Raw genomic sequence first — 57671 nt, forward strand, 5'->3', positions numbered from 1 at the left:
TCCGGTGGCGATAGCGAGAAGGTCACACCCGTTCCCATACCGAACACGGAAGTTAAGCTTCTCAGCGCCGATGGTAGTTAGGGGCTGTCCCCTTGTGAGAGTAGGACGTTGCCGGGCAAAAACGAAAGAGTATCCAAAGGGTACTCTTTTTTTGATCGAAGCTCTAATAAAGGTGAGTGTTGAATTTATTACATTGAAAAATAGGAGGAAAAATTCCGGCTAAATCAGGAATTTGACTTACTGCTCTATAAATAGGCGGAATTTCTCCGGTTAAATGGGTATAGTGGGTACACCTGACGAAGAGATCCGACGGTCATAGACGACCAGAGCCTGAACAGTGAAGTTAAGCTTCAGCGCCGATGGTAGTTAGGGGCTGTCCCCTTGTGAGAGTAGGACGTTGCCAGGCAAAGCGAAAGAGTATCCAAAGGGTACTCTTTTTTTGATCTAATAAAACCTTCTTCTAACTCTCCTTTCATTTCCCCAATTCACGTTTGAGAACAGTTAAAAGTGGAGAAATTATTAGAGTATGTTATTTCTAGAAAAATATATTAAATTTTCCTTTCAAATGGCTTCCATCAAAACTCAAATTAGACATCGTGAATACGATATTGTGAAGTTTCCTCCGTTGCAAAATAATATATGCCTCATGTATAATAAAAGTCAAAGATAGTCAAAGTCAGATAGGAGGGGATTTGGTGAGGAACATCTCCGACGTCATTGAACAATACTTAAAGCAAGTATTGGAAATGAGTGAAAAAGAGATCGTTGAGATTAAAAGAAGTGAAATTGCGGACAGATTTCAATGCGTACCATCTCAAATCAATTACGTAATCAATACTCGATTCACAATAGAAAAAGGCTATATTGTTGAGAGTAAAAGAGGTGGAGGCGGCTACATTCGAATCATGAGAGTTCAATCTTATGATTATGTAGATCTAATTGACCAATTAATATCGTTAATTGATAACCGAATCTCTCAAAATAGTGCAGAAAATGTGATATACCGACTTGTTGAAGAAGAAATCATATCAAAAAGAGAAGCAAAAATAATGCTCAGCGTCATGGATCGCTCTGTATTATATATTGATCTTCCTTATCGGGATGAGCTACGTGCCAGAATGCTAAAAGCCATGCTCACGACTCTAAAATACAAATAAGTCAAAGGGTGCCAAAGAGGTGAAATAGGATGCTTTGTCAGGAATGCAATGAGCGGCCTGCAACTTTACATTTTACGAAAATAGATAATGGGGAAAAGACGATGATGCACTTGTGTCAACAATGTGCGCAGGAAAAAGGCGAAGCTTTCATGCTCAATTCAGCGTTCTCGATTAATAATTTATTAGCTGGATTGCTTAATTTTCATAATCATGTTCAGCAAGCTGAGCAACCCCCAGTTGTTAAAAAGGAACCATTACAATGTGAAGAATGTTCGATGACCTATCAACAATTTATTCAAATCGGACGTTTTGGTTGTGCAAACTGTTATGAAACATTTAAAGAGCAAATCAATCCTATTTTAAGACGTTTGCATAGCGGGGACGGGACACATAATGGAAAAATACCAAGTCGCATTGGTGGAGGACTACACTTACGTAAAAACATTGAAACCCTCAAACAATCGATTCAAGAACTCATCACGCGTGAAGAATTTGAAAAAGCAGCGGAAATTCGCGATCAAATTCGTTCATTAGAAAAACAATTAGATCAACGTGATGAGGGAGGGAATTAAGATGTCGTTGGAGAAATTCTTAAATCAAGCTGTAAGCTCTTGGATGAGTGCAGAGGGTCCTGACTCCGATATCGTTTTAAGCTCACGGGTTCGTTTGGCTCGAAACGTTCGCGATTACAAATTCCCGATTGTTTTTTCAAGTGAGGAAGGGCAAAAAATCATTGAATCCGTCTATCGAAGTGTAGAAGGTCAACATTTTTCAACGATTGGAAGCCTGGAGCTTTTGGTGATGGATGAACTACAGCCATTACAAAAAAGAGTTTTGGTTGAAAAGCATTTGATCAGTCCGAATCTCGCGAACAATTCGGTTTTAGGTGCTTGCATTCTTTCAGAAAATGAAGAAGTGAGCATCATGATCAACGAAGAGGACCATATTCGCATCCAGTGCTTGTACCCAGGCCTGCAAATAGCGGAAGCCTTGAAGGTTGCGAATGAGATCGATGACCATATCGAACAGCATGTAGATTATGCTTTTGATGAGAATATTGGTTATTTGACCAGCTGTCCAACCAATGTTGGAACAGGACTCCGAGCATCGGTGATGATGCATCTTCCAGGTTTAGTGTTAACCCATCAGATGGGGCGTATTGTTCCTGCAATTAATCAGCTTGGATTGGTCGTACGAGGAATTTATGGAGAAGGCAGCGAGGCTTTAGGGAATATTTTTCAAATTTCTAATCAAATTACGTTAGGAAAATCTGAAACAGATATTGTTGAGGATTTACAAAGTGTAGTTGCTCAATTGATTGCTGAGGAAAGATCAGCAAGAGAAGCATTAGCGAAAACTTCGAACATAGAATTAGAAGACAAAGTGTTTCGATCCTATGGAGTCTTATCAAACTGCCGTATCATTGAGAGCAAAGAAGCAGCGAGTTGTTTATCGGATCTAAGGCTTGGGATTGACATGGGGTATATCAAAAATATCTCGAAAAACATTTTGAATGAATTGATGATACTTACGCAACCAGGTTTTTTACAACAATATGCGGGAGGTCCGTTAAGACCGGATGAACGGGATGTACGGAGAGCTTCCTTAATACGAGAACGATTGAACTTGGAACAATAAAGGCAAGATAGTTTGGCTGTTGCCAAAAATCATAAAGGAAAGATATTTTGGCTATTCGCCAAAAATCTTACATGATAGGGAGGATATAGAGATGATGTTTGGACGATTTACAGAAAGAGCGCAGAAAGTATTAGCTTTAGCCCAAGAGGAAGCAAATCGTTTAGGTCATAACAATATCGGAACAGAACATGTACTTCTTGGTCTTGTACGAGAAGGAGAAGGCATCGCGGCAAAAGCCCTATACGCATTAGGTCTAGGTTCTGACAAAATTCAAGAAGAGGTAGAAAACCTCATCGGAAGAGGGCAAGATGCTTCACAAACCCCTCATTATACGCCAAGAGCGAAAAAGGTTATTGAACTATCCATGGATGAAGCGCGTAAGCTAGGTCATTCCTATGTGGGAACGGAACATATTCTACTTGGATTGATTCGTGAAGGCGAAGGCGTAGCCGCTCGTGTGTTGAATAACTTAGGTGTAAGCCTAAATAAAGCACGTCAACAGGTATTACAACTTCTAGGAAGCAATGAGTCAGGTGGGCATCAAGGAGGTTCTGCCGCTAGTGCTAATACACCGACACTTGATAGTCTTGCTCGTGACTTAACAGCGATTGCTCGAGAAGGAAGTCTTGATCCGGTTATTGGCCGTAGCAAGGAAATTCAAAGGGTGATTGAAGTATTAAGTCGCCGTACGAAGAACAATCCAGTGTTAATCGGAGAACCTGGAGTAGGGAAAACCGCGATTGCTGAAGGGCTTGCCCAACAAATCGTGCATAACGAAGTTCCTGAAATTTTACGTGATAAAAGAGTTATGACGTTAGATATGGGAACGGTTGTTGCCGGAACGAAATATCGCGGTGAGTTTGAGGACCGCTTGAAAAAGGTTATGGATGAAATTCGCCAAGCTGGCAATATTATTTTATTCATTGATGAGTTACACACTTTAATTGGTGCCGGTGGAGCAGAAGGAGCGATTGATGCTTCAAACATCTTAAAGCCTTCTCTTGCTCGTGGAGAGCTTCAATGTATTGGTGCGACAACTCTTGATGAATACCGTAAATATATCGAAAAGGATGCAGCGTTGGAGCGTCGTTTCCAGCCAATTACGGTGGATGAACCAACTGCTGAAGAATCCGTGCAAATTTTAAAAGGGTTACGGGATCGTTATGAAGCCCATCACCGTGTATCGATTACAGACGAAGCAATTGATGCAGCAGTGAAGCTATCGGATCGTTATATTTCTGATCGCTTCCTTCCAGATAAGGCGATTGATTTAATTGATGAAGCAGGCTCGAAGGTAAGGCTTCGTTCTTATACAACGCCTCCTAACCTTAAGGAGCTTGAAGTGAAGCTAGAAGAGGTTAGAAAGGAAAAGGATGCTGCAGTACAAAGCCAAGAGTTTGAAAAGGCGGCTTCCTTAAGAGACTCTGAACAACGTTTACGTGAACAATTGGAAGAAACAAAGAAATCGTGGAAAGAAAAGCAGGGCAAGGAGAACACAGAGGTAACGGTAGAAGATATTGCGAGTGTTGTTTCGAGCTGGACGGGAATTCCGGTTTCAAAGCTAGCACAAACTGAAACACAAAAGCTCCTTAACCTTGAAGAAATCTTACATTCTCGTGTAATTGGGCAAGAAGAAGCGGTTAATGCCATTTCGAAAGCCGTTCGTAGAGCCCGTGCTGGCTTAAAGGATCCGAAGAGACCAATTGGTTCATTCATCTTCTTAGGACCTACTGGGGTAGGGAAAACCGAGCTTGCTCGCGCTTTAGCTGAAGCGATGTTTGGCGATGAAGATGCGATGATTCGTGTCGATATGTCCGAGTATATGGAAAAGCACTCTACATCAAGACTTGTTGGTTCACCTCCTGGTTATGTAGGCTATGAGGAAGGCGGTCAGCTAACTGAAAAAGTCAGAAGAAAGCCGTATTCTGTTATTCTTCTTGATGAAATTGAGAAGGCCCATCCAGATGTCTTTAATATCCTTTTACAAGTATTAGAGGATGGACGTTTAACAGACTCTAAAGGAAGAACGGTTGATTTCCGTAATACGGTATTAATCATGACTTCCAATGTGGGAGCAGAATCACTAAAACGAAATAAGTATGTCGGCTTTAACCTTCAGGACAATGAGCAAGATTATAAGGATATGAAGGGCAAAGTAATGGAAGAGCTGAAAAAAGCATTCCGTCCAGAATTCTTAAACCGTATAGATGAAATCATTGTCTTCCATGCACTAGAGAAAAAGCACTTAACGAATATCGTTAACTTAATGTCTGATTCTCTAATCAAGCGTCTAAAAGAACAGGATATTGATCTTAGGCTTACAGCTGCAGCGATTGAGAAAATTGCTGAGGAAGGCTACGATCCAGAATACGGAGCACGTCCGTTAAGAAGAGCGATTCAAAAGCATATCGAGGATCGTTTATCGGAAGAACTTCTAAGAGGAACAGTTCTCACTGGACAAACGATTACGATCGAAGTTGAAAATGGGGAGTTTACTGTGAAAGCAGGAACCCCACAATTGAATAAGTAAAACAATAGAGGTATTCGCGGGAACTCCCTGCGGATACCTTATTTCTTTTTCGAGCAATTTGTAATAAGGTAGAGGTAAGACAATATGGGACGAGGATGATCGAGTTGAAAAAAGTAAAAACGGTTTATATATGTACAAGCTGTGAGACCCCCCATCCAAAATGGCAAGGATTTTGTAATGGCTGTGGTGAGCTTGGGACGCTAAAAGAAGAAATCACCGGGGCCGAATCCAAACAAACAAAACCGAGAGCGGCAAAAAGCAATATTGCGGTCAAGCGTTTATTAGATACGAGTTCGTCAAAAAGCGATCGCCTCGTGACTTCTATCTCTGAATTTAATCGCGTCATGGGTGGAGGAATCGTTAAAGATTCTCTTTCGATTATTACCGCTGTACCAGGGGCGGGGAAGTCTACCTTGTTGCTACAAGTCAGTCAGGATTTAGCTTCAAAGGGATTTAAAGTTCTGTATGCATCAGGGGAAGAAAGTGAAAGTCAAATCAAGAATCGGGCGGAGCGAATTCTTCCAAGCATTCACGAGAATATTTGGATTCATTCCGATACGAGTATGAATAATGTGCTTGGCATTATTGAGACGATTGATCCGGACATAATTATTATTGATAGTATTCAAACTTTTGTGCTAGACGAGTATCCTTCCAGACCCGGAAGCCCGACGCAGACGATGGAATGTGCGAATGCGATGCTCAAGGTAGCAAAAAGCGCCGAGCGTCCAAGGGCCGTGATCATGGTTGGGCAAATGACGAAGGATAATGAATTAGCTGGTCTTCGTGCTCTTGAGCATTTGGTTGATACAGTGCTTATTTTAGATGGGGAAGAAGGCGAGGAGCTTAAGCAGCTTTCTGCTAGCAAAAACCGTTACGGAAGTACAGGGGAAATGGGCTTCTTCTCGATGGAGGAGAATGGCTTAAGAGCGATTGATAATCCATCGGAATTTTTTATTACCCAACGAAATGAGATTGTTAGTGGAAGTGCGTTAACAGTTATTAAGGAAGGAACAAGACCGATTATTGTTGAGGTAGAAAGCCTGGTCTCTCCTACGTTTACTCCGTATCCGTCGCGAGTTGGGGAATGTATGCGGAAAGATCAGATTAGTACCCTGACAGCTATTTTAGAGCAAAGAGCGGGACTACAGATGCTTACACAAAATGTGGTCATCAAGACTACAGGAGGTATTCGCCTGAAAGAAACATCGAGCAACCTCGCTGTATTAATGAGCATCGTTTCTTCTTACAAGGGAAAAGGGATTCCGAATGATGTTGTCTTCATTGCAGACATTGGTTTAACAGGTGAATTGAAAAAGGTTCCTACACTTGAGCCACGCATTCGTGAAATTGAACGAATGGGCTATAAAAAGGTCTTTATTGCACGCAATGCCTTGCGAAACCCGAAAGCTTTTACCGATATAGAAGTCATCTCATGTAACACGTTAACCGAAGTCATTGATAAGGTATTTAATTCTATGCCGTTTTAAAATGGATCCTATTTGGGTCCATTTTTTTCTTATGCTTAAGATTAAATTTGTGAATACTAAAGCTTGTCGCTGAATATTTTACCTATGCTGCCATATCTTTAAAGAAGAGGATTACCCCTATACAGTATATAAAACAGAGGAGGACAGAACTTGGAAACTAAAAGGTCGACTGATATCACTGTTGCTGAGATACTTCAACTGATTGCTCCTGGTACACCGATTCGAGAGGGGATCGATAATGTCCTCCGTGCCAATACAGGAGGGTTAATTGTCTTTGGCGAATATGAAAAAGTAAAAGGGATCGTTGATGGAGGATTTCAAATTGATTGTTCATTTTCCCCAAGCTTTTTATATGAATTGGCCAAAATGGATGGGGCGATTATTTTAAATGAATTCGGAGATAAAATTTTGATTGCGAACGCACAGCTCGCACCTGATCCGAGTATTCCCACAACGGAAACGGGGATGCGCCACCGTACAGCTGAGCGGGTCGCAAAACAAACAAAAGCGCTTGTTATTGCAATTTCACAGAGAAGAAATGTCATTACGTTATATCAAAGTAATTTTCGCTATGCATTGCGTGACATTGGCGTGATTTTAGCAAAAGCGAATCAGGCGCTACAAACATTGGAAAAATATAAGGTTGTTCTTGAGCAAAGCATTGCTAACCTCGGTGTATTGGAATTTGAAGAGATGGTCACCTATAGCGATATCATCAAAGTCATACGCCGCTTTGAAATGGTGTTAAGGATTAAGAATGAGCTACTGACCTATCTAAATGAATTAGGTACAGAAGGGAGGCTCATACGCTTGCAAATGAACGAGCTTTTAACAGATATTGAAGCAGAAGCGGCATTAGTTGTTAAAGATTATACTGCAACAAAGGATATCAAACCAAGAGAGACACTTAAAAGGTTGCAGGAGCTAGCTCACGGAGAAATGCTAGAGGATGCGGCTGTGCTGAAATTGCTAGGGTATACAGGCTATGTCCATATTGATGAATTTCGCTGCCCAAGAGGGTATCGGATGCTTAATAAGATTACGAGACTACCTCCTGTTATTATTGAGAATCTCGTTGAGCGTTTTCAGGAGCTGCGTCATATTGTGGCGGCATCAGTGGAGGAGCTAGATGAGGTTGAGGGGATTGGGGAAGTGAGGGCGAGAAAAATCAAAGAAGGTTTGAAGCTGATTAAGGAGCAATTATTCGCAGATCGACAAATCTAAAATGTTAAAAATTGGTATTTTGGGATAAGTTATATATTTTATTGGATGGAGAATTTGCTAAAAACGAACGAAGTAGATATAAAGTCATATAGGAATGTATTAAAAACAAACTATTTTAGGAATATTATATCAAATGTTCGTTTTTTGTTCGAATATCCCTTAGTTGTTAAATCATCTCATTTGACACTTTTTTTTCACGGTGCTACGCTTAATGAGGAACATACAATTTTTATATGGGTCTAATGGGCTTGTCATTTTTCTAATATAACAAAAGTATTTCACTCTATTAACAATACTGAAAAAACTATGTAATATTACGTTTCAATTTATAGAATTTGTTTATAATGAATAGAAGGAGGTGAAGGGGATGTTAAAGCGTATTATTCAAGCTTGCTTCCTTATAACAGGTGGAACGCTAGGGATATTCCTTATTAGCGATCTATTAACTTTAATCAATTTAGAAAATGTAACCATACTCAATAATCCTTACATGACTGCCATAATTGGTGCACTTATATTCTATCTTATTACTTTTTGGGCAGTTGATTATGTCGTTGATTTTGTCAAATGGTTTGAGGAGTCTTTAATAAAGGTTCCAATTACGGATATTTTATTTGGTAGTGTTGGGTTAATTCTCGGATTAGTGATTGCCTTTTTAGTGGGATTTGCCTTAAATATGATTGAAGTGCCAGTGTTGAACACGGTAGCTCCAATTTTATTAACGTTATTATTTGGGTACCTAGGCTCTCAGGTCGGTCTGAAAAAACGTCATGAACTTATGACTCTTTTTACAAGAAATAAGAAGAAGACTGCTGAAGAAGAGGCGGAACCAGCTAATAAGAATGTGTTAAAAATATTGGATACAAGTGTCATCATCGATGGTAGAATTGCGGATATTTGCCAAACAGGATTTCTTGAAGGAACGGTTGTCATTCCACAATTTGTTCTTGCAGAATTGCAGCATATTGCGGATTCTTCTGATGCATTAAAGAGAAATCGAGGGCGACGTGGTCTTGATATTTTAAATCGAATTCAAAAAGAGCTTTCTGTTAAGGTAGAAATTTATGAAGGTGATTTTGAAGAGATTCAAGAAGTCGATAGTAAGCTAGTTAAGTTAGCGAAGATTACAAATGGTGTCGTTGTGACAAACGACTTCAATTTAAATAAAGTATGTGAATTACAGAAGGTTGCTGTCCTCAATATTAATGATTTGGCGAATGCGGTTAAGCCTGTTGTTCTCCCAGGTGAGGAAATGCATGTACAAGTTATAAAAGACGGGAAAGAGCAAAATCAAGGGGTTGCCTATTTAGATGACGGTACGATGATAGTTGTAGAAGGCGGTCGTGATTATATCGGAAAGCATATCGAAGTGCTTGTCACGAGCGTATTGCAAACATCTGCTGGTCGAATGATTTTTGCGAAGCCCAAGTTATTAGAGAGAGCACTGTAAGAGGGGATTAATTATGGCTTACGAAGTCATTATTCCTGCAGCTGGTCAGGGAAAAAGAATGGGAGCGGGGAAAAATAAGCTTCTATTAGAATTGAACGATGTACCAGTATTGATTCATACATTAAGAGTTTTTGAACAGGACCCTCAATGTGAAGGGATGATATTAGCCATTTCACCTGAGGATGAAGAGTCGTTTCGAAAGCTCCTTGAGCGATATAATATTCAAAAAGTTTCTAGTCTTGTGTACGGTGGGAAAGAACGTCAGCATAGTGTTTATAATGGGCTTATGGCAGCAAGCACTGATGACGTGATTTTGGTACACGATGGGGCAAGACCTTTTATCGATATCAAATTCATTCATGAATTAGTAGAAGTGGCCAAGGACGATGGTGCAGCGGTAGTTGCCGTTCCGGTCAAGGATACGATTAAAAGAGTCCAACACAACGAAGTGGTAGAAACAGTGGATAGGTCAAGCTTGTGGGCGATTCAAACCCCACAAGCTTTTCGTATTTCCATTTTGAAAGAAGCACATAAGCGTGCGCAGGAAGCTGATTTTTTAGGAACCGATGAAGCAAGCCTTGTCGAAAGACTGCCATATCCGGTAAAGATCGTAGAAGGTAGTTATGATAATATAAAGCTGACGACAAAGGAAGATTTATACTTTGCAGAGGCTATTTTACGGAAGACGAAAGGTGAGAAATGATGTTTCGAATTGGACAGGGTTTTGACGTACATCAATTAACAGAAGGTAGACCGCTGATTATCGGTGGAATTGAGATCCCTTACGAAAAAGGATTACTAGGACACTCTGATGCAGATGTACTATTACATACGATCACAGATGCTTGCTTAGGAGCAATTGGGGAAGGGGATATTGGTAGACATTTTCCTGATACAGACCCCGCTTTTAAGGATGCAGATTCAGCAAAGTTATTAGAACATATTTGGGGCATGATTAAGGAAAAAGGCTATGAGCTTGTGAATGCCGATTGTACGATTATTGCTCAGAAGCCAAAAATGGCACCTTATATAGAACAAATGAAAAATCGAATTGCGGAACTTTTAGAGTGTGAACCGGAACAAATTAATGTGAAAGCAACAACTACAGAAAAACTCGGTTTTACTGGGCGTGGAGAAGGCATTGCCTCTCAAGCAGTTGTCTTGCTTCAAAAAGTGAAATAAAGGCTCGATCTCGCTATTTTAGCGTGGTATGATAAATCTCAAATATATATAGGAGGATCATTATGTCAAACGATATTCGTGTCCGTTACGCACCAAGCCCAACGGGACATTTACATATAGGAAATGCACGTACAGCATTATTTAATTATCTTTTTGCAAGAAATCTTGGAGGTACGTTTGTTATCCGTATCGAGGATACCGATAAGAAGCGTAACATCGCTGGTGGCGAAGAAAGCCAGTTAAAGTATTTAAAATGGCTCGGCATGGATTGGGACGAAAGCATCGATAAAGATGGCGGATTTGGTCCATATCGTCAATCTGAGCGAAACGATATTTATGAAACTTATTACAAAGAGCTTCTTGATAAAGGGCTAGCGTATAAATGTTATTGTACAGAGGAAGAACTAGAAGCAGAAAGAGAAGCACAAAGTGATTCCAAACAAATTGCCGGATACTCTGGTAGATGCCGTCACCTCACTGCAGAACAAAAAGCACAATTTGAAGCAGAAGGCAGACAGCCAAGCATTCGTTTCCTTGTTCCAGAAGGAAAGGTTTATGGATTTGACGATATGGTAAAAGGCCATGTTTCTTTCGAATCTGATGGCGTTGGTGGCGATTTTGTTATTGTTAAAAAAGATGGTACACCAACTTATAACTTTGCTGTAACAGTGGATGATTACTTGATGAAGATTTCTCATGTTCTTCGTGGAGACGATCATATTTCTAATACACCAAAGCAATTAATGATCTATGAAGCGTTCGGCTGGAAAGCGCCAGTATTTGGTCATATGACGCTTATTGTGAATGAAAGTCGTAAAAAGCTAAGTAAGCGTGATGAGTCTATCATTCAGTTTATTGAGCAATACGAGGAATTAGGTTATCTTCCAGAGGCGTTATTCAATTTTATCGCTCTATTAGGTTGGTCTCCTGTAGGAGAAGAGGAGATATATTCGAAAGAAGAGCTAATCAAAAGCTTTGATGCAGAGCGTTTATCGAAATCACCTGCGTTATTTGATAAGCAAAAATTAGCTTGGATGAACAATCAATACATCAAGACGATTGATGTTGAAAGACTTGTGGAGATTTCCTTGCCTCATCTTGTCAAAGCGGGTCGTGTTTCCGCGGATATGAATGACGCAGAATTACAGTGGGCAAAAGACTTAATTGCACTTTACCAAGAGCAAATGAGCTATGGAGCTGAGATTGTTGAACTGTCTGGTTTATTCTTTAAGGATGAAGTAGAGAGAGACGAGGAAGCGAAAGAAGTTCTTGCTGATGAGGATGTTCCAGCAGTTTTAGCAGCCTTTTTACAAGAGGTAGAGCAGTCTACAGAATTGAATGCTGAAAGTGTAAAAGCTTCTATTAAGGCTGTTCAAAAGAGCACTGGTCAAAAAGGGAAAAAGCTGTTCATGCCGATTCGTGTTGCGACAACGGGTCAAACACATGGACCGGATCTTCCAAAAGCCATTGCTCTACTTGGTCGCGATAAAGTCATTCAGCGTTTAAAAGAGCTTTTATAAGGAAGAAGCGTACTTCTTGTTAACAGATTAAAAAAAATATAATATAGTATATATACCAGAATTGAATCACAATGTAGTTCGTAAAGGCTGTTTTCGTAAAGACTGTTGTTAAAATCCTACTGCCGTTGGCCAGCGGCCGATTTTAACGTAGAAATAGCCATTTGGTGCATCGTAACTAGTTTGTAAGCTCTTTTCTCATTAGTTTACGACTAGTTATCATTGAAAACAAAGATTACTTAATTGATTTTTTGTTCCAAAAGTAACAAAGTTTGAGAAAAGAGCCTTTGTAAATATATAATGCAAAAAATGTTGATGAGGAAAAGTAAGAAAGCAATGCTTTAAAGAGAGGACCAACTTGGTTGAAATTTGGATTTCGCCTTGGCTGAAAATTGGTTCAAGCCCCTTGCTTTCTGAAATGCGCCTCAGAGTCCCTCTTCGAAAAAGGTCAACCTTTAGTAGATTAGGGCGGATGCTGCCGTTACCAGTGTAAAGTTGAGGCCACTCATGTGGCCTAAACAGAGTGGAACCGCGCGGGAAAAGCGTCTCTGTCATTATTGACAGGGGCGCTTTTTATTTTGGTAAGGAATTAGGCTTTTCGTTAGGGGGATGGAGAAATGTTTAAAATGCTCAAAGAAGATATTGATGTAGTTTTTGATCAGGATCCTGCTGCTAGAACATATCTAGAAGTAATTTTAACTTACTCTGGATTGCATGCGATCTGGAGTCACCGAATTGCACATGCATTTTACAAACGAAAGCTTTATTTTATCGCGCGAGTCATTTCGCAAGTCAGTCGCTTCTTCACAGGAATTGAAATTCACCCAGGGGCTAAAATAGGGAGAAGATTCTTCATTGACCATGGGATGGGCGTTGTGATTGGAGAAACATGCGAAATCGGCAATAACGTCACAGTTTTCCAAGGGGTCACGCTAGGTGGAACAGGGAAAGAAAAGGGGAAAAGACATCCAACGATTAAGGACAATGCCTTAATTGCCACGGGTGCAAAAGTGTTAGGTTCCATCACGGTTGGTGAAAACTCGAAGATTGGAGCGGGCTCTGTTGTGCTAAAAGAGGTACCGCCTAATTCAACGGTTGTTGGGATTCCAGGAAAAGTCGTGATTCAGGATGGCATTAAGCTGAATAAGGATCTTAATCATTCAGATCTTCCGGATCCGGTTGCTGATCGCTTCAAAGTGCTAGAAGATACAATTTTAGAATTAAAAAGAGAAATCAAGGATTTACAGCGTGAAAGGAGCCTTTAAGGATGGCTATCAAAATTTACAATACATTAACAAGAAAAAAAGAAGACTTCATACCTCTTGAAGAGGGAAAGGTTAAAATGTATGTGTGTGGACCTACGGTTTATAACTATATTCATATCGGAAATGGTCGCCCACCAATCGTTTTTGACACGGTTCGAAGATATTTTGAATATCGCGGATATGATGTGAACTATGTTTCCAATTTTACGGATGTAGACGATAAGCTTATTCGTGTGGCGAATGAATTAGGAGAAACTGTTCCTGAAATCGCGGACCGTTTTATCGAGGCTTATCATGAGGACGTTCATGCACTAGGATGCCGTAAAGCGGATGTGCATCCACGTGTAACGGAAAATATGGATATTATTATCGATTTTATTAACACGTTAATCGAAAAAGGATTTGCCTACGAATCTGAAGGTGACGTCTACTATCATACACGTAAATTCAAGGAGTACGGGAAGCTTTCCCATCAATCAATCGATGAGCTACGAGTAGGTGCACGTATTGCTGTTGGAGAAAAAAAGCAGGATGCCCTTGATTTTGCGCTCTGGAAAGCGGCTAAGCCTGGAGAAATTTCTTGGGATAGTCCGTGGGGCAAAGGTCGACCAGGTTGGCATATTGAATGCTCCGCGATGGCGCGAAAATATTTAGGCGATACGATTGATATTCATGCAGGTGGACAGGATTTGGCGTTTCCACACCATGAAAACGAAATTGCCCAATCTGAAGCGTTAACTGGAAAAGCATTTGCTCGGTATTGGATGCACAATGGCTATATCAATATTGATAATGAAAAAATGTCAAAGTCTCTCGGCAATTTTGTCCTTGTTCATGACATTATTAAGCATCATGATCCACAGGTTCTAAGATTTTTCATGCTTTCTGTTCATTATCGTAATCCGATTAACTATACAGATGAGCTCCTGGAAAATACGAAAACAGCGCTTGAGCGTATTAAGACATCTTATCAAAATCTCAAGCACCGTATGGATGCAAGTACAAACCTCACTGAGGACAATCAAAAATGGTTGGAGCAAATTGAAGCTCTACGAAAACAATTCATTGAAGCAATGGATGATGATTTTAATACAGCGAATGGAATTTCCGTTCTGTTTGATTTATCCAAGCTTGCGAATCTCTATTTGATCGAGAAAAATACAGCGGTTGAAGTGATTGAAGCATTCATGAACGAGTTTAAGTCACTATTTGGCGTGCTTGGATTAACGCTTGAAGAGGAAGCTCTTCTTGATGAAGAAATCGAAGAATTGATCCAAAAACGTATCGAAGCACGTAAGGAACGTAATTTCCAATTAGCGGACCAAATTCGTGATCAGCTGAAGGAAATGAATATTATTTTAGAGGATACTCCTCAAGGCATTCGTTGGAAAAGAGGCTAATACGGATGCTCCAATACGATAGCAATTTAGATGTAAAACAATTAAATAGTCTAGCGTTAGCCTATATGGGTGATGCTGTTTTTGAAGTATATGTTCGGGAGCATCTTTTGAAAAATGGGAATGTGAGACCGAATAACCTTCATAAAGAAGCAACTAAATATGTATCTGCAAAGGCGCAAGCAAGTATTATCCGGTATATGCTTGATGAACAACTTTTAACAGATGAAGAAGTTGCGGTAGTGATGAGAGGGCGAAATGCGAAATCAGGTACCGTACCAAAAAACACAGATGTGCAGACCTATCGGTACGGTACTGCTTTTGAGGCCTTAATCGGTTATTTATATTTACTAAAAAGAGAAGAGCGGCTGGAAGAATTGGTGTTGCTTTCTTTAAATTTTGTTAGTGAAAAGAAAGGAGGAGCTTAAGTTGAGTCAGGATTATATCATCGGAAAAAACCCAGTAATTGAGGCGCTAAAATCTGATCGTGATGTGAATAAGGTTCTGATTGCTGAAGGTTCTCAAAAAGGGCAAATGCAGCAAGTGATTGGCTTAGCGAAAGAACGAAATGTAATGGTGCAATTTGTACCGAAGAAAAAAATTGATGGCTTAGTGGAGGGCAATCATCAAGGTGTAGTTGCCCAAGTTGCCGCTTACCAATACGCAGAGATAGAGGATCTATTTGCTGCTGCGGAAAAAAAGAATGAGGCTCCTTTCTTTATTCTTTTAGATGAGATTGAGGATCCCCATAATTTAGGTTCCGTCATGAGAACGGCTGATGCGGTTGGGGCTCACGGCATTATTATCCCGAAGCGAAGAGCAGTGGGATTAACGTCTACCGTGGCCAAGGCCTCTACCGGAGCAATTGAATACATCCCTGTTGTCCGGGTAACCAATATGGCTCAAACGATTGACAAGTTGAAAGAGCGAGGTGTTTGGATCGCTGGTACGGATGCAAAAGGAAAAGAAGATTTCCGCTCTTTTGATGGAACAATGCCACTTGGACTTGTAATTGGAAGCGAAGGAAAAGGAATGGGACGATTAATTCGTGATAAATGTGATTTCCTTATTAGCTTGCCGATGAAAGGGAAGGTAACCTCATTAAATGCTTCTGTTGCCGCGGCGCTTCTTATGTATGAAGTTTTTCGAAAACGTTACCCACTTGGGTGAAGAAAATGGACATCCTGATTGTAGACGGCTATAACATAATCGGAGATTGGCCAGAATTAAGAACGTTGAAAAATAAAGATTTAGCTGCAGCAAGAGATCGTTTAATTGAAAAAATGGCGGAGTACCAGGCGTATTCCGGATATCGGGTGATTGTCGTATTTGATGCCCAGTATGTAAAAGGAACTGAAAAAAAGTTAAGTAACCACAAAGTAGAAGTTATTTTTACACGAACAAACGAAACGGCCGACGAAAGAATTGAAAAGTTGGCCATTTCTTTAAATAACCGAAAAACACAGATCCATGTTGCGACGTCTGACTTCACTGAGCAATGGGCCATTTTTGGACAAGGTGCCCTGCGTAAGTCCGCGCGGGAACTGTTAATCGAGATGGAATCAGTGGAAAAAAAGATCGAAAAAAAGGTCAAAAAAATACAACAAACGGGACCTAGTTCAAGAATTCCTCTTAGTCAAGAAGTGGCAGAAATTTTTGAAAAATGGCGACGTGGTGAGCGATGACTGGTTGACGGCAGAAAAAAGCCTACTGTATAATATTGCTAACTAGCCAGGTCGGAGGGATCCTAGTGAGTGCTGACTACAAAACAAAAGAAGATGAAAACTTTGTTGATTATATCCAGCTAGAAGATGAAGAAATAGTAGAGTTGGTTCATCAAGGTACTGGTGAGGCACTAGATTACTTGATTCACAAGTACCGTAATTTCGTACGCGCTAAAGCTAGGTCCTATTTTTTAATTGGTGCAGACAAGGAAGATATTGTCCAAGAAGGCATGATTGGTTTATATAAAGCCATTCGTGACTTCAAGGAGGACAAGCTTACATCTTTTAAAGCGTTTGCAGAACTGTGTATTACAAGACAGATCATTACCGCCATTAAAACAGCCACAAGGCAGAAGCATATTCCGTTGAATTCTTATGTTTCTTTGGACAAGCCAATTTATGATGAAGAATCTGATAGAACTTTAATGGATGTGATTTCTGGAGCGAAAGTTATGGATCCGGAAGAACTGATCATTAATCAGGAGGAGTTTGACCATATTGAAGTCAAAATGTCCGAGCTTTTGAGTGATCTTGAACGGAAGGTTTTGGCGCTGTATTTGGACGGACAATCCTATCAAGAAATATCAGAAGAGCTCAATCGACATGTAAAGTCTATTGATAACGCTCTCCAAAGGGTAAAGAGAAAGCTAGAAAGATATTTAGAGGTTCGAGAACTGACACTTTAGCATTAGGTCGTTCCTACTGAAATCATTGTCTAGCTCCGAGCGCTATCGGCTCGAGGTCAGAACCCAATCCGTCAAGGAGATTAAAGTGCAATCTCCTAGCCGGCTCGTCTTCTGCTTGTCGCCGATGTGCAAGCGCTCTCCGCTTTTCATATTGACACTATACTTTGTCCATGTTACAGTTTTAGAGATATAGAATGGGAAATAGTAGGTGGCTTTGATGATTAAAAAGGTTGCTTTAGCCTGTGCAGAGTGTGGTTCTAGAAACTACTCAACGACAAGCAAGAAGGAATCAGAACGTTTAGAATTAAAGAAGTTCTGCAGTACTTGTAATGCTCACACGCTCCACTGTGAAACGAAATAAATAATGATTTTTGGCTCAGGCCAAAATATCAATCCTTTATTATATATAGCACCTTAAAAGTTGGAGGTCTCACTCATGCATCGCATCATTAATTTTTTCAAAGACGTCGGCCGTGAAATGGGAAAAGTTAGCTGGCCTAAAAGGAAAGAGCTAACTAGCTATACAGTTACGGTTCTAGTAACAGTAGTATTCTTTACTATTTTCTTTGCGGTTATCGATTTAGGAATTTCTGAATTGATTCGTTTAATTCCTTGAATAACCCCTATGTCTTAATGGTATAATGGAAAATGTGATAGGAATTCATACAAAAGCCCGGAAACGGGTTTTTTAATTTGGGAAAAAATAGACAAGTCTAATTTTGGGTGCGTATTTTTTAATTGTAGGGAGGGAAGGACGGATCGTCCTGACACATGGAAAAGAATTGGTATGTAGTTCACACATACTCAGGCTACGAAAACAAAGTGAAGACGAACTTAGAAAAGCGTGTCGAAACAATGGGCATGCAGGACAAGATCTTCCGTGTAATCGTACCAGAGGAAGAAGAAACTGATTTTAAGAATGGTAAGAAAAAAACAGTAAAGCGCAAGGTGTTTCCTGGTTATGTGCTAGTTGAAATTATCATGACGGATGATTCTTGGTATGTTGTTCGTAACACTCCAGGGGTAACTGGATTTGTAGGCTCAGCAGGCTCAGGTTCAAAACCAACGCCGCTTTTACCGGAAGAAATTAACTCTATCTTAAAAACATTAGGTGTAGAGGAAAAACGAATTGATATTGACTTTGAATTAGGGGAAACGGTTCGCGTTAAAGAAGGTCCATTTGCGAACTTCACTGGCTCTATCGAAGATATTGACAAAGACAAAGGGAAACTTAAGGTTCTGGTTAATATGTTTGGTCGCGATACGCCAGTAGAACTAGAATTCACACAGATTGATAAGCTGTAAGAAGCTAATTTAGATAATCTTGTGAATTTCCAAAACTTATTATTGCATTTCTTTCCGAAAAAACTTGAAATCGAATTGGAAAAGTGATAATATTTCAAAGGTCAGTATGTCTTTTAGAAGACAAAGTATTGCCAAGCTCTTTATTTTTATATAAGGACAACAAGTTGAGTGGGAGGGACGTTTTTCTTTGGTGAAAACCGAATGGAAATCAACCCTATTACCACATCACGGACTTTAAGGAGGTGTGTCTCGTGGCTAAAAAAGTAATTAAGGTCGTAAAATTACAAATCCCTGCAGCTAAAGCTAATCCAGCTCCACCAGTTGGTCCTGCATTAGGTCAAGCCGGTGTTAACATCATGGGATTCTGTAAAGAGTTTAACGCTCGTACAGCTGAACAAGCTGGTTTAATCATACCTGTTGAAATTACGGTATTTGAAGACCGTTCATTTACATTTATTACGAAAACTCCACCTGCTGCCGTTCTTCTTAAGAAAGCAGCTGGAATCGAGTCTGGTTCTGGTGAACCAAACCGTAATAAAGTAGCAACAGTTAAGCGTGATAAAGTACGCGAGATTGCTGAATCAAAAATGCCTGACCTAAATGCAGCTAGCGTTGAAGCAGCTATGCGCATGGTTGAAGGTACTGCACGCAGCATGGGTATCGTTATCGAAGACTAATTCATGCTTATGTTTTATGTTCGTAATCATACAATTACGAATTAGTTGATTAAAGGGTTGCGACGTTGAATTTGGTTTCACTCGCAACCTTTGTTCTGTTAAAAAAGCTAGTTCTAATTTGAACGATGCTTTTGAAGTGCCAAGTAGTACCACGCTTGTCGCTTTTAAGTGGGAGGTTATCCGCTAAAACCACAATTCAAGGAGGAAATTTAAAATGGCTAAAAAAGGTAAGAAGTATGTAGAAGCTGCAAAGCTTGTAGATCGTCTAAAAGCTTATCCTGCAGCAGAAGCAATTGATCTTGCTAAGAAAACAAATTTCACTAAATTCGATGCAACAGTTGAAGCAGCATTCCGTCTAGGAGTAGATCCTAAGAAAGCTGACCAACAAATCCGTGGAGCAGTTGTACTTCCAAACGGAACTGGTAAAACTCAACGTGTATTAGTATTTGCTAAAGGTGAAAAAGTGAAAGAAGCAGAAGCTGCTGGCGCTGATTATGTAGGAGATGCAGAATTCATCACTAAAATCAACCAAGGTTGGTTCGAGTTTGATGTTATCGTTGCTACTCCAGACATGATGGGTGAAGTTGGTAAGCTTGGTCGTGTATTAGGACCTAAAGGTTTAATGCCAAACCCTAAAACTGGAACAGTTACTTTTGATGTGACAAAAGCAGTTAACGAAATCAAAGCTGGTAAAGTTGAATACCGCGTTGATAAGTCTGGTAACATTCATGTACCAATCGGTAAAGTATCATTCGAAAATGAAAAGCTTGTTGAAAACTTCAACACTATTTTCGATACTTTAATGAAGGTTAAACCAGCTGCTGCAAAAGGCACATACATGAAGAACGTAACAGTTACAACTACAATGGGACCTGGAGTTAAGGTTGACCCTTCTTCAGTTTCAGCGAAGTAATTTTTTAACAATTGACATTCAGAATTATATTTGCTAATATAAATTCTGTTGTGAAAAATAAATAACATTTGTACCGCAGACAGCAGGAGCTGCAAAGCTTAATTTTCCTGCCGAGGTCATACGATAGAATGATTTAGTTGTATTTTGACTATTGTATACTTCCTCCATGTCTGTAAAGATGTGGAGGTTTTTATATGCATCGGTATGAATGTAGAAAATCTACAGGAGGTGTAAAGATGAGCAACGCTATCGATCAAAAGAAATTAATCGTAGACGAAATTGCTGACAAATTTAAATCAAGTGTTTCAACAGTTGTTGTTGACTACCGTGGTTTAAACGTTGCTGAAGTTACTGAACTTCGTAAACAACTTCGTGAAGCTGGCGTTGAGTTCAAGGTTTACAAAAACACTTTAACTCGTCGTGCTGCAGAAGCTACTGAACTTACAGGATTGAATGAGGTTCTAACTGGACCAAACGCAATCGCGTTCAGTGCAGAAGATGTTGTTGCACCAGCAAAAATCTTGAGCGAATTTGCTAAAAAGCATGAAGCTCTTGAAATTAAAGCAGGTGTTATCGAAGGAAACATCGCTTCAGTTGAAGATATTAAAGCTCTTGCGGATCTACCATCTCGCGAAGGTTTACTATCTATGTTACTCAGCGTGCTTCAAGCACCTATCCGCAACCTTGCTCTTGCTACAAAAGCAGTTGCAGATCAAAAAGAAGAACAGGGCGCGTAAGCTAGAATTATCTTCGGTCTATTAAAATAAAACTATTATTCCAAGGAGGAAAATAATCATGACTAAAGAACAAATCATTGAAGCAGTTAAAAATATGACTGTTTTAGAATTAAACGACTTAGTAAAAGCTATTGAAGAAGAATTTGGTGTAACTGCTGCTGCTCCTGTAGCTGTAGTTGGAGCTGCTGCTGGTGCTGCTGCTGAAGAAAAAACTGATTTTGATGTAATCTTAGCTTCTGCTGGAGATCAAAAAATCAAAGTTATCAAGGTTGTTCGTGAAATCACAGGTCTTGGACTTAAAGAAGCAAAAGAACTTGTTGACAACACTCCAAAAGCACTTAAAGAAGGAGCTTCTAAAGAAGAAGCTGAAGAAATCAAAGCTAAGCTTGAAGAAGTTGGCGCTAACGTAGAAGTTAAGTAATTTCTGTTTGATATGAAAAAGCTCGCTATTATGGCGAGCTTTTTTTGCATTTTGTGTTTGCTTTTTCTATTATTAGATTCAGGGTCATGTTTATTGGCGACCTTAGAGGTTGAGGTGAAAAAATGTCTGAACATTATTATTCTCGTGATCAAAAGGTTGAAAGCAATCCGACTTATTGGGATTTTACCTTAAGAAATCACAAACTCAAATTCAAAACTGATAACGGAGTGTTCTCCAAAAGAGAAGTTGATTTTGGTTCTCGGTTACTCGTTGAATCGTTCGAGCTTCCTGAAGTAGAGGGGGATCTTTTGGATGTTGGCTGTGGTTACGGACCGATTGGATTATCGATCGCGAAAGATACCGGTCGCAATATACATATGGTAGATGTGAATGAACGGGCGCTTTCGTTAGCGAAAGAAAATGCGACTCTGAATAACATCGTTAATGTTTCGATTTATGAAAGTAATTGCCTTGATCAGGTAAAACATAAAGAGTTCGCTGCGATTTTAACAAATCCTCCAATTCGAGCTGGTAAGAAAGTTGTTCATCAAATTTTTGAACAAAGCTTTTCTTATTTAAAAGATCAAGGGGAGCTTTGGGTGGTCATTCAAAAAAAACAAGGGGCGCCTTCAGCGATCGAGAAAATGACTGAGTTATTTGGTGATGTAGAGACAGTTGAAAAGAAAAAAGGTTATTTTATTTTGCGTGCGAAAAAATATTTGACTTGACATTTTGGCTATGTTAACATTATAAAATGCCAACATAATATGATCTGGTCCACATACTAATTCCAACGACGTTGTATAAAGTTGGTATAGTAGGGAAAAACTAACAAAATAATAGTTCGTAATATGGAAAATGTGGTTTTTGAGAATAAAACCCTTTTTCTTTTTGTCTTATAAGACGAGGCCTTTTGGATTGTTTTAGCCAATCAAGGCGCCTATGTTATTTATAAGACTGGCAATAGATGCACTATAACGCTTGATTTGAGGGGTGAATCAGTTGACAGGTCAACTAGTTCAGTATGGACGACACCGTAGGCGGAGAAGTTACGCACGAATCAGTGAAGTTTTAGAATTACCAAATCTTATTGAAATCCAAACCTCTTCATATCAATGGTTTCTTGATGAGGGATTACGTGAAATGTTCCAAGATATTTCACCAATCGAGGACTTCACGGGTAATTTATCACTTGAATTTATTGATTACAGCCTTGGCGAACCAAAATATTCCGTTGCGGAATCTAAAGAACGAGATGTTACATATTCGGCACCATTACGTGTGAAAGTTCGTCTTGTTAACAAAGAAACTGGTGAAGTAAAAGATCAGGATGTCTTCATGGGTGATTTCCCATTAATGACAGAGACTGGTACTTTTGTCATCAACGGCGCAGAGCGCGTAATCGTATCCCAATTAGTACGTTCACCAAGTGTGTACTATAGCGGAAAACTTGATAAAAATGGCAAGAAGGGCTTTACTGCTACAGTAATCCCGAACCGTGGTGCTTGGTTAGAGTACGAAACGGATGTCAAAGATGTTGTTTACGTCAGAATAGATCGTACAAGGAAGTTGCCTGTTACGGTTCTTTTGCGTGCACTTGGATTCGGTTCTGATCAAGAAATTCTTGATTTAATCGGAGAAAATGAATACCTTCGTAATACTCTTGAAAAAGACAACACAGAAGGTACTGACAAAGCATTACTAGAAATCTATGAGCGTCTACGTCCAGGTGAACCACCTACAGTAGAAAACGCGAAAAGCCTCTTGGTTTCAAGATTTTTTGATCCAAAACGTTATGATTTAGCTAATGTAGGTCGTTATAAGATCAATAAAAAGCTTCATATAAAGAATCGTTTGTTTAATCAGCGTCTTGCTGAAACGCTAGTGGATCCTGAAACAGGTGAAATTATTGCCGAAAAGGGAGTATTACTAGATCGCCGTACATTAGATCGTATTCTTCCTCATTTAGAAAAGAATATTGGTTTCCAAACACAAAGCCCAGTAGGCGGCGTAGTTGAAAATGATGTTCTTTTACAATCCATTAAAATTTACGCTCCAAATGATGATGGTGAAAAAGCTATTAATGTCATCGGAAACGCATATGTAGAAGAGGCAGTTAAAAACATTTCACCAGCTGATATTATTGCGTCTATTAGTTATTTCTTCAACTTACTACATGGTGTTGGAGATACAGATGACATCGACCATTTAGGTAACCGTCGCCTACGTTCTGTTGGTGAACTATTACAAAACCAATTCCGTATCGGTCTTTCTAGAATGGAACGTGTTGTTCGTGAAAGAATGTCGATCCAAGATACGAATACAATTACGCCTCAACAGCTAATTAATATCCGTCCTGTGATCGCGTCTATTAAAGAGTTCTTTGGAAGCTCGCAATTATCTCAATTCATGGACCAAACAAATCCTTTAGCAGAGTTAACGCATAAGCGCCGTCTTTCAGCCTTAGGGCCTGGTGGTTTAACACGTGAACGTGCGGGGATGGAAGTACGTGACGTACACTATTCTCACTATGGACGTATGTGTCCGATTGAGACTCCGGAAGGTCCGAACATTGGATTAATTAACTCTTTATCTTCTTACGCAAAAGTAAATCGATTTGGATTTATCGAAACTCCATATCGTCGTGTTGACCCTGAAACAGGGAAAGTAACGAACACAATAGATTATTTAACTGCTGACGAAGAAGATAATTATGTTGTAGCCCAAGCGAATGCGCGCTTAGGTGATGATGGGTCATTCTTAGATGATCAAATCATCTCTCGTTTTAGAGGGGAAAACACAGTTGTTAGCAGAGAGCGTATCGACTATATGGACGTTTCTCCGAAGCAGGTTGTTTCTGCTGCGACAGCATGTATCCCGTTCTTAGAAAACGATGACTCCAACCGTGCCCTAATGGGTGCGAACATGCAGCGTCAAGCAGTTCCGTTGATGCAACCAGAAGCTCCACGAGTAGGAACAGGTATGGAATACGTATCTGGTAAAGACTCTGGTGCAGCAGTAATCTGTAAGAACGAAGGAATCGTGGAACACGTTGAAGCACGTGAAATTTGGGTGCGACGTGTTGTTGAAGTTGATGGTAAAGAAGTAAAAGGTGATTTGGATAAATACAAGTTATTAAAATTTGTCCGTTCAAACCAAGGTACTTGTTACAACCAACGTCCTATCGTTGCTACAGGTGACCGTGTAACAAAAGGAGAAATCCTTGCTGATGGTCCGTCTATGGAACTAGGAGAACTTGCTCTTGGACGTAACGTACTTGTTGCCTTCATGACATGGGATGGTTACAACTATGAGGATGCCATCATCATGAGTGAACGACTTGTAAAAGATGATGTTTATACTTCTATTCATATTGAAGAATATGAATCAGAATCTCGTGATACAAAATTAGGACCAGAAGAAATTACTCGTGACATTCCGAATGTTGGGGAAGATGCGCTTAGAAATCTTGATGAGCGTGGAATCATCCGCATCGGTGCGGAAGTAAAAGACGGGGACTTACTGGTTGGTAAGGTTACACCTAAAGGGGTAACTGAATTAACAGCTGAAGAGCGTCTATTACATGCAATCTTTGGTGAAAAAGCTCGTGAAGTACGTGATACTTCTCTACGTGTTCCACACGGTGGTGGCGGTATCGTTCACGATGTTAAAGTCTTTAACCGTGAAGATGGAGATGAGCTTCCTCCAGGTGTAAATCAGCTTGTTCGTGTTTATATCGTTCAAAAACGTAAAATTCACGAAGGAGATAAGATGGCTGGACGTCACGGAAACAAAGGGGTTATCTCTCGTATTTTACCAGAAGAAGATATGCCTTATTTACCAGACGGTACACCGGTTGATATCATGTTAAACCCACTAGGGGTTCCTTCTCGTATGAACATTGGTCAGGTGCTAGAGCTTCATTTAGGTATGGCAGCAAGAGCACTAGGCATTCATGTTGCATCTCCAGTATTTGATGGTGCGCGTGAAGAAGATGTTTGGGGAACAATTGAAGAAGCTGGAATGGCACGTGATGCGAAAACAGTTCTTTATGATGGTCGTTCAGGCGAGCCGTTTGATAATCGTGTATCCGTTGGGGTTATGTACATGATCAAACTTGCTCACATGGTTGACGATAAGCTCCATGCACGTTCTACAGGTCCTTACTCACTTGTAACGCAGCAACCACTTGGTGGTAAAGCGCAGTTCGGTGGTCAGCGATTTGGTGAGATGGAGGTTTGGGCATTAGAAGCTTACGGTGCTGCATACACACTTCAAGAAATCTTGACTGTTAAGTCGGATGACGTTGTTGGACGTGTGAAAACTTATGAAGCAATCGTGAAAGGTGAAAATGTTCCTGAACCAGGTGTTCCTGAATCATTCCGCGTATTAATGAAGGAGCTTCAGAGCTTAGGTATGGATGTTAAAATCCTTTCTGGCGATGAAAAAGAAATCGAAATGCGCGACTTAGAGGATGATGAAGAACAACAAGCAGAATCCTTAACAGTGGCTCCAATTCAAGAAGAATTTGAATCTGAAATTGTCGGTTCAAAAGAATAAATAAATTGTACGTTAAATAATACTACGCCATTTTCTCATTCCGTCTTTGGGAGTGGGAAAATGGTAGTTAAGGCTATAAGGGTAAAACCTGTAGATTATGAGGGAGGTAGGCCCCTTGCTAGATGTCAATAATTTTGAGTATATGAAAATTGGTCTTGCTTCACCCGATAAAATTCGTTCATGGTCTTTCGGAGAAGTAAAGAAGCCAGAAACAATCAACTATCGTACCTTAAAGCCAGAGAAGGACGGACTATTTTGTGAGCGTATCTTTGGACCACAGAAAGACTGGGAATGTCACTGTGGAAAATATAAGCGCGTCCGTTATAAAGGTGTAGTCTGTGATCGCTGTGGTGTAGAAGTAACTCGCGCAAAAGTTCGTCGTGAACGCATGGGTCATATCGAATTAGCAGCTCCTGTTTCTCACATTTGGTATTTCAAAGGAATTCCAAGCAGAATGGGCTTAATTCTAGATATGTCACCTCGTGCTTTAGAAGAAGTTATCTATTTCGCTTCTTATGTTGTAACTGAGCCAGGCGATACGCCACTAGAAAAGAAACAGCTTTTATCCGAAAAAGAATATCGTGCTTATCGTGATAAGTACGGCAACAAATTCCAAGCTTCTATGGGTGCGGAATCCATTAAAAAGCTTCTATCTGATATCGATTTAGATAAAGAAGTAGATGCTTTAAAAGAAGAATTAAAAACTGCTCAAGGTCAGCGCCGTACAAGAGCAATTAAACGCCTTGAAGTACTTGAAGCATTCCGTAATTCTGGAAACGAACCATCTTGGATGATCCTAGATGTTCTACCAGTAATTCCACCGGAGCTTCGTCCAATGGTGCAATTAGATGGTGGCCGTTTTGCGACTTCTGACTTAAACGATTTATATCGTCGTGTCATCAATCGTAACAACCGTCTAAAGCGTCTATTAGATTTAGGTGCTCCAAGCATTATCGTTCAAAACGAAAAGCGTATGCTACAGGAAGCTGTAGATGCTCTAATCGATAATGGTCGTCGCGGTCGTCCTGTTACAGGACCAGGTAACCGCCCGTTGAAATCTCTTTCTCATATGCTGAAAGGGAAGCAAGGACGTTTCCGTCAAAACCTACTAGGTAAGCGTGTTGACTACTCTGGTCGTTCCGTTATCGTCGTAGGTCCAAACCTTAAGATGTACCAATGTGGTCTACCTAAAGAAATGGCGATTGAATTATTCAAGCCATTCGTGATGAAAGAGCTAGTTGAAAAAGGTTTAGCTCATAATATTAAATCTGCAAAACGTAAAATCGAGCGTTTATCTCCTGAAATTTGGGATGTGCTTGAAGACGTTATTAAGGAGCATCCGGTTCTCTTAAACCGTGCCCCAACTCTACACAGACTTGGTATTCAAGCATTTGAACCAACTCTAGTAGAAGGTCGTGCAATTCGCTTGCATCCACTTGTATGTACAGCATACAACGCGGACTTTGACGGTGACCAAATGGCCGTACACGTACCGTTATCTGCAGAAGCACAAGCAGAAGCTAGACTTCTAATGCTTGCTGCTCAAAACATTCTAAACCCTAAGGATGGAAAACCAGTTGTTACGCCATCTCAGGATATGGTATTAGGAAACTACTACCTAACTTTAGAACGTAAAGATGCTGTTGGAGAAGGTATGGTCTTTAAAGATACGAATGAAGCATTAATTGCTTATCAAAATGGCTATGTTCATTTACACACTCGTATCGCGGTACATGCTGGTTCTTTAAACAACGAAACATTCACAGAAGAACAAAACAACATGTTGTTAGTAACAACTGTTGGTAAGCTTGTTTTCAATGAAATTTTACCAACATCTTTCCCTTACATTAATGAACCGACAAAGGAAAATCTTGAAGAGGAAACTCCGAAGAAATACTTTGTTGAAAAAGGTGCAGATATTAAGGAATTGATTCAGAGTCTACCAATCGTAGACCCGTTCAAGAAAAAGATTCTTGGAAATATCATTGCGGAAGTATTCAAACGTTTCAAGATTACTGAAACATCAAAAATGCTTGATCGTATGAAGAATCTTGGATTCAAATACTCCACTAAAGCAGGTATTACTGTTGGTGTGGCAGATATCGTTGTATTAAAGGAAAAGAAAGAAATTATCGATGAAGCGCAAATTAAGGTAGATAACGTAATGAAGCAATTCAGACGTGGTTTAATCACAGAAGATGAGCGTTATGATCGTGTAATTTCTATCTGGAGTGCTGCTAAAGATAATATCCAAGCAAAACTAATGAAGTCCTTAGAGAAGACGAACCCGATCTTCATGATGAGTGACTCTGGTGCCCGTGGTAACGCATCAAACTTCACGCAGCTTGCAGGTATGCGTGGATTGATGGCCAACCCGGCTGGTCGTATCATCGAATTACCGATCATTTCATCTTTCCGTGAAGGATTAACGGTATTAGAATACTTTATTTCTACTCACGGTGCGCGTAAAGGTCTTGCCGATACAGCTCTTAAAACAGCTGACTCAGGTTACCTAACACGTCGTCTTGTAGACGTTGCACAGGATGTTATCGTTCGTGATGATGACTGTGGAACTGATCGTGGTCTGTTAGTAGCAGCTCTAAGAGATGGAACTGAAATAATTGAAGCGTTAGATGAGCGTTTAATCGGTCGTTATGCAAGAAGAGCGATTAAGCACCCAGAAACGAAGCAAGTTATGGTACCTGAAAATGGCTTGATTACAGAAGATTTAGCTACAGAGATTGTCGAAGCAGGTGTTGAGGAAGTTTGGATTCGTTCCGCATTTACTTGTAACACACGTCATGGTGTGTGTAAGAAGTGTTATGGTCGTAACCTTGCAACTGGTCAAGAAGTTGAAGTGGGCGAAGCAGTTGGTATCATCGCTGCTCAATCCATTGGTGAGCCAGGAACACAGTTAACGATGCGTACATTCCATACAGGTGGGGTTGCCGGAGACGATATTACACAAGGTCTTCCACGTATCCAGGAGATTTTCGAAGCGCGTAATCCGAAAGGTCAAGCGGTTATTTCTGAACTTGATGGTGTTGTTGTTGGCATAAACGAAGGTCGTGATCGTCAACATGAAATCATCGTTCAAGGTGAAATTGAATCTCGCACATATACAGCACCTTATACAGCTCGTCTAAAAGTCGCTATCAATGACCAAGTTGTTATCGGTCAAGAATTGACAGAGGGTTCCATCGATCCGAAGGAATTAATCAAAGTCAAAGACGTGACATCTGTACAAGAGTACTTGCTTAAAGAGGTTCAAAAGGTATACCGTATGCAAGGGGTAGAAATTGGAGATAAACACGTAGAAGTAATGGTTCGCCAAATGCTTCGTAAAATCCGTGTAGTTGATGCTGGAGAAACTGAAGTTTTACCAGGTTCACTGCTTGATATCCACCAATTCACTGACGCAAACGAAAAAGCTCTACTTGAAGGCAAATTACCAGCAACTGGTCGCCCAGTGTTACTAGGGATTACAAAAGCATCTCTTGAAACAGATTCCTTCTTATCTGCAGCATCATTCCAAGAAACAACAAGAGTTCTTACGGATGCAGCAATTAAAGGGAAACGCGATGAGTTACTTGGTCTTAAAGAAAATGTTATTATCGGTAAACTTGTACCAGCTGGTACTGGTATGCAACGTTACCGTAAAGCAGAACCTGTTGCAGCAGTTGAAGAAACAGAAGATGCTGTAACAGTTGAGTAAATTATCGAATACAATGTGGTACTTGTCGTTTGACAAGTACCACATTTATTCTGATAAATAATCTAGAATTCATGTTGACATTGGATATCTATGATGTTAATATAACAAAGGTGCTCCTATTACCTGTTACTTTGGAGGATGTAAAATTGTCTTATGAAAAAGTAATGCAGGCCAAAAATTTTATAGTAGGAACAAAGCAAACGGTCAAGGCTTTACGGAATGGAAACGTAAAAGAAGTATTAGTGGCAATGGATGCTGCCCCAATGGTAACAGCCGAAGTCATCAATACAGCTGAAGAACTGAACATTCCAATCACCTATGTAGATTCCATGAAATCCTTAGGGAAAGCATGCTCCATAGAAGTTGGTGCCGCAACCGTTGCATTAACCCATTAAAAACTGTTTTTGTAGAATGATCTGCAAGGACTTTGTTTTTTGCTTCAAAATGAACCACCTGGATGTGTGGGCTTAACGAAAAAGTGAAGGGAGGAAACATAAATGCCTACTATTAACCAATTAGTGCGCAAGCCTCGTCAATCAAAAGAGGAAAAGTCAAAATCACCTGCGCTAAACAAAGGTTACAACAGCTTCAAAAAAGCACAAACTAACGTATCATCTCCACAAAAGCGTGGTGTATGTACTCGTGTTGGTACAATGACTCCGAAAAAACCAAACTCTGCGTTACGTAAATATGCTCGTGTACGTTTAACAAACGGCATCGAGGTAACTGCATATATTCCTGGTATCGGACACAACCTACAAGAGCACAGCGTTGTATTAATCCGTGGCGGACGTGTAAAGGACTTACCAGGGGTACGTTACCATATCGTTCGTGGAGCTTTAGATACAGCTGGTGTTAACAACCGTATGCAAGGTCGTTCTAAGTACGGTACGAAGAAACCTAAAGCAGCAAAAAAATAATCAAATAGAAATTATAAGCTTCTTTGAAAGGAGGAAGACAGATGCCACGTAAAGGACCTGTAGCAAAAAGAGACGTATTACCAGATCCGATTTACAATTCAAAGCTAATCAGTCGTCTAATCAACAAAATGATGGTTGACGGTAAGAGAGGTAAATCTCAATCTATTCTTTACTCATCATTCGATATCATTCGTGAACGTACTGGCAAAGATCCAATGGAAGTATTCGATCAAGCATTAAAGAACATCATGCCTGTACTAGAAGTTAAAGCACGCCGTGTAGGTGGTTCTAACTATCAAGTACCAGTAGAGGTGCGCCCAGATCGTCGTACAACTCTTGGTCTTCGTTGGTTAGTAAACTATTCACGTCTTCGCGGAGAAAAGACAATGGAAGAGCGTTTAGCTAACGAAATTCTAGATGCAGCTAACAACACTGGTGCATCAGTTAAGAAACGTGAAGATACACACAAAATGGCTGAAGCTAACAAAGCATTCGCTCATTATCGTTGGTAGAATTTACTTTTACTATTATAAAAACAAACTAAAAATCACTCATATGAGAAAGGAGAAATACCAATGGCAAGAGAGTTCTCCTTAGCAAATACTAGAAACATCGGTATCATGGCTCACATTGATGCTGGTAAAACAACAACAACTGAGCGCGTACTTTATTACACTGGTAAGATTCATAAAATCGGTGAAACTCATGAAGGTGCGTCTCAGATGGACTGGATGGAACAGGAACAAGAACGTGGTATTACAATTACATCTGCAGCCACAACTGCACAATGGAAAGGTCACCGCGTTAACATCATCGATACACCAGGACACGTAGACTTCACTGTTGAAGTTGAACGTTCCCTACGTGTATTAGATGGTGCAGTTGCTGTACTTGATGCACAGTCTGGTGTTGAGCCTCAAACTGAAACAGTTTGGCGCCAAGCAACAACATATGGCGTACCGCGTGTTGTATTTGTAAACAAGATGGACAAAATTGGTGCTGATTTCAAGTACTCAATCAAAACGATTCATGACCGCTTACAAGCGAACGCTGCAGCAATTCAACTTCCAATTGGAGCTGAAGATCAATTCTCAGCTATCATTGACTTAGTTGAAATGAATGCAACATTCTACGGTAACGATCTTGGAACTGACATTGAAGTACGTGAAATTCCTGAAGAGTACCGTGCTGAAGCAGAAGAATACCGTGAGAAATTAATCGAAGCGGTATCTGAATTCGACGAAGAGTTAATGGAAAAATACCTTGGTGGTGAAGAAATCACTACAGAAGACCTGAAAGCAGCGATTCGTAAAGGTACTGTTAACGTTGAATTCTACCCAGTTATCTGTGGTTCTGCATTCAAAAACAAAGGTGTTCAAAAAATGCTTGACGCTGTTATCGACTACCTTCCATCTCCACTAGATGTTCCTGCTATTAAAGGAACACTTCCAGATAGTGATGAAGTAGTTGAACGTCATTCAAGTGATGAAGAGCCGTTCTCAGCTCTAGCGTTCAAAGTTATGACTGACCCTTATGTTGGTAAATTAACATTCTTCCGTGTGTACTCTGGTACATTAAGCTCAGGTTCATACGTTCAAAACTCTACTAAAGGTAAGCGTGAGCGTGTAGGACGTATCCTACAAATGCATGCTAACAGCCGTGAAGAGATTTCAATGGTATACGCTGGTGATATCGCTGCTGCTGTAGGTCTTAAAGATACTACAACTGGTGATACACTATGTGATGAAAAGAGCCTAGTTATCCTTGAGTCTATGGAATTCCCAGAGCCAGTTATTCAATTATCTATCGAGCCTAAGTCTAAAGCTGACCAAGATAAAATGACTACTGCTCTACAAAAGCTTCAAGAAGAAGATCCTACATTCCGTGCACATACTGACCAGGAGACTGGACAGGTTATCATCGCGGGTATGGGTGAACTTCACTTAGATATTCTAGTAGACCGTATGCGCCGTGAATTTAAAGTAGAAGCTAATGTTGGTGCTCCTCAGGTTGCTTACCGCGAAACAATTCGTTCTTCTGCATCTGTAGAAGGAAAATTTGCTCGCCAATCTGGTGGACGTGGACAATTCGGACACGTTTGGATTGAATTCTCTCCAAACGAAGAAGGAAAAGGCTTCGAATTTGAAAATGGTATCGTCGGTGGGGTTGTTCCTCGTGAATACATTCCTGCTGTCCAATCTGGTCTAGAAGATGCTCTTGATAGAGGACTCCTTGCAGGTTTCCCTGTAGTAGATATCAAAGCGCGTCTATTCGACGGTTCTTACCATGATGTTGACTCTTCTGAAATGGCGTTCAAAATTGCCGCTTCAATGGCACTTAAAAACGCAGCATCTAAATGTAACCCAGTTATTTTAGAGCCAATGATGAGAGTAGAAGTTATCATCCCTGAAGAATACATGGGTGATATCATGGGTAACATCACTTCCCGTCGTGGTCGTGTAGAAGGTATGGAAGCTCGTGGTAATGCACAAGTTGTCCGTGCGATGGTTCCTCTTTCTGAAATGTTTGGTTATGCTACAACTTTACGTTCTAGCACTCAAGGTCGCGGTGTGTTCTCAATGCACTTTGACCACTATGAAGAAGTACCAAAATCAATTTCAGAAGAAATCATTAAGAAAAATAAAGGTGAATAATTGATTTTCACCAATATATAAAGTATAACTACTTATGTAAGAGTGGTAAGAAAAGGATCTCCTTTTCTTACTACATCCATATACTTAACTTTTTTATATTAAAGGAGGATTTCCAAAATGGGAAAAGCTAAATTTGACCGTTCAAAACCACACGTTAATATCGGAACTATTGGTCACGTTGACCATGGTAAAACTACTTTAACAGCGGCTATCACAACTGTACTTGCTAAAGCAGGTGGCGGTGAAGCACGCGGATATGACCAAATCGATAACGCGCCAGAAGAAAAAGAGCGTGGAATCACAATCAACACTTCTCACGTAGAGTATGAAACTGCTAATCGTCACTATGCACACGTTGACTGCCCAGGACATGCTGACTATGTTAAGAACATGATCACTGGTGCTGCTCAAATGGACGGCGGTATCTTAGTAGTATCTGCTGCTGATGGTCCAATGCCACAAACTCGTGAGCACATCCTATTATCTCGTCAGGTTGGTGTACCTTACCTTGTTGTATTCATGAACAAGTGTGACATGGTAGACGACGAAGAGCTTCTTGAATTAGTAGAAATGGAAGTTCGTGACCTATTATCAGAATATGAATTCCCTGGTGATGATATTCCTGTAATCAAGGGTTCTGCTCTTAAGGCTCTTGAAGGAGAAGCAGCTTGGGAAGAAAAAATCGTTGAATTAATGAACGCTGTTGATGAGTATGTTCCAACTCCAACTCGTGACACTGAAAAGCCATTCATGATGCCAGTTGAGGATGTATTCTCAATCACTGGACGTGGAACTGTTGCTACTGGACGTGTAGAGCGCGGACAAGTAAAAGTTGGTGACGTAATCGAAATCATCGGTCTTGCTGAAGAGCCAAAATCAACAACTGTAACAGGTGTTGAAATGTTCCGTAAGCTTCTTGACTATGCTGAAGCTGGAGACAACATCGGTGCACTTCTTCGTGGGGTTGCTCGTGAAGATATCCAACGTGGTCAAGTACTTGCTAAGCCAGGTTCAATTACACCACACACAAAGTTCAAAGCTGAAGTTTACGTTTTATCAAAAGAAGAAGGTGGACGTCATACTCCATTCTTCACTAACTACCGTCCTCAGTTCTACTTCCGTACAACTGACGTAACTGGTATTTGTAATCTTCCTGAAGGCGTAGAAATGGTTATGCCTGGAGATAACATCGAAATGACTGTTGAACTAATCGCTCCAATCGCTATCGAAGAAGGTACTAAGTTCTCTATCCGTGAGGGTGGACGTACTGTAGGCGCTGGCGTAGTTGCTACAATCCAAGAATAATCTTAATTTATAAAAACAGATGGGTGACGACCCATCTGTTTTTTTGCGTTCTAAAGTATCTGCAAGATAGTGAGCTGAAGTTTCTTTATATTATAGAAGAAACTCGATTAAAGACATAACAAATGAGAATCTTATAAGAGATGTAGAATTTTTAAGGTGCTATAACTTTAAAAAAATGCTAGAAATTTTTAAGTGGTGGTTTCTAATCGTTCATGAAGACAATTATTACGAGGTTTCGATTAAGAATGTCCGTATGGAGTGTTCATGAAGACAACTATTACAAGGCTTCGATGAAGAATGTCTGCATGAAGCGTTCATAAAGATAACTATCTCAACAATCCAGTAAACTATGTCTTCATGAAAACAAAAGCTTGCGAACCGCGAGTGTCACTAGCTCAATTCACAAGCACTATCTAAGTGAATTAAACCGATAGAATACCAAAACAACTCTCTCAAAAAAGATTCCTCTATTTACCGTCTAATTTAATAGTTCGACTATTTCCCGCGCACTTGAAAACCTCTATACAAGCCTATATAATAAAACAAGTGTGATGATAAAGAAATGAAATTATATATTGCATTTGCTTTATGATTCATTGTATAATAGACAATGTTGGTCTTTGACTGCGATGATGTGGAAGGTTGCTGACACACCCGGCCGCTTTGCCATGGCGAGTGAGTGGGAAATTTCCACGGAGAAAGTCTATTTTAAAATAGGCGAAAAGGAGGGAAAATAATGGCAAAACAAAAGATTCGTATCCGTTTAAAAGCATATGATCACAGAATTCTTGATCAATCTGCAGAGAAAATTGTAGAAACAGCAAAGCGTTCAGGTGCAGCTGTATCAGGTCCGATACCTCTACCAACTGAAAAGTCTGTTTACACAATCCTACGTGCGGTGCATAAGTACAAGGACTCTCGTGAGCAATTCGAGATGCGTACGCACAAGCGTTTAATCGACATTGTGAACCCAACACCACAAACTGTTGATTCATTAATGCGTTTAGACTTACCATCTGGTGTAGATATCGAAATTAAACTCTAATTTCTATCTGTATAGATGTAACTAAGAAACTTATTCAATGAAATAAAACAAGATAATCCACAGGAGGTGTGACTATAATGACCAAAGGAATCTTAGGAAGAAAAATCGGTATGACTCAAGTTTTTGCTGAGAATGGTGATCTTATCCCAGTAACAGTTGTTGAGGCAGCTCCAAACGTAGTTCTTCAAAAGAAATCTGATGAAACTGACGGTTACGTATCAGTTCAATTAGGATTTGATGACAAACGTGAAAAGCTTTCAAACAAACCTGAAAAGGGACATGTTGCTAAAGCAAACACTGCTCCTAAGCGCTTCGTACGTGAATTCCGTGGAGAAGGCTTAGCTGAGTTAGAAGTTGGTCAGGAAGTCAAAGTTAATATTTTCGCTGAAGGCGATATCGTAGATGTAACAGGAATCTCAAAGGGTAAAGGTTTCCAAGGCTCTATCAAGCGTCATGGACAATCTCGCGGACCAATGGCACACGGTTCTCGTTATCACCGTCGCCCAGGTTCAATGGGTCCTGTAGCTCCAAACCGCGTATTCAAAGGTAAAGCATTACCAGGACGTATGGGTGGAGAGCAAGTAACTGTACAAAACCTTGAAATTGTAAAGGTTGACGTTGAACGTAACCTTCTATTAATTAAAGGAAACGTACCAGGAGCTAGAAAAGCTCTTTTAAAAATTAAAAGTGCGGTTAAAGCGTAAATAACAAAGGCAGAAAGGAGGAAACAAGAATGCCAAAAGTAACATTGTTTAACCAAGCTGGATCACAAGTTGGAGAAGTTGAACTTAACGATTCCATCTTCGGGATTGAGCCTAATAACCATGTGTTATTTGAAGCTGTTGTAGCTCAAAGAGCTTCTTTACGTCAAGGAACTCATAAAACAAAAATTCGTTCTGAAGTAGCTGGTGGTGGTCGTAAGCCATGGCGTCAAAAAGGAACAGGTCGTGCTCGTCAAGGTTCGATTCGTTCTCCACAATGGCGCGGAGGTGGTACAGTATTTGGACCAGTACCTCGTAGCTATAGCTACAAATTACCTAAAAAGGTTCGTCGCTTAGCGATTAAATCTGCATTATCTTCTAAAGTATTAGAAGAAAGCATTTTAGTAATTGAAAACCTTGCTTTCGAAACTCCAAAAACAAAAGACTTCAAAGGTTTCCTAAAGGGTCTTTCTGTTGAATCTAAAGCACTAATTGTTACTGCTAACCTTGATGAGAACGTAGCATTATCTGCTCGTAACATCCCTGGTGTAACTGTAGTAACTGCTGAAGGAATCAACGTATTGGATGTTTTAGGTCATGACAAGTTAATCATGACAAAAGCAGCGGTTGAAAAAGTAGAGGAGGTGCTTGCATAATGGATGCACGCGAAATCATTAAGCGCCCCGTTATCACTGAACGTTCAACTGACTTAATGTCTGAGAAAAAATACACATTTGAAGTTGACGTTAGAGCGAACAAAACTCAAGTTAAAGATGCTGTAGAAGAAATCTTCGGCGTTCAAGTTGAGAAAGTAAACGTTCTGAACTATAAAGGTAAATTCAAGCGTATGGGTAAATTCGGCGGTTACACTAACAAGCGTCGTAAAGCCATCGTTAAATTAACAGCAGACAGCAAAGAAATCGAATTCTTTGAGGTTTAATTCATTAAAACAAGAAGAGGAGGGAAAATAAATGGCGATTAAAAAGTACAAACCTACCTCTAATGGTCGTCGCGGTATGACAGTTTCTGATTTCGCAGAAATCACTACTGACAAGCCAGAAAAATCATTACTTGCTCCTTTAAAAAGCAAGGGTGGCCGTAACAACCAAGGTAAGTTAACAGTTCGTCATCAAGGTGGCGGTCATAAGCGTCAATATCGTATCATCGATTTCAAACGTAACAAAGATGGCATTCCAGGCCGCGTTGCTACAATCGAGTACGATCCAAACCGTTCCGCAAATATTGCATTAATTAATTATGTTGATGGAGAAAAGCGTTACATCCTAGCTCCTAAGAATTTAGAAGTTGGTATGGAAGTAATGTCTGGACCAGAAGCAGATATCAAAGTAGGGAACTCTCTACCATTAGCTAACATTCCTGTTGGTACAGTAATTCACAACATCGAGTTAAAGCCTGGTAAAGGTGGACAATTAGTACGTTCTGCAGGTACTTCTGCACAGGTTCTTGGTAAAGAAGGCAAATACGTATTAGTTCGTTTAAACTCTGGTGAAGTACGTATGATTCTTGCTACTTGCCGCGCTACTGTAGGTCAAGTTGGTAACGAACAACACGAACTTATTAACATTGGTAAAGCAGGTCGTTCTCGTTGGTTAGGTAAGCGCCCAACTGTACGTGGATCTGTAATGAACCCTAACGATCACCCACACGGTGGTGGTGAAGGACGCGCTCCAATCGGACGTAAATCACCAATGTCACCATGGGGTAAACCAACTCTTGGTGCGAAAACTCGTAAGAAGAACAACAAATCAGATAAATTTATCGTACGTCGTCGTAAAAAATAACGGGATTGGGCTACGGTTCAACTATGGAGCCGTAGGGCAATCGCGAAGGGAGGTTCAATCATGGGTCGCAGCTTAAAAAAAGGACCTTTTGTTGATGAACATTTAATGAAAAAGATCGAAAAGCTTAATGAAACAGAAGGCAAGCAAGTGGTAAAGACTTGGTCACGCCGTTCTACGATCTTCCCACAATTCATCGGACACACAATCGCTGTTTATGATGGTCGTAAACATGTACCTGTATACGTCACTGAAGACATGGTCGGTCACAAGCTTGGAGAATTCGCTCCAACTCGTACTTACAAAGGTCATGCAAGTGATGACAAGAAAACAAGACGTTAATGAGAGGAGGCATTCTGATGCAAGCAAAAGCTGTTGTAAGAACAGTCCGTATTGCTCCTCGTAAAGCTCGTTTAGTTGTAGATCTAATTCGAGGAAAGCAAGTCGGTGAAGCGGTAGCGATTTTAAAACATACGCCAAAAGCTGCTTCTCCAATCGTTGAAAAATTATTAAATTCTGCTATGGCAAATGCCGAGCACAATTATGAAATGGACGTTAATAACCTTGTAGTTTCTCAAGTCTTCGTTGACGAGGGACCAACTTTGAAACGTTTCCGTCCACGTGCAATGGGTCGTGCAAGTGCAATTAACAAACGTACTAGCCACATCACAATCGTATTAACAGAGAAGAAGGAGGGATAATAGTGGGTCAAAAAGTAAATCCAGTCGGTTTGCGTATCGGTGTCATCCGTGATTGGGAGTCCAAGTGGTACGCAGGTAAAGACTACGCTGATCTTTTACACGAAGACCTAAAGGTTCGTGAGTATATCACTAAGCGTTTAAGCGATGCTTCTGTTTCTAAAGTAGAAATCGAGCGTGCTGCTAACCGTGTAAACATCACTATCCATACTGCAAAACCAGGAATGGTTATTGGTAAAGGTGGTACTGAGGTTGAAGCGCTTCGTAAAGCTCTTAACTCACTAACTGGCAAACGTGTTCACATCAACATTCTTGAAATCAAAAAAGCTGATATCGATGCGAAATTGGTTGCGGAGAACATTGCTCGTCAATTAGAAAACCGCGTATCTTTCCGTCGTGCTCAAAAACAAGTTATTCAACGTGCTATGCGCGCTGGTGCAAAAGGTATCAAAACAATGGTATCTGGTCGTCTTGGCGGTGCAGACATCGCTCGTTCTGAGTCTTACAGCGAAGGAACTGTTCCTCTTCATACACTTCGCGCTGATATCGATTATGCTACTGCTGAAGCAGATACAACTTACGGTAAACTTGGCGTAAAAGTATGGATCTATAAGGGAGAAGTCCTTCCAACTAAGAAGAAAACTGAGGAAGGAGGCAAATAATATGTTAGTGCCTAAACGCGTTAAATATCGTCGTCAACACCGTGGAAAAATGCGCGGTCAAGCGAAGGGCGGTACAGAAGTAACTTTCGGTGAATTCGGTTTACAAGCAACTGAAGCATCTTGGATTACAAACCGTCAAATTGAAGCTGCACGTATTGCGATGACTCGTTATATGAAACGTGGCGGTAAAGTTTGGATTAAAATTTTCCCGCATAAGCCTTACACAGCTAAGCCTCTAGAAGTCCGCATGGGTTCCGGTAAAGGTGCTCCAGAAGGATGGGTTGCAGTTGTTAAACCTGGGAAAGTAATGTTTGAAATCGCAGGTGTTTCTGAAGAAATCGCACGTGAAGCATTACGTCTTGCAGCACACAAACTTCCAGTTAAATGTAAGTTTGTAAAACGTGAAGAAATTGGTGGTGAATCAAATGAAAGCTAATGAAATTCGTGACCTTACCACTGCTGAAATTGAACAAAAAGTTAAATCACTAAAAGAGGAGCTTTTCAACCTTCGCTTTCAATTGGCGACTGGACAACTTGAAAACACAGCTCGCATCCGTGAAGTACGCAAAGCGATTGCTCGCATGAAGACTGTTATTCGTGAAAGAGAGATCGGCGTTAATAATCGATAATCTTTGAGAGGAGGTTCGCACAATGAGTGAACGCAACCAACGCAAAGTTTACACTGGACGTGTTGTTTCAGACAAGATGGATAAGACGGTTACTGTTCTTGTAGAAACATACAAAAAGCATCCGTTATACGGTAAACGCGTTAAGTACTCTAAAAAGTACAAAGCTCATGATGAGCAGAACCAAGCAAAAGTTGGCGATATCGTCCGCATCATGGAAACTCGCCCACTATCCGCAACAAAACGCTTCCGTTTAGTTGAAGTAGTAGAAAAAGCTGTAATTATTTAATGATCGGAATTAGTTTTCATCCCGAAGGGAGGTAACACACATGATTCAACAAGAAACTCGTTTAAAAGTTGCTGATAACTCAGGTGCTCGTGAAGTACTAACAATAAAAGTTCTTGGAGGCTCAGGCCGTAAGACTGCTAATATTGGTGATGTTATCGTTTGTACAGTAAAACAAGCAACACCAGGAGGCGTTGTTAAAAAAGGCGACGTAGTAAAGGCTGTTATTGTTCGTACAAAGAGCGGAGCACGTCGTGCTGATGGTTCATACATTCGTTTCGATGAAAACGCATGTGTAATTATCCGTGACGATAAGAGCCCACGTGGAACTCGTATTTTCGGACCAGTTGCTCGTGAACTTCGTGACAACAACTTTATGAAAATTGTATCTTTAGCTCCAGAAGTATTATAATTTCAAATCAAATTGCCTTTAAGGAGGTGCGAACAGATGCATGTAAAAAAAGGTGATAAAGTAATGGTCATCTCTGGTAAGGATAAGGGCAAAACAGGTGTAGTTTTAGCTGCGTTCCCTAAACAAAGCCGCGTCTTAGTTGAAGGAATTAACATCGTTAAAAAGCACTCTAAGCCAAATCAATTGAATCCACAAGGTGGAATCATCAGCCAAGAGGCACCTATTCATGTATCAAACGTAATGCCAATCGATCCTAAGTCTGGTGAGCCAACTCGCGTAGGCTATAAAGTGGAAGATGGCAAGAAAGTACGTGTTGCAAAAAAATCCGGTGAAGTTCTAGATAAATAGTTCAAAAAAGAAGGGAGGTACTATGAATGAACCGCCTAAAAGACAAGTATCAAAAAGAAATTACTCCTGCTTTAATGAGCAAGTTTAACTATAAGTCAGTTATGCAGGTACCTAAAATTGAAAAAATCGTTATCAACATGGGTGTTGGTGATGCCGTACAAAACTCAAAAGCATTAGATAACGCTGTTGAGGAGCTAGCTACAATTACTGGTCAAAAGCCAGTTGTAACTCGCGCTAAAAAATCAATCGCTGGTTTCCGTCTTCGTGAAGGTATGCCTATCGGTGCTAAAGTTACCCTTCGCGGTGAGCGTATGTACGAATTCTTCGATAAATTAGTTTCTGTATCTTTACCACGTGTACGTGACTTCCGTGGGATTTCTAAAAAATCTTTCGATGGTCGTGGAAACTACACTCTTGGTGTAAAAGAGCAGTTAATCTTCCCTGAAATTGATTATGATAAGGTAAGTAAGGTTCGTGGTATGGATATCGTTATCGTAACTACAGCTAATACTGATGAAGAAGCACGTGAACTTTTAACTCAATTTGGAATGCCATTCCAAAAGTAGTAATCGCTAAAATAAGGGAGGCGAAAACGTGGCTAAAAAGTCAATGATTGCGAAGCAAAAACGCGCGCAAAAATATAAGGTACAAGAATATACACGCTGCGAACGTTGTGGCCGTCCACATTCTGTATACCGTAAATTTAAGCTCTGCCGTATTTGTTTCCGTGAATTAGCATACAAAGGACAAATTCCTGGTGTGAAAAAAGCTAGCTGGTAAACCCCATTTCTGGGAAGGAGGTAAAAAACAATGGTCATGACAGATCCAATTGCAGATTTGCTAACTCGCATCCGTAATGCGAATATGGTTCGTCACGAAAAATTAGAGGTTCCTGCTTCTAATATTAAGAAAGAGATCGCTGAAATTTTAAAGCGTGAAGGTTTCATTCGTGATGTTGAATATATCGAGGATAACAAGCAAGGTATCATTCGTATTTTCTTAAAATACGGTGCAAACAACGAACGTGTTATCACAGGTTTAAAACGTATCAGTAAGCCTGGTCTTCGTGTTTATGCAAAAACTAACGAAGTACCACGCGTACTTAACGGACTTGGTATCGCATTAGTATCTACTTCTCAAGGCGTTCTTACAGACAAAGAAGCTCGCGCTAAACAAGTTGGCGGAGAAGTATTAGCATACGTTTGGTAATAGAGTTTCTTAAAGAATGGAGGTGCAATAAATGTCTCGTGTAGGTAAAAAACCAATTGAAATTCCAGCAGGTGTTACCGTTACTCTTAACGGAAACGTTGCAACTGTAAAAGGTCCTAAGGGTGAATTGACTCGTTCATTCAATCCTGAATTGGAAATTAAAGTGGAAGAGAACGTAATTAACGTAGTTCGTCCTTCAGAATCTAAAGAACACCGTACTATTCACGGTACAACTCGTGCGCTTCTAGCTAACATGGTTGAAGGTGTATCTAAAGGTTTTGAAAGAAACTTAGAGCTTATCGGTGTCGGTTACCGTGCTCAAAAACAAGGCAAAAAGCTTGTTTTAAACGTTGGTTACTCTCATCCTGTTGAGATCGATCCTGAAGAAGGTCTTGAAATCGAAGTTCCTTCTAATACAAAGGTTATTGTTAAAGGTATCAGCAAAGAGCGCGTAGGTGCTTTAGCTGCTAACATTCGTGATGTACGTCCTCCAGAGCCTTACAAAGGTAAAGGGATCCGTTACGAAGGCGAATTTGTTCGTCGTAAAGAAGGTAAAACAGGTAAGTAATGCCGCGTAGGTAAACGAAAGGAGTGACCTAAATGATTACGAAGGCTGATAAAAATGCAACCCGTAAGAAAAGACACGCACGTGTGCGTTCTAAACTTGCAGGTACTGCAGCTCGTCCTCGTTTAAATGTGTTCCGCTCAAGCAAGCACATTTATGCGCAACTCATTGACGATGTAAATGGAGTAACTCTAGTAAGTGCTTCTACTTTAGATAAAGAAGTTAGTCTTGAATCTACTGGAAACGTTGATGCAGCAGTTAAGGTCGGAGAATTAGTTGCAAAGCGCGCAGTAGAAAAAGGTGTAAAAGCTGTTGTGTTTGACCGTGGAGGATACTTATACCATGGCCGTGTTAAAGCACTAGCTGATGCAGCTCGTGAAAATGGATTAGAATTTTAAGAGACAAAGGAGGGACACAAAAGATGCGTCGTATTGATCCAAACAAACTTGAACTTGAAGAACGCGTAGTTACCGTTAATCGTGTAGCTAAAGTTGTAAAAGGTGGACGTCGTTTCCGTTTTACTGCTCTTGTAGTAGTAGGAGATAAGAACGGTCATGTTGGTTTTGGTACTGGTAAAGCACAAGAAGTACCAGATGCAATTCGCAAAGCGATTGAAGATGCGAAGAAAAACTTAATCGAAGTACCGATGGTAGGAACAACTCTTCCTCACCAAGTTATCGGACACTTTGGTGCTGGTGAAATTCTTCTTAAGCCAGCTTCTGAAGGTACAGGAGTTATCGCTGGAGGCCCAGTTCGTGCGGTTCTTGAATTAGCTGGTGTTGGTGATATCCTTTCTAAGTCTTTAGGAACAAATACACCAATCAACATGGTTCGTGCAACGATGGACGGATTATCACAATTAAAACGTGCTGAAGACGTAGCAAAATTACGTGGTAAGTCAGTAGAAGAACTGTTAGGATAAGGGGGGAAAGCAAATGGCTAACAAATTAGAAATTACCCTCACTCGCAGTGTAATTGGTCGCCCACAGGATCAAAAGGATACTGTTAAAGCATTAGGCTTACGCAAAATGCATCAAACAGTTGAGAAAAATGATAATCCTGCTATCCGTGGAATGATCAACAAAGTTGCTCACTTAGTAACGGTTAAAGAAATATAATTCAATTCTTCTTCAAATAAGGAGGTGCCAACATGAAACTTCATGAATTAAAACCTGCAGAAGGATCTCGTCACGAGCGCAAGCGCAAAGGACGCGGTATTGGTTCTGGTAACGGTAAAACTGCTGGTAAAGGTCATAAAGGTCAAAATGCTCGTTCAGGCGGTGGCGTACGTCCAGGCTTCGAGGGTGGTCAAACACCTTTATTCAGACGTTTACCGAAGCGCGGCTTTACAAACATCAACCGTAAAGAATTCGCTATCGTTAACCTTGATACGTTGAATCGCTTTGAAGACGGAACAGAAGTTACTCCAGAACTTCTTGTTGAAACAGGTGTCGTAAGCAAAGAGTTAGCAGGAATCAAGATTCTTGCTAAAGGGAAGTTAGAGAAAAAGCTTACAGTGAAAGCTCATAAATTCTCCTCTGCTGCGAAGGAAGCTATTGAAGCTGCCGGCGGTAACATCGAGGTGATTTAATGTTTCAGACAATCTCCAATTTTATGCGCGTGGGTGATATAAGACGAAAAATCATATTCACCCTTTTAATGTTGATTGTATTCCGTATTGGTACGTTTATTCCTGTTCCAGGAGTAGATGCTGATGTATTAAAAGCACAAGACGAACTAAGTGTATTTGGGGTTCTAAATACATTTGGTGGAGGCGCACTCTTAAACTTCTCCATTTTAGCAATGGGCATCATGCCGTATATCACGGCATCGATTATCATCCAATTGTTACAAATGGATGTTGTTCCGAAGTTCACGGAATGGTCTAAGCAAGGAGAAGTGGGTCGTCGTAAGCTAGCGCAGTTTACTCGCTATTTTACAATCGTACTTGGTTTTATTCAGGCATTAGGTATGTCTTATGGATTCAATAACCTTGCTGGCGGAATGTTAATTCATAACCCAGGTATCGCATCTTATTTGCTAATTGCTACTGTATTAACAGCTGGTACAGCGTTTTTGATGTGGTTAGGGGAGCAGATTACATCTAAAGGTGTAGGAAACGGAATCTCGATTATTATCTTTGCTGGTATCGTTGCAGGAATTCCTTCAACATTAAACCAAATTTATGCTCAACAATTTGAAGATGCTGGAGACCAGCTATTCATCCGTATTATCACAATGTTACTTCTTTTAGTAGCCGTGGTTGCAATTGTTGTGGGAGTTATTTTCGTTAACCAAGCGTTACGTAAAATCCCAATTCAATATGCAAAGCGTATGGTAGCAGGGCGTATGCCTTCTGGTCAGACATCCCATTTACCGTTAAAAGTAAATGCTGCTGGTGTTATTCCTGTTATCTTTGCCATTTCCTTTATTGTAACACCAACAACAATTGTTCAATTCTTTGATCAAAATGATGTTACATTATGGATTCAAAGAGTGTTTGATTACACACAACCAATCGGTATGGTTATATATAGTGCATTAATTATTGCATTCGCATATTTCTATGCCTTCATTCAAGTCAACCCTGAACAGGTTGCTGAAAACCTGAAAAAACAGGGTGGTTATGTTCCAGGTATTCGTCCAGGGAAGAATACACAGGAATACTTAACTCGTGTCTTATATCGTTTAACATTAGTTGGTTCGATTTTCTTAGCAGCAATTGCCATTTTACCGGTGTTCTTCGTAAAATTTGCCGGTTTACCACAATCTGCACAAATCGGCGGTACAAGTTTGCTCATCGTAATTGGTGTAGCACTTGAGACGATGAAGCAGCTTGAATCTCAGCTTGTTAAACGTCACTATAAAGGTTTCATTAAATAATTCGGTTGTGGGGACGCTAGGTTCCCATACCGTTTTAGCCTTAAGGAGGAATTCACGTGAATTTAGTACTAATGGGTCTTCCAGGTGCCGGTAAAGGTACACAAGCCGAGAAAATCGTCGAAAATTACGGCATTCCTCATATTTCTACAGGTGACATGTTTCGCGCAGCTATGAAAGAAGGTACAGAACTTGGTTTGAAAGCAAAATCCTTCATGGACCAAGGTGCACTTGTTCCAGACGAAGTGACAATCGGAATCGTTCGAGAACGCCTCAGCAAGGATGATTGTCAAACTGGATTTTTACTTGATGGATTTCCAAGAACTGTTCCCCAAGCAGAAGCTCTTGAAAACATTCTTACCGAATTAGGCAAAAAAATTGATTATGTCTTAAATATCGATGTGGACCAAGATATCTTAATGGATCGTTTGACTGGTCGTCGCATTTGTAAAGATTGTGGCGCAACCTATCATCTAGTCTTCAATCCTCCTGCACAAGAAGGTGTATGTAATCGTTGTGGCGGTGAATTATACCAACGTGCAGATGATAATGAAGAAACTGTTAAGAATCGTTTACATGTAAACATCGAACAGGCAAAACCATTGCTTGATTTCTATGAAACAAAAGGGTACTTGAGAAATATTGATGGTCAGCAGGATATTAACAAAGTGTTTGTTGATATAGAGAGTCTTCTCGGGGGCCTAAATGCATGATTATTTGTAAAACCCCACGGGAGATTGAAATCATGCGTGAAGCTGGTCGGATTGTAGCACTGACTCACCAGGAATTAAAGAAACATGTTGCTCCAGGGATTACAACGAAAGAATTAGACGCGATTGCTGAAAAATTTATTCGTTCCCATGATGCATATCCTTCTTTTAAAGGGTATAATGGATTTTCTGGCAGCATTTGTGCTTCAGTGAACGAAGAACTCGTTCATGGTATTCCGGGGAATCGCGTGTTGCAAGAAGGCGATATTATCAGCATCGATATTGGTGCCGAATATAAAGGTTATCATGGTGATTCAGCATGGACTTACCCTGTTGGTAATATTGACGACGAATCTGCACGTCTATTAGATGTCACAGAACAGTCTTTGTATATTGGTCTTAAGGAAGCTAGTCCAGGTGAACGTTTATCGAACATCTCCCATGCGATTCAGAACTTTGTAGAATCGAATGGTTTTTCGATTGTACGTGAGTATGCTGGGCACGGAATCGGGCAAGACTTACATGAGGATCCTGAAATTCCTCATTATGGTCCTCCGAACAAAGGTCCGCGTTTAAAACCGGGAATGGTACTTTGTATTGAACCGATGGTGAATGCAGGAAGTCGTTATGTTAAAACTTTAGCAGATGATTGGACTGTTGTTACAACCGATGGGAAAAAGTGTGCTCACTTTGAGCATACAATCGCTATCACTGAAACAGGCTATGAAATTCTGACAATAGTCTAGAATCAGGTGATTTTATGGTTGGTTACGATTCACGTCCAGAATTAGGGCAAATAGTCTTAATTTCTCACGGACGAGACGCAGGTCAGTATGCTATAATAGTAGGGTTGTTAGACAATCGGTTTGTTTTTCTGGCTGACGGTGATAAAAAGAAATTTGATCAACCGAAGAAGAAGAATCTACTACATCTTAAGCTTATTGATTTTGTATCTCCAGAAGTTCAAAGAAGTTTATTAGAAACCGGTCGCGTAACTAACGGAAAACTCCGATATGCATTAAATAAGTTTGAATCAATGAATAAGTGAGATTTTCACTTCGTGTAAAATCTTAATTTAGAAGGGAGTCAAGTTCGATGGCGAAAGATGATGTAATTGAAATTGAAGGTACAGTACTTGAAACTTTGCCAAATGCAATGTTTAAGGTAGAATTAGAAAATGGTCATACTGTTTTGGCTCATGTTTCTGGTAAAATCCGTATGCACTTCATCCGCATTTTACCTGGAGACAAAGTAACTGTTGAGCTATCTCCATATGACTTAACACGCGGAAGAATTACTTATCGCTTTAAATAGTCTATTGCACTCCGTACTATCAAGGAGGTTAGGATAATGAAAGTTAGACCATCTGTTAAGCCGATCTGCGAAAAGTGTAAAGTTATCCGCAGACGCGGTAAAGTTATGGTTATATGTGAAAACCCTAAGCATAAACAAAAACAAGGTTAATATTAAGGAGGTGCGCATATAATGGCACGTATTGCTGGTGTAGACGTCCCACGTGAAAAACGTGTAGTGATTTCTCTAACATACATCTATGGTATTGGTAAAAGTACAGCACAAAAGGTTTTAGCTGATGCTGGTGTTTCTGAAAACACTCGTGTTCGCGATTTAACTGAGGATGAATTAAACAAAATCCGTGAAATTATCGACAAGTTAAAGGTTGAAGGTGACCTTCGTCGTGAAATTTCTTTAAACATCAAACGCTTAATGGAGATCGGAAGCTTCCGTGGTCTTCGTCATCGTCGTGGTTTACCTGTTCGCGGTCAAAACACTAAGAACAACGCTCGTACTCGTAAAGGCCCACGTAAAACTGTAGCTAACAAGAAGAAATAATCGGTAAAGGAGGTTACTTTAAATGGCTCGTAAAACAAATACACGTAAACGTCGTGTTAAAAAGAATATTGAACAAGGTGTTGCACACATTCGTTCTACATTCAATAACACAATCGTAACAATCACTGACGTTCATGGAAATGCAATTTCATGGTCAAGTGCTGGTGCGTTAGGATTCAAGGGTTCTCGTAAATCTACGCCTTTCGCAGCGCAAATGGCAGCTGAAACTGCAGCAAAAACATCTATGGAACATGGAATGAAAACTCTTGAGGTAACTGTAAAAGGTCCTGGTGCAGGTCGTGAAGCAGCTATTCGTGCTCTTCAAGCTGCAGGTCTTGAAGTTACAGCTATCAGAGACGTAACTCCAGTACCTCATAATGGTTGCCGTCCGCCTAAACGTCGTCGTGTGTAATTTTTCTGTATAGAATTTAAATCCCTGTCTATAATGGGAAAAGGTAAGATATTTTCACTTTGGTGAAAAATCTGCGATACTAATTTTTTTCTGAATAAATACAGAATCATTAATCCAGTTGTTGTGCACAATCGGGAACGTATACAGGGGGAATTTCAGTTAAGGTTTTAACTGAGATTTCGACGTTTTGAAGGAGGGTATATTTGATGATCGAAATAGAAAAACCAAAAATCGAAACGGTTGAGATCAGCGATGATGCAAAGTATGGGAAGTTCGTCGTAGAACCACTTGAGCGTGGATATGGTACTACTTTGGGTAACTCCTTACGTCGTATCCTATTATCGTCACTCCCAGGTGCCGCTGTCACATCGATTCAAGCTGACGGGGTACTTCATGAGTTTCAAACAATTGAAGGCGTCGTTGAAGATGTTACATCTGTCATTCTTAATATTAAGAAGCTTGCCCTTAAGATCTACTCTGATGAGGAGAAGACTCTTGAGATTGACGTGCAAGGTGAAGGTGTTGTAACAGCAGCCGATATTACTCATGATAGTGATGTTGAGATTCTGAATCCAGATCTTCACATTGCGACCCTTGGTAAGAATGGTAACTTGCGTATGCGATTAACGGCAAGACGTGGTCGAGGTTATACGCCTGCTGATCAAAACAAGAGAGAAGATCAACCGATCGGTGTTATTCCAATCGATTCTATCTATACTCCTGTTTCACGTGTTTCTTTCCAAGTTGAAAACACACGTGTTGGTCAAATGACAAACTATGACAAATTAACCCTCGATGTTTGGACTGACGGAAGTACAGGTCCACAGGATGCGATTGCTCTAGGTGCAAAGATTTTCACTGAGCATTTAAACATCTTCGTTGGTTTAACTGATGAAGCACAAAATGCTGAAATCATGGTCGAAAAAGAAGAAGATCAAAAAGAAAAAGTTCTTGAGATGACAATTGAGGAACTAGATTTATCTGTTCGTTCATATAACTGCTTAAAGCGTGCTGGTATCAACACTGTTCAGGAATTAGCTAATAAGACTGAAGAAGATATGATGAAGGTACGTAATTTAGGACGTAAATCTCTTGAAGAAGTAAAACATAAATTAGAGGAGCTTGGACTAGGCTTACGTAAGGATGACTGATTAGTTGCCCGTGTGTAGGACAAACCCAAGAACTGATGACTTCAACAAAGGAGGGAAACTTTCATGGGATACAGAAAGTTAGGACGCACTAGTGCTCAGCGTAAAGCAATGTTACGTGATTTAACTACAGACTTAATCATCAATGAGCGTATTGAAACAACTGAAGCTCGTGCGAAAGAACTTCGTTCAGTTGTAGAAAAAATGATTACACTTGGTAAGCGTGGAGATCTTCATGCACGTCGTCAAGCTGCTGCATACATCCGTAACGAGGTTGCAAATGCTGAAACAAACCAAGATGCTGTACAAAAATTATTCTCTGATATCGCTACTCGCTATCAAGAGCGTCAAGGCGGATACACTCGTATCATGAAACTTGGACCACGTCGTGGAGACGGAGCTCCAATGGTAATCATCGAGTTAGTATAATATCATTTTCTAACAACAAGGGCATGGGACAGTTTGAACAGAACGTGTTCATGTCCTTGTTTACTATCACCGCCTTTTTAAGGATTTAAGCCAACACTGAGTGTTATGATGAGCATGCATTGGATTATTATTATAACGCGCTGGACCGATTTTTATGAGTCTTGCGTGCGCGTGTCTCGTCTAGCTCATGCACCTCTTTTATGACGATAAAAGAGGTGCAGGCTTTATTTCAAATTTTGAGCCAAATGGGAGACATTTGCTTTAAAAGAATATTGCTATCATTTTTGTTTTTAATTTTATAATGTCTTCGATTAAAACAGGCTCGCCAAATGGCGAGTTTTCTTTTTTATATGGGGTAATTGAATTTGGTTCTCGCAATTTGTTTTCATAAGGACGGAACTGATTAGATTCTAACAAAAGATGTCTTTATGAGCGGTTCATGCGGACAGTATCGACTGGATTCTTACAAAAGTTGTCTTTATGACCGGTGCATGTGGACAGAATTGGGTGGATTCATGTAAATGATGTCTTTATGAACACCCCATACGGACACTAATGGAGAAAATCGATTAAATTATGTCTTCATGAATGAACTAAAACAACTTTTTGAAAACGGCTAGTATCGATCACCATTAAAAAAATGGTATAGTAGATTTCGTTAAGAGATTAGAATAGATTAGTGAAGCAGAGCTGAGAGGAGGACGACATAATGAAAAATCCGGTTGTGACGATAGAGAATGTATCCTTTAAATATGACGGGCAGGAACAGTATGCTCTTAAGGATGTATCCTTTCAAATATATGATGACGAATGGTTAGCGATTGTGGGCCATAATGGCTCAGGGAAATCGACACTAGCCAAGCTATTAAACGGGCTCCAATTTCCTGAAGAAGGTCGTATCCAAATAGGTGGTATCGATTTAACAGAAGAGACGGTATGGGATATCAGGAAATTAATTGGAATGGTTTTTCAAAACCCTGACAATCAATTTGTTGGAACGACGGTACAGGATGATGTGGCTTTTGGTTTAGAAAATAACGGGATTCCCCGTGAAGATATGGTGGAGCGTGTGCAGAGCTCTTTGAAGAGTGTTAAAATGGAGCAATTTCTTGATCAAGAGCCGCACCATTTATCAGGTGGACAAAAGCAAAGAGTCGCGATCGCAGGTGTAATCGCACTACGTCCCAAAATCATCGTCTTAGATGAAGCAACATCCATGCTCGACCCACGTGGACGAGAAGAGGTATTAGATACAATTAGACAGTTGAAAAATGATCATCAAATGACGGTTATTTCCATTACCCATGATTTAGAGGAAGCTGCCAAGGCGGATCGAATCATCGTAATGAACGGTGGGGAGCTTTACCGTGAAGGTACCCCTGAAGAGATTTTTCAAATGGACGAAGAATTGGTGAAGCTAGGGTTGGACATTCCATTCCCTGTGAAAATGAGCAAAATGTTAAAAGCGAAAGGCATTCCTTTAAATAAGCATTATTTATCTGAGGAAGAGTTGGTGACACAATTATGGACATCTCACTCCAACAAGTAGAATATCGTTACCAAGCCAATTCACCATTTGAACGTCTTGCTATTCAAAATGTCTCAATTGATATTCCGTCTGGAACGTATTTGGCGATTATTGGCCATACAGGTTCAGGGAAATCAACGATTTTACAACATCTCAACGCGATTTTACGACCAACCGAGGGGAAGGTTGTCATCGGCGATCGTGAGGTCACGAATGCGAAGAAGCAGAAGAATTTGAAGGAAATCCGCAAACGTGTCGGGATTGTTTTTCAGTTTCCTGAGCACCAGTTGTTTGAAGAAACAGTGGAAAAAGATATCTGCTTCGGTCCAATGAATTTTGGGGTATCTGAAGCAGATGCTAAGGTTCGTGCACGAAAAGCGATTAAACAAGTCGGTCTTTCTGAAGAGATTCTACAGAAGTCCCCATTTGACCTATCTGGTGGACAAATGAGACGTGTAGCGATTGCGGGGGTACTTGCAATGGAGCCTGACGTTATCGTCCTAGATGAGCCGACTGCAGGGCTTGACCCACGTGGCCGTAAAGAAATTATGGATATGTTTTATCAGCTCCATAAGGAAAGAAACTTATCGACTGTGCTTGTGACGCATAGTATGGAGGATGCATCTCAGTATGCGGACCAAATTGTTATTATGCATCAAGGGCAGGTTTATAAAAAAGGCACCCCTCGCGAGATTTTTCATTCGCCAGATGGCTTAATTGAGCTTGGTTTGGATGTGCCAGAGGTCGTTCGATTCCAACAAAAGCTTGAAGCAGCCTTCAAGACAAAACTCGCAAAAACATGTATTACATTGGACGAGCTGACGGATGAAATTGATCAGCTTTTTAAAAGGGGTGAGCCAAAATGATGGAAAAAATGATTTTTGGTCGCTATATACCTGCTGAGTCACCGTTGCATCGAATGGATCCAAGGTCAAAAATATTGCTCGTGTTCCTATTTGTTTGTGTGGTTTTTATTGCGAATAACGCGATCACCTACGGGCTATTAGCGGTCTATACGTTCCTAATGGTGCTTTCCTCAAAGGTGCCGATTCGCTTCATTTTGGGCGGTCTCAGAATCGTTCTGTGGCTCGTGTTGTTTACGCTCGTGCTCCATCTCTTTTTCACAAAAGAAGGAGACGTGCTATTTCAATGGGGGAGCATTTCGATTTATGAAGGAGGCTTGAAGCAAGGGATATTTATTTCCGTGCGATTCTTCCTGCTTATCTTGATGACGTCCTTATTAACGTTAACGACGACGCCAATTGAGATTACCGATGGAATTGAAGTGTTGTTAGATCCGTTGAAAAAAATAAAATTCCCCGTCCATGAGTTAGCATTAATGATGTCGATTTCCTTACGTTTCATTCCAACGCTAATGGAGGAAACGGATAAAATTATGAAGGCGCAGACGGCAAGAGGCGTTGAATTTTCCGGAGGACCGATTAAGGACCGCGTGAAGGCAATTATTCCTTTATTAATTCCATTATTCATTGGCTCATTTAAGCGAGCAGAAGAGCTAGCTACAGCGATGGAGGCAAGAGGTTATCGAGGCGGAGAAGGACGAACGAAATATCGTCAGCTTCGCTGGGGCTTTGTAGACACGGTTATGCTTCTTATCCTTGCTTTTGTAACGGCGGCTCTAGTATTATTCCGATCTTAGGAGAGAGTATATGCAACGATATAAGTGTAAGGTCGCCTATGATGGTTCCCAGTTTTCCGGTTATCAGATTCAGCCAAATCAGCGCACCGTCCAGGGAGAGCTTGAAAAGGCCTTAGAGAAGCTTCATAAGGGTAAAGAGACAAAAGTATTCGCATCTGGACGCACGGATGCTGGCGTACATGCGAGGGGGCAGATGATTCACTTTGATTCTCCCTTCTCGATTCCTGAGGAAAAATGGCCAGTTGCGTTAAATGCACTTTTACCAGATGAAATTTCTATTCTTGAGGTTGAAAAAGCGGAATCCGATTTTCATGCAAGATTCGATGTAACAGGTAAGGAATACCGTTATTTTGTCTACACTAGTAAAGTGCGAGATCCGTTTCGACGCCATTATGCATATCATTATCCTTATGCCTTAAATCTTGTAACGATCAAAAAAGCGTCCCAATATTTACTAGGCACCCATGATTTTACCAGCTTCTGTTCAGCGAAAACAGAGGTTGAGGACAGGGTAAGAGAGCTTCGAGAAATCGAAGTTTTGGAAGAGGGCGACATGCTCGTTTTTCGATTTGTCGGCAATGGATTTTTGTATAATATGGTAAGAATTTTAGTAGGAACCTTGCTACAGATAGGAGCGGGTGAAATTCTATCCGATGAGATCCCAGCCATTCTTGCGAAAAAGGATCGGATCTATGCAGGGAAAACAGCACCTCCTCAAGGCTTATACTTGTGGAAAGTGGATTATGAAAATAATTCATGACAACCTATCCTGGTGTCAAATATGTTCTTGACAGAATGACGTCAGTGTTTTATCATAATATGGTATGTATTTTAATCCCACGATAAGCCCCGGAACTTATTGTGATGAAGAATATACGAATTAGAATTTGAATTTTGAAATGGACAATTTTAGGAGGGAAACTCATGCGTACAACGTTTATGGCTAACGCTAACAATATCGAACGTAAATGGTACGTAGTTGATGCTGAAGGCAAAACTTTAGGTCGTCTTACTTCTGAAGTAGCATCTATTCTACGTGGTAAACATAAACCAACTTTCACACCACATGTTGACACTGGTGATCATGTAATCATTATCAATGCTTCAAAAATCCACTTAACTGGTAAGAAGCTAACTGACAAGATCTACTACCGTCACTCTTTACACCCAGGTGGTTTAAAAACAAGAACAGCGCTTGAAATGCGTACAAACTACCCTGAAAGAATGTTAGAGCTTGCTATCAAAGGCATGCTTCCAAAGAATTCTTTAGGTCGTCAAATGTTCAAAAAATTACACGTTTATGCTGGAGCAGAGCATCAGCATCAAGCACAAAAACCTGAAGTTTACGAACTTCGTGGATAATTAAGGGAGGATTTATACATGGCACAGGTTCAATACATTGGTACTGGTCGTCGTAAGAGCTCCGTTGCACGAGTTCGTTTAGTTCCAGGCAGCGGCAAAATTACGATCAACGATCGTGACATTACAGATTACATTCCATTCGAAGCACTACGCGAAGTAGTGAAGCAACCATTAAACGCTACTGAAACTCTTGGTAGCTACGATGTTCTTGTTAACGTTAAAGGTGGAGGTTACACTGGTCAAGCTGGCGCTATCCGCCACGGTATCGCTCGTGCGTTACTTCAAGTTGACCCAGAATACCGTCCAACACTTAAGCGTGCAGGATTATTAACTCGTGACGCTCGCATGAAAGAACGTAAGAAATACGGTCTTAAAGGCGCTCGTCGTGCACCTCAGTTCTCAAAACGTTAATTTTACGTTTACAAAGGCTCTCAACCGATTTGGTTGGGGGTCTTTTTTAATTGGCTTACTTCCTAAAGCTCGTTGTTAAAATCTTAAAGCCGTTGGCTAGCGGCCGATTTTAACGTAGAAATACGTATTTTGTGCTTATTATGATGTTTGTAGCTCTTTTCTCAAATATCTAAGTGATTGAGAACAAAAACATTATTTGATGCGTTATATTTTATTCCAAAAGCAACAAAGTTTGAGAAAAGAGCATATTTATTTGTTCGCAAACTCCTAGTTTATTTTTTACTATCGCAATTTAGTCCAATTCTGAAATAAAATTTTAAAATTTTATCAGAAATTTTAAAAAATAATTCCAATGACGTGATTCTTTTGTCCTGTAAAAATGCATGATATGGGACCTATGTGGCATAGACTACTATACATCATTACCTATATGCTTTTACTATAAATTGTAAGCGTTACTAACATTTTGATATAAATTCGAGAGAGCCCGCCTACAATTCATTCAATTGTATAAAGGAGGACATATGAAAAGAAAAACGTTTATGATTACAGCCGTTTGTACCCTGCTACTAGGCACTTCAACAGCTTTTGCCAACAATGACCTTCCGAAGAGCTCCACTATTGAAAAAGAGGACAAGCCCTCATTCCCATCTCAGAAACCGCACCCTGTTTTTACCTGGAATTCATCTGTCATTCCCGTTTCGAGCAAACTTCATCCAAGCTCTGCACGGGGAGCAGGAATGGTAGAAGCCCCACTTCAGCAAATCGATCAAGTTATGAATCAAGCCATTTCACAAAAATTAATGCCGGGAGCTGTCACATTGGTAGCGAGAGCTGGGAAAATCGTAAAACATGATGCGTATGGCTATGCAGCTCAATACACCGATGGTAATTTTTCCGAAATGGAAAAGCCAATTCCGATGAAAAAGGATACCATTTTTGACTTAGCCTCTATCAGCAAAATATTTACTGCGACGGCCGTGATGATTCTTTTTGAAAAAGGATTGTTCGAGCTTGATGATCCGGTGGCGAAGCATATTCCTGAGTTTGCGGCAAACGGCAAGGAACATGTGACCATTCGCCAGTTGTTAACCCACACATCTGGATTTGTCTCTTGGGTCCCTCTATACTCACAAGGCAGTTCAAGAGAAGACAGGCTGAAGATCGTTTTAAATCAACCGTTGAAGAACCCACCTGGAACAGCTTATGAATACAGTGATCTAAACATGATTACGTTAGGAATGTTAATTGAGCATTGGTCTGGACAGCGCCAGGATGCATTCGTCAGAGAGCATATCACAGAACCTTTAGGTATGAAGGATACGATGTATAACCCGCCAGCATCCTTGAAGAACCGTATCGCTGCGACAGAGTACCAAGCTGTCCCGAACCGTGGTCTCGTTTGGGGAGAAGTCCATGATGAAAACGCTTGGTCATTGGATGGAGTTGCTGGACATGCTGGTGTATTCTCAACTGCAAAAGACCTCGCAAAGCTTGCCCATATTTTTATTAATGAAGGAGAGTATGGCGGGAAAAGAATTCTGAAGCCAGAAACAGTACAGCTGCTACTAGAGAATCAAAACGCGGCATTTGCAGGAAATGACCATGGGCTTGGCTGGGAGTTAGGTCAGGGTTGGTATATGGATGGATTAACCGAAGGTACATACTCTTTTGGCCATACGGGATATACCGGAACTTCGATTGTGGTGAGCCCGAATAATAAAACAGTCGCCATCTTGCTGACGAACCGTGTCCACCCATCAAGAAATATGGGGTCTTTGAATCAAACTCGCCGTCTATTTGCGAGACAAGTAGCAGATGCCATTCCAGTTTCGATCCCTGGTAAGAAAAAGGCTTGGTTTGCAGGGTATGGGGATAACCTAAACCGAGAAATGGAAACGGATCTTCATTTAACGAAGGATACAAAACTCACCTTCTCTACATGGCATATGATCGAGAATGTCTGGGATTTTGGGTCTGTAGAGATTTATAGAGAAGGCAGCTGGGAGCAGCTTGCTTCATTTACTGGTACAAGTAATGGTTGGGAAAAGAAAGAATTAGATATTCCTCATGATGCAACGAAATTGCGATTTGTCTATCGAACAGATGGTTCTACTAATTTACGCGGCTGGTATATTCAAAATCCAAAACTAGATTCAGGAGAACTTTCTTTTACGAAAAATGAATGGGAACTAAGGGACTATTAAAAAAAGGAGGAGGAGAAGCATGCGAAAAATGATCACCGCGTTTCTAGCATTTTTACTCGTGCTGACTGGGATTCCTTTTACAGGAGTAACGGCAGCTTCAGGAATCACCGATTTAGTAATTGATCTCAATGTTCCACAGGTTACGAGAGAGGTTAAGGATAACAAACTAGATTTGAACGGACTTCATGTTTATGATGATGGTCACTTTATGCTTGCATCTCAAAACGTAACATGGACGTCTACTAATAAGAATGT

Annotated in this window: 70 protein-coding genes, 1 rRNA gene and 2 other annotated features (1 of these 73 running past the window's edge); all 71 genes read left to right on the top strand. The window is 40.4% G+C overall.

The genetic code is table 11. The features are described from left to right. Positions 1-117, top strand: a 5S ribosomal RNA gene (rrf, locus tag FAR12_RS20080). A 578-nt stretch (positions 118-695) separates the two neighbouring features. Then, positions 696-1157, top strand: coding sequence for a CtsR family transcriptional regulator (locus tag FAR12_RS20085; RefSeq protein WP_126410562.1), 462 nt, complete (start codon positions 696-698; stop codon positions 1155-1157). 29 nt (positions 1158-1186) lie between these two features. Then, complete coding sequence (gene mcsA / locus FAR12_RS20090) at positions 1187-1729, top strand: protein-arginine kinase activator protein McsA (RefSeq protein WP_126410563.1); 543 nt, start codon at positions 1187-1189, stop codon at positions 1727-1729. Between the two features lies 1 nt (position 1730). After that, a complete protein-coding gene (gene mcsB, locus FAR12_RS20095) occupies positions 1731-2795 on the top strand; it encodes a protein-arginine kinase McsB (protein ID WP_126410564.1) in 1065 nt (354 codons plus the stop codon). Positions 2796-2886: 91 nt separating this feature from the next. Then, a complete protein-coding gene (gene clpC, locus FAR12_RS20100; protein ID WP_126410565.1) occupies positions 2887-5325 on the top strand; it encodes an ATP-dependent protease ATP-binding subunit ClpC in 2439 nt (812 codons plus the stop codon). A gap of 95 nt (positions 5326-5420) precedes the next feature. After that, entirely contained in the window at positions 5421-6815 is a 1395-nt protein-coding gene (gene radA, locus FAR12_RS20105) for a DNA repair protein RadA (protein ID WP_246010462.1), read from the top strand. Positions 6816-6965: 150 nt separating this feature from the next. Continuing rightward, positions 6966-8039: a DNA integrity scanning diadenylate cyclase DisA gene (gene disA, locus FAR12_RS20110; RefSeq protein ID WP_126410567.1), complete on the top strand. Its 1074-nt coding sequence runs from the start codon at positions 6966-6968 to the stop codon at positions 8037-8039. 367 nt (positions 8040-8406) lie between these two features. Beyond that, positions 8407-9489 (top strand): PIN/TRAM domain-containing protein, encoded by a 1083-nt coding sequence (locus FAR12_RS20115; RefSeq protein ID WP_126410568.1) that lies wholly within the window; start codon positions 8407-8409, stop codon positions 9487-9489. A 13-nt stretch (positions 9490-9502) separates the two neighbouring features. Continuing rightward, positions 9503-10192, top strand: a complete 690-nt coding sequence (gene ispD, locus FAR12_RS20120; protein WP_126410569.1) for a 2-C-methyl-D-erythritol 4-phosphate cytidylyltransferase — start codon at positions 9503-9505, stop codon at positions 10190-10192. Next, positions 10192-10671 (top strand): 2-C-methyl-D-erythritol 2,4-cyclodiphosphate synthase, encoded by a 480-nt coding sequence (gene ispF, locus FAR12_RS20125; RefSeq protein WP_126410570.1) that lies wholly within the window; start codon positions 10192-10194, stop codon positions 10669-10671. The genes ispD and ispF overlap by 1 nt, the downstream gene beginning before the upstream one ends. Before the next feature lie 62 nt (positions 10672-10733). Continuing rightward, positions 10734-12191, top strand: coding sequence for a glutamate--tRNA ligase (gene gltX / locus FAR12_RS20130; RefSeq protein ID WP_126410571.1), 1458 nt, complete (start codon positions 10734-10736; stop codon positions 12189-12191). A 300-nt stretch (positions 12192-12491) separates the two neighbouring features. Next, positions 12492-12741: a binding site (T-box leader), on the top strand. A gap of 64 nt (positions 12742-12805) precedes the next feature. Next, on the top strand, positions 12806-13453 hold the full coding sequence (cysE, locus tag FAR12_RS20135) for a serine O-acetyltransferase (RefSeq protein ID WP_126410572.1): 648 nt from the start codon (positions 12806-12808) through the stop codon (positions 13451-13453). 2 nt (positions 13454-13455) lie between these two features. Next, entirely contained in the window at positions 13456-14853 is a 1398-nt protein-coding gene (gene cysS, locus FAR12_RS20140) for a cysteine--tRNA ligase (protein WP_126410573.1), read from the top strand. 5 nt (positions 14854-14858) lie between these two features. Next, entirely contained in the window at positions 14859-15278 is a 420-nt protein-coding gene (locus FAR12_RS20145; protein ID WP_126410574.1) for a Mini-ribonuclease 3, read from the top strand. A 1-nt stretch (position 15279) separates the two neighbouring features. Continuing rightward, entirely contained in the window at positions 15280-16020 is a 741-nt protein-coding gene (gene rlmB, locus FAR12_RS20150) for a 23S rRNA (guanosine(2251)-2'-O)-methyltransferase RlmB (protein WP_126410575.1), read from the top strand. A 5-nt stretch (positions 16021-16025) separates the two neighbouring features. Then, complete coding sequence (locus tag FAR12_RS20155; RefSeq protein ID WP_126410576.1) at positions 16026-16535, top strand: NYN domain-containing protein; 510 nt, start codon at positions 16026-16028, stop codon at positions 16533-16535. Between the two features lie 65 nt (positions 16536-16600). Next, positions 16601-17260, top strand: a complete 660-nt coding sequence (sigH, locus tag FAR12_RS20160; protein WP_126410577.1) for an RNA polymerase sporulation sigma factor SigH — start codon at positions 16601-16603, stop codon at positions 17258-17260. Between the two features lie 217 nt (positions 17261-17477). Further along, entirely contained in the window at positions 17478-17621 is a 144-nt protein-coding gene (rpmG, locus tag FAR12_RS20165; RefSeq protein ID WP_126410642.1) for a 50S ribosomal protein L33, read from the top strand. A 75-nt stretch (positions 17622-17696) separates the two neighbouring features. Then, on the top strand, positions 17697-17876 hold the full coding sequence (gene secE / locus FAR12_RS20170; protein WP_126410578.1) for a preprotein translocase subunit SecE: 180 nt from the start codon (positions 17697-17699) through the stop codon (positions 17874-17876). Positions 17877-18031: 155 nt separating this feature from the next. Beyond that, entirely contained in the window at positions 18032-18565 is a 534-nt protein-coding gene (nusG, locus tag FAR12_RS20175; RefSeq protein WP_126410579.1) for a transcription termination/antitermination protein NusG, read from the top strand. Between the two features lie 251 nt (positions 18566-18816). Beyond that, positions 18817-19242 carry a 50S ribosomal protein L11 gene (gene rplK, locus FAR12_RS20180; RefSeq protein WP_019157072.1) on the top strand — a complete coding sequence of 142 codons (426 nt, stop codon included), beginning with the start codon at positions 18817-18819 and terminating at the stop codon, positions 19240-19242. Positions 19243-19456: 214 nt separating this feature from the next. Next, entirely contained in the window at positions 19457-20155 is a 699-nt protein-coding gene (gene rplA, locus FAR12_RS20185) for a 50S ribosomal protein L1 (protein WP_126410580.1), read from the top strand. Between the two features lie 55 nt (positions 20156-20210). After that, positions 20211-20357 (top strand) — a sequence feature (ribosomal protein L10 leader region). Between the two features lie 34 nt (positions 20358-20391). Next, positions 20392-20892, top strand: coding sequence for a 50S ribosomal protein L10 (gene rplJ, locus FAR12_RS20190; protein ID WP_126410581.1), 501 nt, complete (start codon positions 20392-20394; stop codon positions 20890-20892). 58 nt (positions 20893-20950) lie between these two features. Beyond that, positions 20951-21313: a 50S ribosomal protein L7/L12 gene (gene rplL, locus FAR12_RS20195; RefSeq protein WP_126410582.1), complete on the top strand. Its 363-nt coding sequence runs from the start codon at positions 20951-20953 to the stop codon at positions 21311-21313. Positions 21314-21435: 122 nt separating this feature from the next. Beyond that, positions 21436-22041, top strand: coding sequence for a class I SAM-dependent methyltransferase (locus FAR12_RS20200; RefSeq protein WP_126410583.1), 606 nt, complete (start codon positions 21436-21438; stop codon positions 22039-22041). Positions 22042-22315: 274 nt separating this feature from the next. Then, positions 22316-25873, top strand: coding sequence for a DNA-directed RNA polymerase subunit beta (gene rpoB, locus FAR12_RS20205; RefSeq protein ID WP_126410584.1), 3558 nt, complete (start codon positions 22316-22318; stop codon positions 25871-25873). A gap of 115 nt (positions 25874-25988) precedes the next feature. After that, positions 25989-29588: a DNA-directed RNA polymerase subunit beta' gene (rpoC, locus tag FAR12_RS20210; RefSeq protein ID WP_126410585.1), complete on the top strand. Its 3600-nt coding sequence runs from the start codon at positions 25989-25991 to the stop codon at positions 29586-29588. Between the two features lie 146 nt (positions 29589-29734). Beyond that, positions 29735-29983, top strand: coding sequence for a 50S ribosomal protein L7ae-like protein (locus FAR12_RS20215; RefSeq protein WP_126410586.1), 249 nt, complete (start codon positions 29735-29737; stop codon positions 29981-29983). Between the two features lie 102 nt (positions 29984-30085). Beyond that, positions 30086-30508, top strand: coding sequence for a 30S ribosomal protein S12 (gene rpsL / locus FAR12_RS20220; protein ID WP_126410587.1), 423 nt, complete (start codon positions 30086-30088; stop codon positions 30506-30508). Between the two features lie 41 nt (positions 30509-30549). Continuing rightward, on the top strand, positions 30550-31020 hold the full coding sequence (gene rpsG / locus FAR12_RS20225) for a 30S ribosomal protein S7 (protein WP_126410588.1): 471 nt from the start codon (positions 30550-30552) through the stop codon (positions 31018-31020). A 63-nt stretch (positions 31021-31083) separates the two neighbouring features. Further along, positions 31084-33162, top strand: coding sequence for an elongation factor G (gene fusA / locus FAR12_RS20230; protein ID WP_126410589.1), 2079 nt, complete (start codon positions 31084-31086; stop codon positions 33160-33162). A 117-nt stretch (positions 33163-33279) separates the two neighbouring features. After that, positions 33280-34467, top strand: a complete 1188-nt coding sequence (gene tuf / locus FAR12_RS20235; protein WP_126410590.1) for an elongation factor Tu — start codon at positions 33280-33282, stop codon at positions 34465-34467. 736 nt (positions 34468-35203) lie between these two features. Then, positions 35204-35512 carry a 30S ribosomal protein S10 gene (rpsJ, locus tag FAR12_RS20240; RefSeq protein WP_003354783.1) on the top strand — a complete coding sequence of 103 codons (309 nt, stop codon included), beginning with the start codon at positions 35204-35206 and terminating at the stop codon, positions 35510-35512. A 77-nt stretch (positions 35513-35589) separates the two neighbouring features. Next, entirely contained in the window at positions 35590-36216 is a 627-nt protein-coding gene (gene rplC, locus FAR12_RS20245; RefSeq protein WP_126410591.1) for a 50S ribosomal protein L3, read from the top strand. 29 nt (positions 36217-36245) lie between these two features. Continuing rightward, positions 36246-36869, top strand: a complete 624-nt coding sequence (rplD, locus tag FAR12_RS20250) for a 50S ribosomal protein L4 (protein WP_126410592.1) — start codon at positions 36246-36248, stop codon at positions 36867-36869. Further along, entirely contained in the window at positions 36869-37153 is a 285-nt protein-coding gene (gene rplW, locus FAR12_RS20255) for a 50S ribosomal protein L23 (protein ID WP_126410593.1), read from the top strand. Before rplD ends, rplW begins: the two co-directional genes overlap by 1 nt. Positions 37154-37184: 31 nt before the next feature. Further along, a complete protein-coding gene (gene rplB, locus FAR12_RS20260; RefSeq protein WP_126410594.1) occupies positions 37185-38015 on the top strand; it encodes a 50S ribosomal protein L2 in 831 nt (276 codons plus the stop codon). A gap of 60 nt (positions 38016-38075) precedes the next feature. Continuing rightward, on the top strand, positions 38076-38354 hold the full coding sequence (gene rpsS / locus FAR12_RS20265) for a 30S ribosomal protein S19 (RefSeq protein WP_126410595.1): 279 nt from the start codon (positions 38076-38078) through the stop codon (positions 38352-38354). 17 nt (positions 38355-38371) lie between these two features. Next, on the top strand, positions 38372-38713 hold the full coding sequence (gene rplV / locus FAR12_RS20270; RefSeq protein ID WP_126410596.1) for a 50S ribosomal protein L22: 342 nt from the start codon (positions 38372-38374) through the stop codon (positions 38711-38713). A gap of 2 nt (positions 38714-38715) precedes the next feature. Next, entirely contained in the window at positions 38716-39372 is a 657-nt protein-coding gene (gene rpsC / locus FAR12_RS20275; protein ID WP_126410597.1) for a 30S ribosomal protein S3, read from the top strand. Between the two features lies 1 nt (position 39373). After that, complete coding sequence (gene rplP, locus FAR12_RS20280; protein ID WP_077210482.1) at positions 39374-39808, top strand: 50S ribosomal protein L16; 435 nt, start codon at positions 39374-39376, stop codon at positions 39806-39808. Next, positions 39798-40001 carry a 50S ribosomal protein L29 gene (gene rpmC / locus FAR12_RS20285; RefSeq protein WP_003351417.1) on the top strand — a complete coding sequence of 68 codons (204 nt, stop codon included), beginning with the start codon at positions 39798-39800 and terminating at the stop codon, positions 39999-40001. Before rplP ends, rpmC begins: the two co-directional genes overlap by 11 nt. 22 nt (positions 40002-40023) lie before the next feature. Next, the gene (rpsQ, locus tag FAR12_RS20290) at positions 40024-40287 is read left to right on the top strand and encodes a 30S ribosomal protein S17 (RefSeq protein ID WP_066321295.1); all 264 of its coding nucleotides are present in this window, start codon (positions 40024-40026) and stop codon (positions 40285-40287) included. Between the two features lie 40 nt (positions 40288-40327). Then, positions 40328-40696 (top strand): 50S ribosomal protein L14, encoded by a 369-nt coding sequence (rplN, locus tag FAR12_RS20295; RefSeq protein ID WP_126410598.1) that lies wholly within the window; start codon positions 40328-40330, stop codon positions 40694-40696. Between the two features lie 36 nt (positions 40697-40732). Further along, entirely contained in the window at positions 40733-41044 is a 312-nt protein-coding gene (gene rplX / locus FAR12_RS20300) for a 50S ribosomal protein L24 (protein WP_126410599.1), read from the top strand. A 26-nt stretch (positions 41045-41070) separates the two neighbouring features. Further along, positions 41071-41610, top strand: a complete 540-nt coding sequence (rplE, locus tag FAR12_RS20305; protein ID WP_126410600.1) for a 50S ribosomal protein L5 — start codon at positions 41071-41073, stop codon at positions 41608-41610. Positions 41611-41638: 28 nt separating this feature from the next. Further along, the gene (locus FAR12_RS20310) at positions 41639-41824 is read left to right on the top strand and encodes a type Z 30S ribosomal protein S14 (protein ID WP_126410601.1); all 186 of its coding nucleotides are present in this window, start codon (positions 41639-41641) and stop codon (positions 41822-41824) included. 30 nt (positions 41825-41854) lie between these two features. Next, positions 41855-42253 carry a 30S ribosomal protein S8 gene (rpsH, locus tag FAR12_RS20315; protein ID WP_095313741.1) on the top strand — a complete coding sequence of 133 codons (399 nt, stop codon included), beginning with the start codon at positions 41855-41857 and terminating at the stop codon, positions 42251-42253. 31 nt (positions 42254-42284) lie between these two features. Beyond that, the gene (gene rplF / locus FAR12_RS20320) at positions 42285-42821 is read left to right on the top strand and encodes a 50S ribosomal protein L6 (RefSeq protein WP_126410602.1); all 537 of its coding nucleotides are present in this window, start codon (positions 42285-42287) and stop codon (positions 42819-42821) included. A 32-nt stretch (positions 42822-42853) separates the two neighbouring features. Further along, positions 42854-43216 (top strand): 50S ribosomal protein L18, encoded by a 363-nt coding sequence (gene rplR, locus FAR12_RS20325; protein WP_126410603.1) that lies wholly within the window; start codon positions 42854-42856, stop codon positions 43214-43216. A 23-nt stretch (positions 43217-43239) separates the two neighbouring features. Next, positions 43240-43740, top strand: coding sequence for a 30S ribosomal protein S5 (gene rpsE / locus FAR12_RS20330; protein WP_126410604.1), 501 nt, complete (start codon positions 43240-43242; stop codon positions 43738-43740). A gap of 13 nt (positions 43741-43753) precedes the next feature. Beyond that, a complete protein-coding gene (gene rpmD, locus FAR12_RS20335) occupies positions 43754-43936 on the top strand; it encodes a 50S ribosomal protein L30 (RefSeq protein ID WP_126410605.1) in 183 nt (60 codons plus the stop codon). Positions 43937-43968: 32 nt separating this feature from the next. Further along, complete coding sequence (gene rplO / locus FAR12_RS20340) at positions 43969-44409, top strand: 50S ribosomal protein L15 (protein ID WP_126410606.1); 441 nt, start codon at positions 43969-43971, stop codon at positions 44407-44409. Then, positions 44409-45701 carry a preprotein translocase subunit SecY gene (gene secY, locus FAR12_RS20345; RefSeq protein WP_126410607.1) on the top strand — a complete coding sequence of 431 codons (1293 nt, stop codon included), beginning with the start codon at positions 44409-44411 and terminating at the stop codon, positions 45699-45701. The genes rplO and secY overlap by 1 nt, the downstream gene beginning before the upstream one ends. A 56-nt stretch (positions 45702-45757) precedes the next feature. After that, positions 45758-46411: an adenylate kinase gene (locus FAR12_RS20350; protein ID WP_126410608.1), complete on the top strand. Its 654-nt coding sequence runs from the start codon at positions 45758-45760 to the stop codon at positions 46409-46411. Then, entirely contained in the window at positions 46408-47154 is a 747-nt protein-coding gene (gene map / locus FAR12_RS20355) for a type I methionyl aminopeptidase (RefSeq protein WP_126410609.1), read from the top strand. The genes FAR12_RS20350 and map overlap by 4 nt, the downstream gene beginning before the upstream one ends. 14 nt (positions 47155-47168) lie before the next feature. After that, positions 47169-47456, top strand: coding sequence for an RNA-binding protein (locus tag FAR12_RS20360; protein ID WP_170972267.1), 288 nt, complete (start codon positions 47169-47171; stop codon positions 47454-47456). Between the two features lie 47 nt (positions 47457-47503). Continuing rightward, positions 47504-47722, top strand: a complete 219-nt coding sequence (gene infA / locus FAR12_RS20365; protein ID WP_019157108.1) for a translation initiation factor IF-1 — start codon at positions 47504-47506, stop codon at positions 47720-47722. A gap of 36 nt (positions 47723-47758) precedes the next feature. Next, a complete protein-coding gene (gene rpmJ / locus FAR12_RS20370; protein WP_000868344.1) occupies positions 47759-47872 on the top strand; it encodes a 50S ribosomal protein L36 in 114 nt (37 codons plus the stop codon). A gap of 21 nt (positions 47873-47893) precedes the next feature. Further along, a complete protein-coding gene (rpsM, locus tag FAR12_RS20375) occupies positions 47894-48259 on the top strand; it encodes a 30S ribosomal protein S13 (RefSeq protein WP_126410610.1) in 366 nt (121 codons plus the stop codon). Between the two features lie 22 nt (positions 48260-48281). Next, entirely contained in the window at positions 48282-48671 is a 390-nt protein-coding gene (gene rpsK, locus FAR12_RS20380) for a 30S ribosomal protein S11 (protein ID WP_126410611.1), read from the top strand. A gap of 206 nt (positions 48672-48877) precedes the next feature. Further along, the gene (locus FAR12_RS20385; RefSeq protein ID WP_126410612.1) at positions 48878-49822 is read left to right on the top strand and encodes a DNA-directed RNA polymerase subunit alpha; all 945 of its coding nucleotides are present in this window, start codon (positions 48878-48880) and stop codon (positions 49820-49822) included. A gap of 63 nt (positions 49823-49885) precedes the next feature. Continuing rightward, entirely contained in the window at positions 49886-50248 is a 363-nt protein-coding gene (rplQ, locus tag FAR12_RS20390; RefSeq protein WP_126410613.1) for a 50S ribosomal protein L17, read from the top strand. A 709-nt stretch (positions 50249-50957) separates the two neighbouring features. Next, complete coding sequence (locus tag FAR12_RS20395; RefSeq protein WP_126410614.1) at positions 50958-51797, top strand: energy-coupling factor ABC transporter ATP-binding protein; 840 nt, start codon at positions 50958-50960, stop codon at positions 51795-51797. Next, on the top strand, positions 51773-52642 hold the full coding sequence (locus tag FAR12_RS20400) for an energy-coupling factor ABC transporter ATP-binding protein (protein ID WP_126410615.1): 870 nt from the start codon (positions 51773-51775) through the stop codon (positions 52640-52642). The genes FAR12_RS20395 and FAR12_RS20400 overlap by 25 nt, the downstream gene beginning before the upstream one ends. Then, on the top strand, positions 52639-53436 hold the full coding sequence (locus FAR12_RS20405; protein ID WP_126410616.1) for an energy-coupling factor transporter transmembrane component T family protein: 798 nt from the start codon (positions 52639-52641) through the stop codon (positions 53434-53436). The genes FAR12_RS20400 and FAR12_RS20405 overlap by 4 nt, the downstream gene beginning before the upstream one ends. A 10-nt stretch (positions 53437-53446) precedes the next feature. Beyond that, positions 53447-54196, top strand: coding sequence for a tRNA pseudouridine(38-40) synthase TruA (gene truA, locus FAR12_RS20410; RefSeq protein WP_126410617.1), 750 nt, complete (start codon positions 53447-53449; stop codon positions 54194-54196). Between the two features lie 164 nt (positions 54197-54360). Further along, positions 54361-54798 (top strand): 50S ribosomal protein L13, encoded by a 438-nt coding sequence (rplM, locus tag FAR12_RS20415; RefSeq protein ID WP_126410618.1) that lies wholly within the window; start codon positions 54361-54363, stop codon positions 54796-54798. 18 nt (positions 54799-54816) lie between these two features. Beyond that, positions 54817-55209, top strand: coding sequence for a 30S ribosomal protein S9 (gene rpsI / locus FAR12_RS20420; RefSeq protein ID WP_126410619.1), 393 nt, complete (start codon positions 54817-54819; stop codon positions 55207-55209). Between the two features lie 524 nt (positions 55210-55733). Then, a complete protein-coding gene (locus FAR12_RS20425) occupies positions 55734-57416 on the top strand; it encodes a serine hydrolase domain-containing protein (protein ID WP_126410620.1) in 1683 nt (560 codons plus the stop codon). 19 nt (positions 57417-57435) lie between these two features. Then, positions 57436-57671, top strand: partial view of a glycoside hydrolase family 3 protein gene (locus tag FAR12_RS20430; RefSeq protein WP_126410621.1) — the 5' end (the start) only. The gene runs 1825 nt beyond the window's last position; 236 of the gene's 2061 nt are visible here — the first part of the coding sequence; the start codon lies at positions 57436-57438; its stop codon lies off the right edge, out of view.

This window comes from Bacillus yapensis (genome assembly GCF_005280205.1).
Lineage (GTDB): Bacteria > Bacillota > Bacilli > Bacillales > Cytobacillaceae > Robertmurraya > Robertmurraya yapensis.

Coding starts and splice junctions, on each gene's coding strand:
- mcsA (WP_126410563.1), top strand. CDS start 1,187: ATGCTTTGTCAGGAATGCAATGAGCGGCCTGCAACTTTACATTTTACG.
- rpmJ (WP_000868344.1), top strand. CDS start 47,759: ATGAAAGTTAGACCATCTGTTAAGCCGATCTGCGAAAAGTGTAAAGTT.
- rplB (WP_126410594.1), top strand. CDS start 37,185: ATGGCGATTAAAAAGTACAAACCTACCTCTAATGGTCGTCGCGGTATG.
- FAR12_RS20400 (WP_126410615.1), top strand. CDS start 51,773: ATGGACATCTCACTCCAACAAGTAGAATATCGTTACCAAGCCAATTCA.
- infA (WP_019157108.1), top strand. CDS start 47,504: ATGGCGAAAGATGATGTAATTGAAATTGAAGGTACAGTACTTGAAACT.
- radA (WP_246010462.1), top strand. CDS start 5,421: ATGATCGAGTTGAAAAAAGTAAAAACGGTTTATATATGTACAAGCTGT.
- rplX (WP_126410599.1), top strand. CDS start 40,733: ATGCATGTAAAAAAAGGTGATAAAGTAATGGTCATCTCTGGTAAGGAT.
- rplF (WP_126410602.1), top strand. CDS start 42,285: ATGTCTCGTGTAGGTAAAAAACCAATTGAAATTCCAGCAGGTGTTACC.
- FAR12_RS20395 (WP_126410614.1), top strand. CDS start 50,958: ATGAAAAATCCGGTTGTGACGATAGAGAATGTATCCTTTAAATATGAC.
- FAR12_RS20360 (WP_170972267.1), top strand. CDS start 47,169: ATGGTTGGTTACGATTCACGTCCAGAATTAGGGCAAATAGTCTTAATT.
- rplC (WP_126410591.1), top strand. CDS start 35,590: ATGACCAAAGGAATCTTAGGAAGAAAAATCGGTATGACTCAAGTTTTT.
- rpsM (WP_126410610.1), top strand. CDS start 47,894: ATGGCACGTATTGCTGGTGTAGACGTCCCACGTGAAAAACGTGTAGTG.
- rpsJ (WP_003354783.1), top strand. CDS start 35,204: ATGGCAAAACAAAAGATTCGTATCCGTTTAAAAGCATATGATCACAGA.
- clpC (WP_126410565.1), top strand. CDS start 2,887: ATGATGTTTGGACGATTTACAGAAAGAGCGCAGAAAGTATTAGCTTTA.
- FAR12_RS20155 (WP_126410576.1), top strand. CDS start 16,026: ATGGACATCCTGATTGTAGACGGCTATAACATAATCGGAGATTGGCCA.
- rplW (WP_126410593.1), top strand. CDS start 36,869: ATGGATGCACGCGAAATCATTAAGCGCCCCGTTATCACTGAACGTTCA.
- rpsG (WP_126410588.1), top strand. CDS start 30,550: ATGCCACGTAAAGGACCTGTAGCAAAAAGAGACGTATTACCAGATCCG.
- rpmD (WP_126410605.1), top strand. CDS start 43,754: ATGGCTAACAAATTAGAAATTACCCTCACTCGCAGTGTAATTGGTCGC.
- rpmG (WP_126410642.1), top strand. CDS start 17,478: ATGATTAAAAAGGTTGCTTTAGCCTGTGCAGAGTGTGGTTCTAGAAAC.
- rplV (WP_126410596.1), top strand. CDS start 38,372: ATGCAAGCAAAAGCTGTTGTAAGAACAGTCCGTATTGCTCCTCGTAAA.
- rplR (WP_126410603.1), top strand. CDS start 42,854: ATGATTACGAAGGCTGATAAAAATGCAACCCGTAAGAAAAGACACGCA.
- rplJ (WP_126410581.1), top strand. CDS start 20,392: ATGAGCAACGCTATCGATCAAAAGAAATTAATCGTAGACGAAATTGCT.
- rplO (WP_126410606.1), top strand. CDS start 43,969: ATGAAACTTCATGAATTAAAACCTGCAGAAGGATCTCGTCACGAGCGC.
- rpsK (WP_126410611.1), top strand. CDS start 48,282: ATGGCTCGTAAAACAAATACACGTAAACGTCGTGTTAAAAAGAATATT.
- rplP (WP_077210482.1), top strand. CDS start 39,374: ATGTTAGTGCCTAAACGCGTTAAATATCGTCGTCAACACCGTGGAAAA.
- rplM (WP_126410618.1), top strand. CDS start 54,361: ATGCGTACAACGTTTATGGCTAACGCTAACAATATCGAACGTAAATGG.
- rpsL (WP_126410587.1), top strand. CDS start 30,086: ATGCCTACTATTAACCAATTAGTGCGCAAGCCTCGTCAATCAAAAGAG.
- FAR12_RS20145 (WP_126410574.1), top strand. CDS start 14,859: ATGCTCCAATACGATAGCAATTTAGATGTAAAACAATTAAATAGTCTA.
- tuf (WP_126410590.1), top strand. CDS start 33,280: ATGGGAAAAGCTAAATTTGACCGTTCAAAACCACACGTTAATATCGGA.
- rplN (WP_126410598.1), top strand. CDS start 40,328: ATGATTCAACAAGAAACTCGTTTAAAAGTTGCTGATAACTCAGGTGCT.
- ispD (WP_126410569.1), top strand. CDS start 9,503: ATGGCTTACGAAGTCATTATTCCTGCAGCTGGTCAGGGAAAAAGAATG.
- truA (WP_126410617.1), top strand. CDS start 53,447: ATGCAACGATATAAGTGTAAGGTCGCCTATGATGGTTCCCAGTTTTCC.
- rplL (WP_126410582.1), top strand. CDS start 20,951: ATGACTAAAGAACAAATCATTGAAGCAGTTAAAAATATGACTGTTTTA.
- rplE (WP_126410600.1), top strand. CDS start 41,071: ATGAACCGCCTAAAAGACAAGTATCAAAAAGAAATTACTCCTGCTTTA.
- cysE (WP_126410572.1), top strand. CDS start 12,806: ATGTTTAAAATGCTCAAAGAAGATATTGATGTAGTTTTTGATCAGGAT.
- FAR12_RS20425 (WP_126410620.1), top strand. CDS start 55,734: ATGAAAAGAAAAACGTTTATGATTACAGCCGTTTGTACCCTGCTACTA.
- gltX (WP_126410571.1), top strand. CDS start 10,734: ATGTCAAACGATATTCGTGTCCGTTACGCACCAAGCCCAACGGGACAT.
- rplA (WP_126410580.1), top strand. CDS start 19,457: ATGGCTAAAAAAGGTAAGAAGTATGTAGAAGCTGCAAAGCTTGTAGAT.
- rplD (WP_126410592.1), top strand. CDS start 36,246: ATGCCAAAAGTAACATTGTTTAACCAAGCTGGATCACAAGTTGGAGAA.
- rpsH (WP_095313741.1), top strand. CDS start 41,855: ATGGTCATGACAGATCCAATTGCAGATTTGCTAACTCGCATCCGTAAT.
- cysS (WP_126410573.1), top strand. CDS start 13,456: ATGGCTATCAAAATTTACAATACATTAACAAGAAAAAAAGAAGACTTC.
- FAR12_RS20115 (WP_126410568.1), top strand. CDS start 8,407: ATGTTAAAGCGTATTATTCAAGCTTGCTTCCTTATAACAGGTGGAACG.
- FAR12_RS20385 (WP_126410612.1), top strand. CDS start 48,878: ATGATCGAAATAGAAAAACCAAAAATCGAAACGGTTGAGATCAGCGAT.
- FAR12_RS20405 (WP_126410616.1), top strand. CDS start 52,639: ATGATGGAAAAAATGATTTTTGGTCGCTATATACCTGCTGAGTCACCG.
- rplQ (WP_126410613.1), top strand. CDS start 49,886: ATGGGATACAGAAAGTTAGGACGCACTAGTGCTCAGCGTAAAGCAATG.
- FAR12_RS20200 (WP_126410583.1), top strand. CDS start 21,436: ATGTCTGAACATTATTATTCTCGTGATCAAAAGGTTGAAAGCAATCCG.
- secE (WP_126410578.1), top strand. CDS start 17,697: ATGCATCGCATCATTAATTTTTTCAAAGACGTCGGCCGTGAAATGGGA.
- rpsI (WP_126410619.1), top strand. CDS start 54,817: ATGGCACAGGTTCAATACATTGGTACTGGTCGTCGTAAGAGCTCCGTT.
- rpsS (WP_126410595.1), top strand. CDS start 38,076: ATGGGTCGCAGCTTAAAAAAAGGACCTTTTGTTGATGAACATTTAATG.
- fusA (WP_126410589.1), top strand. CDS start 31,084: ATGGCAAGAGAGTTCTCCTTAGCAAATACTAGAAACATCGGTATCATG.
- rpsE (WP_126410604.1), top strand. CDS start 43,240: ATGCGTCGTATTGATCCAAACAAACTTGAACTTGAAGAACGCGTAGTT.
- mcsB (WP_126410564.1), top strand. CDS start 1,731: ATGTCGTTGGAGAAATTCTTAAATCAAGCTGTAAGCTCTTGGATGAGT.
- ispF (WP_126410570.1), top strand. CDS start 10,192: ATGTTTCGAATTGGACAGGGTTTTGACGTACATCAATTAACAGAAGGT.
- nusG (WP_126410579.1), top strand. CDS start 18,032: ATGGAAAAGAATTGGTATGTAGTTCACACATACTCAGGCTACGAAAAC.
- rpmC (WP_003351417.1), top strand. CDS start 39,798: ATGAAAGCTAATGAAATTCGTGACCTTACCACTGCTGAAATTGAACAA.
- secY (WP_126410607.1), top strand. CDS start 44,409: ATGTTTCAGACAATCTCCAATTTTATGCGCGTGGGTGATATAAGACGA.
- rpsQ (WP_066321295.1), top strand. CDS start 40,024: ATGAGTGAACGCAACCAACGCAAAGTTTACACTGGACGTGTTGTTTCA.
- map (WP_126410609.1), top strand. CDS start 46,408: ATGATTATTTGTAAAACCCCACGGGAGATTGAAATCATGCGTGAAGCT.